At 68.6% G+C, this 57,671-nt stretch carries 41 protein-coding genes and 1 pseudogene (1 of these 42 running past the window's edge); 28 read left to right on the top strand and 14 right to left on the bottom strand.

Features of this window, described 5'->3' with window-relative positions; all coding sequences use genetic code 11:
- The 3 genes in view from ACTWLT_RS23245 to ACTWLT_RS23235 are tightly spaced (each overlapping or abutting the next) and all read right to left on the bottom strand, a layout consistent with a single transcriptional unit that may run on beyond the window.
- Positions 1-1,401, bottom strand: the 5' end (the start) of a protein-coding gene (locus ACTWLT_RS23245; RefSeq protein WP_445320215.1) for a PDDEXK-like endonuclease domain-containing protein. 2,601 nt of this gene lie to the left of the window's left edge; the window shows 1,401 of its 4,002 coding nt (coding positions 1-1,401); its start codon is at positions 1,399-1,401; its stop codon lies off the left edge, out of view.
- On the bottom strand, positions 1,388-1,804 hold the full coding sequence (locus tag ACTWLT_RS23240; RefSeq protein WP_445320214.1) for a hypothetical protein: 417 nt from the start codon (positions 1,802-1,804) through the stop codon (positions 1,388-1,390). The genes ACTWLT_RS23245 and ACTWLT_RS23240 overlap by 14 nt, the downstream gene beginning before the upstream one ends.
- Entirely contained in the window at positions 1,801-4,263 is a 2,463-nt protein-coding gene (locus tag ACTWLT_RS23235; RefSeq protein ID WP_445320213.1) for an AAA family ATPase, read from the bottom strand. The genes ACTWLT_RS23240 and ACTWLT_RS23235 overlap by 4 nt, the downstream gene beginning before the upstream one ends.
- A 102-nt stretch (positions 4,264-4,365) precedes the next feature.
- Between ACTWLT_RS23235 and ACTWLT_RS23230 the strand changes: the two genes are divergently transcribed.
- From ACTWLT_RS23230 to ACTWLT_RS23160, 15 genes are all read left to right on the top strand, one after another.
- Positions 4,366-5,166, top strand: a complete 801-nt coding sequence (locus tag ACTWLT_RS23230) for a hypothetical protein (protein WP_445320212.1) — start codon at positions 4,366-4,368, stop codon at positions 5,164-5,166.
- Positions 5,163-6,296, top strand: a complete 1,134-nt coding sequence (locus tag ACTWLT_RS23225) for a hypothetical protein (RefSeq protein ID WP_445320211.1) — start codon at positions 5,163-5,165, stop codon at positions 6,294-6,296. Before ACTWLT_RS23230 ends, ACTWLT_RS23225 begins: the two co-directional genes overlap by 4 nt.
- Positions 6,293-7,807 carry a hypothetical protein gene (locus ACTWLT_RS23220; RefSeq protein WP_445320210.1) on the top strand — a complete coding sequence of 505 codons (1,515 nt, stop codon included), beginning with the start codon at positions 6,293-6,295 and terminating at the stop codon, positions 7,805-7,807. Before ACTWLT_RS23225 ends, ACTWLT_RS23220 begins: the two co-directional genes overlap by 4 nt.
- A gap of 61 nt (positions 7,808-7,868) precedes the next feature.
- Complete coding sequence (locus tag ACTWLT_RS23215; protein ID WP_445320209.1) at positions 7,869-10,208, top strand: GmrSD restriction endonuclease domain-containing protein; 2,340 nt, start codon at positions 7,869-7,871, stop codon at positions 10,206-10,208.
- Positions 10,209-10,213: 5 nt separating this feature from the next.
- Entirely contained in the window at positions 10,214-11,560 is a 1,347-nt protein-coding gene (locus tag ACTWLT_RS23210) for an AAA domain-containing protein (protein WP_445320208.1), read from the top strand.
- A gap of 228 nt (positions 11,561-11,788) precedes the next feature.
- The gene (locus ACTWLT_RS23205) at positions 11,789-11,953 is read left to right on the top strand and encodes a hypothetical protein (protein ID WP_445320207.1); all 165 of its coding nucleotides are present in this window, start codon (positions 11,789-11,791) and stop codon (positions 11,951-11,953) included.
- Positions 11,954-12,162: 209 nt separating this feature from the next.
- Positions 12,163-12,369: a helix-turn-helix domain-containing protein gene (locus ACTWLT_RS23200; protein WP_445320206.1), complete on the top strand. Its 207-nt coding sequence runs from the start codon at positions 12,163-12,165 to the stop codon at positions 12,367-12,369.
- Positions 12,366-12,974: a BREX-6 system BrxE protein gene (gene brxE / locus ACTWLT_RS23195; protein ID WP_445320205.1), complete on the top strand. Its 609-nt coding sequence runs from the start codon at positions 12,366-12,368 to the stop codon at positions 12,972-12,974. Before ACTWLT_RS23200 ends, brxE begins: the two co-directional genes overlap by 4 nt.
- Positions 12,975-13,000: 26 nt before the next feature.
- The gene (locus ACTWLT_RS23190; RefSeq protein ID WP_445320204.1) at positions 13,001-13,756 is read left to right on the top strand and encodes a hypothetical protein; all 756 of its coding nucleotides are present in this window, start codon (positions 13,001-13,003) and stop codon (positions 13,754-13,756) included.
- A complete protein-coding gene (locus tag ACTWLT_RS23185) occupies positions 13,753-14,391 on the top strand; it encodes a DUF1788 domain-containing protein (protein ID WP_445320203.1) in 639 nt (212 codons plus the stop codon). The genes ACTWLT_RS23190 and ACTWLT_RS23185 overlap by 4 nt, the downstream gene beginning before the upstream one ends.
- Positions 14,388-18,020, top strand: a complete 3,633-nt coding sequence (gene brxC, locus ACTWLT_RS23180) for a BREX system P-loop protein BrxC (protein ID WP_445320202.1) — start codon at positions 14,388-14,390, stop codon at positions 18,018-18,020. Before ACTWLT_RS23185 ends, brxC begins: the two co-directional genes overlap by 4 nt.
- A gap of 16 nt (positions 18,021-18,036) precedes the next feature.
- Positions 18,037-22,338 carry a BREX-6 system adenine-specific DNA-methyltransferase PglX gene (gene pglX, locus ACTWLT_RS23175; protein WP_445320201.1) on the top strand — a complete coding sequence of 1,434 codons (4,302 nt, stop codon included), beginning with the start codon at positions 18,037-18,039 and terminating at the stop codon, positions 22,336-22,338.
- Positions 22,335-25,265: a BREX-6 system phosphatase PglZ gene (gene pglZ, locus ACTWLT_RS23170; RefSeq protein WP_445320200.1), complete on the top strand. Its 2,931-nt coding sequence runs from the start codon at positions 22,335-22,337 to the stop codon at positions 25,263-25,265. The genes pglX and pglZ overlap by 4 nt, the downstream gene beginning before the upstream one ends.
- The gene (gene brxD, locus ACTWLT_RS23165; protein ID WP_445320199.1) at positions 25,262-26,587 is read left to right on the top strand and encodes a BREX system ATP-binding protein BrxD; all 1,326 of its coding nucleotides are present in this window, start codon (positions 25,262-25,264) and stop codon (positions 26,585-26,587) included. The genes pglZ and brxD overlap by 4 nt, the downstream gene beginning before the upstream one ends.
- Complete coding sequence (locus ACTWLT_RS23160; RefSeq protein ID WP_445320198.1) at positions 26,584-29,355, top strand: DEAD/DEAH box helicase; 2,772 nt, start codon at positions 26,584-26,586, stop codon at positions 29,353-29,355. Before brxD ends, ACTWLT_RS23160 begins: the two co-directional genes overlap by 4 nt.
- Before the next feature lie 21 nt (positions 29,356-29,376).
- On the opposite strand, the gene ACTWLT_RS23155 is transcribed toward ACTWLT_RS23160, so the two are convergent.
- The 3 genes from ACTWLT_RS23155 to ACTWLT_RS23145 are packed head-to-tail and all read right to left on the bottom strand — an operon-like array spanning position 29,377 to position 31,827.
- On the bottom strand, positions 29,377-30,306 hold the full coding sequence (locus tag ACTWLT_RS23155) for an aminoglycoside phosphotransferase family protein (RefSeq protein WP_445320197.1): 930 nt from the start codon (positions 30,304-30,306) through the stop codon (positions 29,377-29,379).
- A complete protein-coding gene (locus ACTWLT_RS23150; RefSeq protein ID WP_445320196.1) occupies positions 30,303-31,646 on the bottom strand; it encodes an NsdA family TPR-like regulatory protein in 1,344 nt (447 codons plus the stop codon). The genes ACTWLT_RS23155 and ACTWLT_RS23150 overlap by 4 nt, the downstream gene beginning before the upstream one ends.
- 58 nt (positions 31,647-31,704) lie before the next feature.
- Positions 31,705-31,827, bottom strand: coding sequence for a hypothetical protein (locus tag ACTWLT_RS23145; protein ID WP_445320195.1), 123 nt, complete (start codon positions 31,825-31,827; stop codon positions 31,705-31,707).
- A gap of 339 nt (positions 31,828-32,166) precedes the next feature.
- Here ACTWLT_RS23145 and ACTWLT_RS23140 point away from each other — a divergent pair, with 339 nt between their 5' ends.
- The 3 genes from ACTWLT_RS23140 to ACTWLT_RS23130 are packed head-to-tail and all read left to right on the top strand — an operon-like array spanning position 32,167 to position 32,941.
- Positions 32,167-32,421: a hypothetical protein gene (locus ACTWLT_RS23140; RefSeq protein ID WP_445320194.1), complete on the top strand. Its 255-nt coding sequence runs from the start codon at positions 32,167-32,169 to the stop codon at positions 32,419-32,421.
- The gene (locus tag ACTWLT_RS23135) at positions 32,418-32,681 is read left to right on the top strand and encodes a DivIVA domain-containing protein (protein ID WP_445320193.1); all 264 of its coding nucleotides are present in this window, start codon (positions 32,418-32,420) and stop codon (positions 32,679-32,681) included. The genes ACTWLT_RS23140 and ACTWLT_RS23135 overlap by 4 nt, the downstream gene beginning before the upstream one ends.
- Positions 32,678-32,941: a hypothetical protein gene (locus ACTWLT_RS23130; protein ID WP_445320192.1), complete on the top strand. Its 264-nt coding sequence runs from the start codon at positions 32,678-32,680 to the stop codon at positions 32,939-32,941. Before ACTWLT_RS23135 ends, ACTWLT_RS23130 begins: the two co-directional genes overlap by 4 nt.
- 122 nt (positions 32,942-33,063) lie before the next feature.
- Here ACTWLT_RS23130 and ACTWLT_RS23125 read toward each other — a convergent pair whose 3' ends face one another.
- The 3 genes from ACTWLT_RS23125 to ACTWLT_RS23115 form a co-directional block, all read right to left on the bottom strand.
- Positions 33,064-34,107, bottom strand: coding sequence for a hypothetical protein (locus ACTWLT_RS23125; RefSeq protein ID WP_445320191.1), 1,044 nt, complete (start codon positions 34,105-34,107; stop codon positions 33,064-33,066).
- A gap of 158 nt (positions 34,108-34,265) precedes the next feature.
- Positions 34,266-35,546 carry a DUF6884 domain-containing protein gene (locus ACTWLT_RS23120; RefSeq protein WP_445320190.1) on the bottom strand — a complete coding sequence of 427 codons (1,281 nt, stop codon included), beginning with the start codon at positions 35,544-35,546 and terminating at the stop codon, positions 34,266-34,268.
- Between the two features lie 30 nt (positions 35,547-35,576).
- Entirely contained in the window at positions 35,577-36,206 is a 630-nt protein-coding gene (locus tag ACTWLT_RS23115; RefSeq protein WP_445320189.1) for a hypothetical protein, read from the bottom strand.
- A 176-nt stretch (positions 36,207-36,382) separates the two neighbouring features.
- Between ACTWLT_RS23115 and ACTWLT_RS23110 the strand changes: the two genes are divergently transcribed.
- The 4 genes from ACTWLT_RS23110 to ACTWLT_RS23095 are packed head-to-tail and all read left to right on the top strand — an operon-like array spanning position 36,383 to position 43,220.
- Positions 36,383-37,144, top strand: a complete 762-nt coding sequence (locus ACTWLT_RS23110; protein WP_445320188.1) for a DUF429 domain-containing protein — start codon at positions 36,383-36,385, stop codon at positions 37,142-37,144.
- Positions 37,145-37,157: 13 nt separating this feature from the next.
- The gene (locus ACTWLT_RS23105) at positions 37,158-38,393 is read left to right on the top strand and encodes a DUF6361 family protein (protein ID WP_445320187.1); all 1,236 of its coding nucleotides are present in this window, start codon (positions 37,158-37,160) and stop codon (positions 38,391-38,393) included.
- Positions 38,380-40,131, top strand: a complete 1,752-nt coding sequence (locus ACTWLT_RS23100; protein ID WP_445320186.1) for a phospholipase D family protein — start codon at positions 38,380-38,382, stop codon at positions 40,129-40,131. Before ACTWLT_RS23105 ends, ACTWLT_RS23100 begins: the two co-directional genes overlap by 14 nt.
- Positions 40,128-43,220: a helicase-related protein gene (locus ACTWLT_RS23095; RefSeq protein ID WP_445320185.1), complete on the top strand. Its 3,093-nt coding sequence runs from the start codon at positions 40,128-40,130 to the stop codon at positions 43,218-43,220. Before ACTWLT_RS23100 ends, ACTWLT_RS23095 begins: the two co-directional genes overlap by 4 nt.
- A 129-nt stretch (positions 43,221-43,349) precedes the next feature.
- Here ACTWLT_RS23095 and ACTWLT_RS23090 read toward each other — a convergent pair whose 3' ends face one another.
- Entirely contained in the window at positions 43,350-45,701 is a 2,352-nt protein-coding gene (locus ACTWLT_RS23090; protein ID WP_445320184.1) for a HelD family protein, read from the bottom strand.
- A 628-nt stretch (positions 45,702-46,329) separates the two neighbouring features.
- Between ACTWLT_RS23090 and ACTWLT_RS23085 the strand changes: the two genes are divergently transcribed.
- From ACTWLT_RS23085 to ACTWLT_RS23075, 3 genes and pseudogenes are all read left to right on the top strand, one after another.
- Positions 46,330-47,199 carry a ComEA family DNA-binding protein gene (locus ACTWLT_RS23085; RefSeq protein ID WP_445320183.1) on the top strand — a complete coding sequence of 290 codons (870 nt, stop codon included), beginning with the start codon at positions 46,330-46,332 and terminating at the stop codon, positions 47,197-47,199.
- A 164-nt stretch (positions 47,200-47,363) separates the two neighbouring features.
- Positions 47,364-47,741, top strand: coding sequence for a ferredoxin reductase domain-containing protein (locus ACTWLT_RS23080; RefSeq protein WP_445320259.1), 378 nt, complete (start codon positions 47,364-47,366; stop codon positions 47,739-47,741).
- A gap of 145 nt (positions 47,742-47,886) precedes the next feature.
- A pseudogene (locus ACTWLT_RS23075) lies at positions 47,887-49,181 on the top strand (phosphodiester glycosidase family protein).
- A gap of 152 nt (positions 49,182-49,333) precedes the next feature.
- On the opposite strand, the gene ACTWLT_RS23070 reads toward ACTWLT_RS23075, so the two are convergent.
- Positions 49,334-50,596 carry a phosphodiester glycosidase family protein gene (locus tag ACTWLT_RS23070; protein WP_445320182.1) on the bottom strand — a complete coding sequence of 421 codons (1,263 nt, stop codon included), beginning with the start codon at positions 50,594-50,596 and terminating at the stop codon, positions 49,334-49,336.
- A 603-nt stretch (positions 50,597-51,199) separates the two neighbouring features.
- Here ACTWLT_RS23070 and ACTWLT_RS23065 point away from each other — a divergent pair.
- Complete coding sequence (locus ACTWLT_RS23065) at positions 51,200-52,105, top strand: hypothetical protein (protein WP_445320181.1); 906 nt, start codon at positions 51,200-51,202, stop codon at positions 52,103-52,105.
- A gap of 65 nt (positions 52,106-52,170) precedes the next feature.
- Here ACTWLT_RS23065 and ACTWLT_RS23060 read toward each other — a convergent pair whose 3' ends face one another.
- Positions 52,171-52,392 carry a hypothetical protein gene (locus ACTWLT_RS23060; protein ID WP_445320180.1) on the bottom strand — a complete coding sequence of 74 codons (222 nt, stop codon included), beginning with the start codon at positions 52,390-52,392 and terminating at the stop codon, positions 52,171-52,173.
- Between the two features lie 186 nt (positions 52,393-52,578).
- On the opposite strand from ACTWLT_RS23060, the gene ACTWLT_RS23055 reads away from it, so the two are divergent.
- Positions 52,579-53,202 carry an 8-oxoguanine DNA glycosylase OGG fold protein gene (locus ACTWLT_RS23055; protein ID WP_445320179.1) on the top strand — a complete coding sequence of 208 codons (624 nt, stop codon included), beginning with the start codon at positions 52,579-52,581 and terminating at the stop codon, positions 53,200-53,202.
- Here the strand turns inward: ACTWLT_RS23055 and ACTWLT_RS23050 are convergent.
- Positions 53,190-53,576 carry a DUF4180 domain-containing protein gene (locus tag ACTWLT_RS23050; protein ID WP_445320178.1) on the bottom strand — a complete coding sequence of 129 codons (387 nt, stop codon included), beginning with the start codon at positions 53,574-53,576 and terminating at the stop codon, positions 53,190-53,192. The genes ACTWLT_RS23055 and ACTWLT_RS23050 overlap by 13 nt on opposite strands.
- Positions 53,569-54,024, bottom strand: a complete 456-nt coding sequence (locus tag ACTWLT_RS23045; RefSeq protein WP_445320177.1) for a helix-turn-helix domain-containing protein — start codon at positions 54,022-54,024, stop codon at positions 53,569-53,571. The genes ACTWLT_RS23050 and ACTWLT_RS23045 overlap by 8 nt, the downstream gene beginning before the upstream one ends.
- A gap of 198 nt (positions 54,025-54,222) precedes the next feature.
- On the opposite strand from ACTWLT_RS23045, the gene ACTWLT_RS23040 reads away from it, so the two are divergent.
- A partial coding sequence (locus tag ACTWLT_RS23040) for an ATP-binding protein (protein ID WP_445320176.1) occupies positions 54,223-57,671 on the top strand: 3,449 nt, incomplete at its 3' end.

Raw genomic sequence — 57,671 nt, 5'->3', positions numbered from 1 at the left:
GACGGTCGTGGCCTGCCACGGGCTGGATGGCATGGACCGGTCGAAGGCGCCAAGACGCGCCAGCTCGCCCACGGCCCGCCAGAGCTGCTCGGCCATGGCCGGGTCCAACCGCTGAAGCATCGGCGCCCGCCAACGGAATGCCGTGCGGGCGCCGGCCCCGAGCGCGATCAGTCGCTCCTGGATTTCGTACGCCGACATGTCCCACGGCGCGTGCCGCCGGTGCAGCATGTGGCCGTGGGCGACGAGCTGCTCCCGCCGGGCGAGTAGTTGCCGGCCGAGGTCCTGCAGTAGCGGCTGCCGCTCGTGGGCGATGCGCTGCAAGCGGCTGCCCAGAGCCTGGGCCAGCTCGCGGCGGCTGGTTCCGCCGCCGTGCAGGTTGATGACGAGGTCGTCCAGGTCGACGGAGGTAAGGCGGTTGAGCACGGCGTCGATGGCGGCCCGCTTCTCGGCGACGAAGAGCGTGGTACGGCCGCGCGCGGCGAGCGCAGCGATGATGTTCGCGATCGTCTGACTCTTGCCGGTGCCCGGGGGACCCTTGATGACGAGATGCTGGCCGGCGACGACCGCGTTGATCGCGTAGCTCTGCGACGAGTCGGCGTCCAGCACCAGGAACTCGTCACCGAGCGGGACGGTGTCCGGAGTCGCGGGAGTGACCGAGACCGGTGAGGCCAGCGAGGTGCCGGCCGCGACGTCGCCGGCGAGCGCGGCGATCACATCGCTGTCGGCCAGCAGCTCGCCGTTCTTCTCGATGTCCTGCACCATTGGCAGCTTCTCGTAGAGGAACGTGCCGATGACCTGCGTCGAGGCGGCGACGAATTCCGGCACCCGCGATGCCGCACGGTTGAGTCGGTTGAGCAGCTCGCTTGGCGCGAAACCGGCTTCGGGCAGCTCGGCCAGTAGCTCTTCCTCGGTGATGGTCACGCCGTAGTCACGGGCCAGCTTGAACAGGAGCACCGGGTTGACGATGGGCGAGGCTTCGACCCGTAGCCGGAAGTCGGTCTCGGTAGCGGTCGTCGCGTCGATCTGCAGCGGGTGCATGATCACCGGTGCGCGGGGTGTGCGGTCCGGCTCACGCCAGCTCGCCATGCCGGTGACGACGTAGCCGGCGTCGAGACCGCGCTCCTCGGAGAGTTCGCGCATCTTGGCCCGAATGTTTCGAAGGCGGCGCTGCGCGTCGGCACGCGATTCCTGAGACGGGAAGAGCTGGCCGAGGGTCTGGGGCTTGCCGGCGAGCAGCCGGATGACCGCCGTCGGGTCGGCGGTGGCCAGGGCTAGCGTGCCGGCCTTCAGGTCGCGGTAGTACAGCAGCCGATTGTTGCCGGAGGTGTCGATCAGCGATTTGGCCCAGCGGTCCGCGGCCGCTGCCACTCGCCGCAGGCGCTCCACGTCAAGCATCCTCATCGACTCCCCGTTGCCGTACGACCTGCTCCGCGGCGAGGTCGGTGATGATTGTCGCCACCATCTCCCGCAGCCGGCGCAGTTCCCCTGCGGTGAGACCCAGCTCGTAGCAGTGGTGGTGCCCGGCGCGGGACAGCGCCGACCAGGTGTATCCGGCCCTTGCGGCGATGTGCCGGCCAGCGTAGCGGTCGAGGATCAGGAACTGTGGTGAGCGGGCGCGCATCGGCAACACCTCGGGGTGGCAGCGCCGCCAGTAGTCGTCCAGGGCGGCCTCGAGCGCGAGTCGAAGCAACCATGCGCAGGCGCGGGGCCAGGCGCCACGGGTGCCGCGTACGACGCTGGACAGCAGTTGATCGGCGGCGTCCAGGCAATTCTGCGGCATCGTCGCCAACGGGCCGGCCGTCATCGCAGGTGCTCCGCGAGTCGGCGTGCGTCCCGGACCAGCACCTCGAGATCGAACGTGCCCGGTCCGTGTACGCCCTGCTTGCAGGCCTGGAAGGCGTCACCGGCCCACCTGCCGAACTGGTTGATCCTCGTGAGCACCTTGCCGCCCTGATGCATGTCGCCGAAGAGCGCCAGTGCGGTCACCTGGTTGAGCGTCAGCGCCTTCTCGATGAGCTCTTCCACCTCACCGTGCCGCTCGCCGCGCGCGATCCGCTCCCGGCGGATTCGGTCGTGGCAGGCGGCCTCCAGGGCCGAACGGCAGAAGCCGGACACCAGGGGATAGCGAGCGTTGTCGGCCAGCTCCTCTGCCTTGAGGATTGAGGTGGCGTCGTTGAGGTACCGCTCGATCGGGTCGCTGTTCTTCCGGATCTCCACCACCGACTCGTCGCGCCGGGTCACTGCCCAGATGGTGGCTTCGATGCGCAGCCGGCGTACCGCCTCGGGCAGCCGGTTGTCGTGGGTGAAAACCACGACCTGGCGGGTCTCCGCCAGGCTGGCGAGCACCTGGGCCAGGCCGTCGACCTTCGACGGGTCCATGCTCTGCACCGGGTCGTCGATGATGAGGAACCGGAACGGGCTGTCGTCGGCGCCGGCGCGGGGCAGGAACACCGACAGGCCGAGGGCTTGGAGCTCGCCCTGGCTCATGACGGCCATCGCGGAGGTGGTGGTGCCGTCGACCCGGGCGGGGAAGGAGATTTTGCGGTGTGTGTTGGTGCCGTCGAGCCGCATCCCGCTCAGCTCGACGTTGCTCTCCTGACGCAGCTCGTCCCAGATCTCCTGCGAGCGCTGGGCGAAGGGTTCGAACCGCTGGTCTCGCAGCTCCGTGATGGCAGTCTTCAGCCAGTCCCGTGCGACGTTGACCCGCTTGAGCTTCGCGTCGTTCTGCACGCCGACTCGCGCCCGATTCAGCCAGTCCTGCAGCGAGACGGCATGCTCACGCCAGGCGTCGTGGCGCTGCCGCAGCCAGGCGCTCGTCTCGTCCTGCAGTTCGGTGAACGCCTCGAGCATCGGCGGGTAGGCGGCCCGGAGGTGCGCGGCGTGCTGGTCGGAGGAGAGCTGGGCTGCGGCCGAGCGCAGCTCGTCGGTTTTCGCGCGGAACCGCTTCACCACATCGGGCTGGTCGAGCGCGTTGGCCAACGCCTCGAGGTCGTCGCTACTGATTCGCCGGTCCAGGTCGAGCAGCCGCGCGGTCCGGGCCTGCGCCTCCTGGAGCCGCCGGTGCCCTTCCTCGACAGCGACGGTTTCGCGCTGGATCTGATGGATGGTGTCGCCGGCGCGAGTGCGCCAGGCGGCGTTGAGGGTGCCACTTCCGCAGACGGGGCAGGGGCGGTCGCCGTGTTCGTCGTGGAAGGTGACCGCCATCCGGAGCAGCTGTGCTGCCTGCTCGGCCGTGCCGGCCCGGGTGGTGGAAAGGTCGGCGACGTGCGCGGTGGCAGCGGTGAGTTCGTCGGCCACCTCGGTGGCGTATGCCGCGTCGGGCAGCGCGACGGCGACCAGGCGGCGGGCCGCGACGGCGACCGGGTCGTTGGTGTCGCTACCGGCGTCGGCGAGCAACTGGTCGAGTGCCTCGAGGTCGGGAGCCCGCTTCGCGAGGAGCGCGACTGCCGCCTGCGCCCGCTGGTCGTCGACGCCAACGAGCGCGGCACGCAGCGCCTCGCGCGCTGTCTTGACGGCCGAGACCTGGTCACTCAGGTCCTTGCGCGTTCGCATCAGCCGCTTGTCGGCGTCGACGATCGGGTCCATGCCGAGGATCGGGGCCATGGCGTCGAAGAGCCCACTGGGCGTGGAGGTGACGAGCCGAGCGAGGTCGTTCGCGGTGAGGAACGGACGGTAGGTATCGATGGGCTGCTGCCACCCCAGTTCCGCGGTGTTCGCGTAGCGGTTCCCGTCATCTGCCAGGACGTGGCCGACCCCCTGGTGTGCCCCGGTGTGGTCATCGCGCCAGGAGCGGCGTACTCGAATGGGTTTCGCGGCTCCTTCGGCCCGGAGCATGACCTCGATCTCGCAGGGGGACCCGCAGTGCAGGTTGCGCCAGCCTTCTTTGAAGACGCTGTTGCGGTCGGCCCAGCGCGCGCTGTCACCGGTGAGGGCGAGCTCGACGGCCTCTGCATAGCTCGACTTGCCGGAGCCGTTTCGGCCGACGACGAGGGTGAGGCCGGCGTGCGGCTGCAACCGGAGGCTCTGCTGTGGACCGACGCCCCGGAAACCGGCGACGGTGATGGACTCCAGGTAGAGCGGGTGGGGACGGGGCCGAGTGGAGGGATCCCGCTCCGGCAGGTCGACGGGCTCTCCGGCGAGGACGGCGGCGAGTTGGTCGTCCCCGGCGTATGCGGCGAGCACAAGGTCTACGACATCGTCGGCGACGTTGTCCTCGGCCAACCGGTCAAAAACCTGGTCAAGTAGGGACTGGTCCGGGGCCATACGGGTCTCCCTTCCAGGCACGACGCTAAGTATTGTTGCGTCAGCAAACAACCCGCTCGCGGGGGATTGCTGGAAAACACTGGAACTTGTACCATGCCTCTCGTGGTCGAGTCCATAGAGAACCTCGAACGCCGGATCGAAGAGCTGCGAGCAGCGGTCCGCCGTGCGGTGATGGCCGGCGACCCTGCCCGAGCCCGGGCGCTGAGGGCTGAGCTGCGAAGTGCGGAACGGGACTGGGAGCAGGCGCTGACGGACCTGGCCGACGAGGCGGAGACGAACATCGAGTCGTCGAAGCCGGAAATGCCGCTGGTGCCGGTACGCGAGCAGGTTCACCACGCGCTCACCCTGCTGTCGGTGCCGGCCGCGCCGAAGCTGATCGCCGAGGTCCACGCCGCGTTCTATGGCGCGAGTGCCACCGGGATCGCGGCGAGCAAGCTCACCCACCTGCGTCGGGACGAGGAGCGGTCCTTCCGGACGGCTCGGCACTCCCGGCCGTACTACCTCTGCTCCGCGCTCACCGCCGAGCACCTGGCCCCGGCCCGTGGTCTGCTCGCCATCTCCACCTGGCCACTGGAGCGGCGCATCATCGGGCCGCTGAGCCTCCGTGTCGACTTTCTGACAGCCGCCATCAACGTGACGGAACGGGCGGCCAGGATGCCTGAGCAGGAGCCGGGCGTTACCCGGCTGCTCTGGCGGTTCGCGAGCACCATCCCGCGAGCAGCCGAACCACACGGGGCGGTAGACACGACGACCATCGTCAAGGCCGCCCAGGCCGAGCTGGACGTGCACGCGGCGGCCGATCAGTCGCAGCGGGAAGCGGCGGCCGAGCGTGCCCGCCGACAGATGGATGAGGCCGAGCAGCTCTTCGGCAGCAAGCTGCGCGTACTCAGGGGGATGGCATGACCAACGTTGGCCAGCGACTCGCCACGATTCGGGGCGGGGGCGTCGCGAGTCGGCACAACGCCCGGACCATCGCCGCCCTGACCACGAACCCGGGCTGCGCTCGCCGGGCGGTGCTCGACTCCGCGGGCGTCGACAAGCAGCGACTGGCCGCCTACGTCGACTACCCGGCCCGCTTCGGCCAGTCACAGTTCGCGATCACCCGCGGCAACGCCTTCGAGGCGCAGGTCAAGGCCAACGGCTGCGCCGAGCTGCTGCGGCTGCTGCGGGAGCGGCTCGACCTCGAGATCCCCGAGGTCTCCTACGACGACCTGGAGTCGGTCGCCGGCCACGATAAGAGCCAGGACCTCCGGTACGCCCGCTCGCGTGCCGTGCTCACCCGGGCCGCCGCGCAGGCCGAAGGGGCCGGGACCCTCTTCGATCACCCGCTGCTGCGGCTTGAGGTCGCCGGCCAGCAGGCCTACCTGGAGCCGGACCTCATCGCGTTTCAGCACGACGGGCAGTTCCACGTCGTGGAGATTAAGTCGTTCGCGGTCATCGACGGACAGGCCGACTCGGGCAAGGTGGCCGGGGCGGCGATCCAGGCGGCCGTCTACGTGCTGGCCATGCGTGAGCTGCTCGGCGAGGCAGGGTTCGACCCGGAGATCGTCTCGCACGATGTCGTGCTGGTCTGCCCGCGAGACTTCTCCAACCAGCCGATGGCGGTCCGGGTCGACGTCCGAAAGCAGCTCGCCGTACTGCGTCGGCAGCTGTCCCGGATGACCCGCATCGACGCGCTGTTGGCCGCGCTGCCGGCCGCCCTCAGCTTCGACTTCGCGCCCGACGGCAACGGGGTGCCCACCCGTTCGCCGGCCTCGCTGGTGGCCGCCCTTGAGGCCGTCGAGGCGCGGTACTCCCCGGAGTGCCTGGCCAGCTGCGAGCTCGCGTACTTCTGCCGGCACGAGGCCCGCGGCTGCACAGCGGCCCTGGGCAAGTCCGCTCGCGAGGAGATGGGCGGCATCGAGCGGGTGGAGACCGCGCTCGCCATCGCGCGCAATCAGCTCGCGCCGGCCGAGGACCAGCAGGAGGCGGCCGAACTGCTGCGCGCCGCCGCGCGGCTGCGGGCCGAGTTGATGAGTCGGGTGGCCGGATGAGCACCCTGACCACGTTGGCGCGGGCCGAGGCCGTGGTGGAGGGCATCGCTCAGCGGATCACCACCGTCCGCCACGTGCACATCGCCGACCGGCCCCTGGTCTTCATCCCGCTGACCATGGCGGGCGAGGCCAACGCGCCGCTCGCCGCGATGGTGGGCGACGACCGAGACAACCCGACGTTGCTGATCGTGCCGCAGCCCCGGAACCGGGACCAGCGGTTCGCGTTCGCCGCCGAGTTGGCGGGGATTCTCGTTCCCTACGTCGACAGCTTCCGCAGTGCCGTCGAAGCGGTGCCGACGAACAGGGGCAAGGACGTCCGTCACCGGTACGCCGACGCGCCACAGCTGCTCGTACCCAACCCCGGCGGCGTCGGCTTCACCCGGCTCTTCGGCCGGTCCACCCGGTTCCGCCGCACCGACGGCGACTACCCCGTGGACCCGTCGGTGCCGCTGCTCGGCCGTTGGCTGACGTACTTCTTCGAGCGCGCCGAGCACCCCGGATCCTCGGCTCTGGTGGCGATGACGCAGGCGCTCTCGATGCACTGGGCCACCGGGCAAAGCCCACTCGAGGACGCGCAGTTGGCCGCACTCCTGGCCTGGATCACGCCCCCGCCGGGCATGACCGGCGCCGACGCGGCCGCCGCTGCCGAGGATCCGGTGACCTGGCCGCCGGCCGGTCCGGCCACCGACCCGACCTTCGACAACGAGGTGCTGGCCCCGGCCATGGCCGCGTACGACCGGGCGGTGGCCACCGACTCGCAGGTAGCTCGGCGTCGCGACGAGCTGGAGGACATCCTGCGCTCGCAGCTCGAGCCGACCTGGCGACAGATGTGGCAGGCCATCTCGCTGCTGCGCGAGCTGCCTGCCGGAGCGCACGTGCCCACACGCTGGGCGGAGGATCGGGACGCCTTCACCAGTTTTACCGCATACCTCGACGAGGGCGGGTTCCCGCAGCCGCGCCGCGACGGGGCGGTCGTCGCGGCCCGGAAGCTGCACCGCATGGAGCGGGCGCTGACCTCGTACGACGTGCAGCGCGCCTACGACGACCCGATTGTGATGGCCGACTACCGGCTCACCGGGGAGGCGTTCGTTGGTGAGGTGACCGCCGCCCACCCGACGCGGATTGACGACAGCGGGAAGCGGCGCGCGCTGCGGCCGTGGATCGCGGTGACCACCGCCGACCCGGTGCTGGTCACCCCAGGCACGACGCTGTTCTCGCCCGAGCAACCCAACGGGCAGAAAGCGCGGGTGATGTCGGTGGCTCAGCGCGACGACGGAACGACCGCGGTCGTGTTGGAGCTGACCGGCGGGATGGGACGCTCGCTCACCCCGGCGCCGGGCACTGTGCCGGAGGTGGGGAAGCGGATCTGCTACACCACGCTCAGTGACTCCTTCATGCCGCCGGGCGCTTTCCCCTCTCGCGAGGAGACGCCGTGGACCCATGGCGGCCCGCCGGCGCCGTACGAGGACAGCGCGCCGACCGCCGAGGACGCCCGCGAAGAGTGGTCGTGACGTTTCGGCCCGCAGCAGCGCTAGCCAATGACCAACCATTCAGATCCGTGGGGGAGCTGAGTTGAGCAAGTTGGGCACCATCCTCGACCAGATTGACTCGGGCACCGTGCTGTTGCCCGAGTTCCAGCGCGGCTACGTATGGAACCGGGATCAGGTACGCGGCCTGATGCGCTCGCTCTACCTCGGCTTCCCCGTCGGCGGGCTGCTGGTGTGGGAGACGGAAGCCGACCATGGCTCGGTCCGGGGCAGCGACCACGTCGGCGGTGGGGTGAAGCAGCTGCTCCTCGACGGGCAGCAGCGGATCACCTCCCTCTACGGGGTGGTCCGCGGCAAGCCGCCGGCGTTCTTCGAGGGTGACCCAGCCGCCTTCACCGGCCTGCGGTTCAACGTCGAGGAGGAGACCTTCGAGTTCTACGCGCCGGCGAAGATGAGGGACGACCCCACCTGGGTCGACGTCACCGAGCTCTTCATCGACGGCATCGAACCGCAGATCGGCAACCTCACGGCGCACCCGGACACCATGCCGCACTTCGCGACCTACATGGGCCGGCTCATCCGGCTGCGCAACATCCTCGAACGCGAATTCCACCAGGAGAAGATCACCGGCGCGGACAAGGGCGTCGACGTGGTCGTCGACATCTTCAACCGGGTCAACTCGGGCGGCACCAAGCTCTCCAAGGGCGACCTGGCACTGGCGAAGATCTGCGCCGACTGGCCCGAGGCCCGCTCGACGATGCGCAAGCACCTGGGCACCTGGTCGACCGCCGGGTTCGAGTTCAACCTCGACTGGCTGCTGCGCAACGTCAACGCGGTAGCGACGGGCCGGGCCCAGTTCGAGTTCCTGGAAGGGGTCGGCTCGACCGACTTCGCGCAGGCGCTGACCTCGAGTGAGCACTACATCAGCGGCTTCCTCGACGTGGTCTCCGGCCGGCTCGGCCTGGACCACGACCGGGTGCTGATGGGTCGCTACGCCTTCCCGGTGGTGTCCCGCTTCCTGCACCTCAACGGCGGCACGTTCACCGACGCCACCCAGCGCGACCGGATGCTCTTCTGGTACATCCACGCCGCGCTGTGGGGACGCTTCGCCGGCTCCACCGAGACGATCCTGACCCAGGACTACGAAACGGTCGCCCGCAGCGGCATCGACGGCCTGATCACCAGCCTGACCCGCTGGCGCGGCGGCAACCTTGTGATCGACGGCCAGGACTTCGAGGGCTTCGGCCGCGGCTCCCGCTTCTACCCCCTGCTCTACCTCCTCACCCGGGTGCTCGGCGCCCGCGACTTCGGCTCCGGCCTGGAGCTCAAGAGCGAGATGCTGGGCTATCTCACCTCGCTGCAGGTGCACCACATCTTCCCCAAGGCGCTGCTCTACAAGCACGGCTACGGCCGGTCCGAGGTCAACGCCGTCGCCAACTTCTCCTTCCTGACCCAGCAGACCAACCTTGCGATCGGCAAGCGGCCGCCGGAGGAGTACTTCGCCGAGACCGAGCAGAAGCACCCGGGCGCGCTCGAATCCCAGTGGATCCCGACCGACCCGCAGCTGTGGCGTCCCGACCGGTACTTGGACTTCCTCGCCGCCCGCCGGGAGCTGCTGGCCAACGCCGCCAACGGGTTCCTCGCCGGCCTCCGGGACGGCAGCAAGCAGGCCGCCGAGCCGCTGCGACCGGTGGTCGTGGTCACCGAGGAAGAGGTCGACGACGTCCGCGCCGGGCAGGTGAAGGCCCTTGTCGAGGAGCTGACCGCCGCGGGCTGCGCCGAGCCCGCCCTCGACAGCGAGATCGCCGATCCCGCCACCGGTCGGTTGCTGGGCGTGGCGGAGGCGTACTGGCCGGACGGGTTGCAGCCCGGCCTGGGCAATCCGGTCGTGTTGGAGCTGGACGCCAACCCGGAGCTGGCCCGGATGGAGGAGCTCGGCTACGAGGTCTTCACCTCGGTCGACGCCCTTCGCGGTTACGTCGCCCGGCGCAACGAGCAGGCGGCCGGACTCGCCGACGCTGAGCCGATCGTCGAGGAGCCGGACGCCGACGCCGAGACGACCAACGGTTCTGAGGATGCGCCGGTCGTACCGGCCCAGGCCGGCGGCGACCAGGGGACGGTCGCGGACTTCGAGCGCGCAATGCGCGGGGTATACGAGACGGCGCGGCGCGAGGCCGGCTACAACGCCACCTACTTCCTCGGCATGGTCGCCGAGCACGGAGGCCTCGCCACCGCTAAGAAGCTGCTCGCCAGCACGGTCGTGTCCGACGGGTTCGCGGCGCTGTGGGAGCGCGGGCGACTCGACCTGACGGTGGAGGCGCTGGTGGCCAAGCCGGAGTACGAGTCGCTGTTCACGCTCGACGAGGTCGACATGGCCCGGCACCGACTGCGGCAGTTTGACTTCGACACCGCGGCACGGCGGTGAGCGCCATGACGACCCTGCTCCTGCCGGACGCGCCAGCGGACCCGCCGTCGGTCCAGGCCGAGCGCGTCATCACCGAGGTGCTGGCCGACCTGCGTTCCGGCCTGCACCGCGGCGTCGTGGTCGACTCGCCGCCCGGGGCCGGCAAGTCGACCCTCGTCGTCCGCGCCGCCGCCGAACTGGCCCGCGCCGGCGAGCCGCTGATCGTGATCGCGCAGACCAACGAGCAGGTCGACGACCTCATCGACCGCCTGGCGCAGAAGGCGCCCGACCTGCACATCGGGCGGCTCTCGGCCACCGACTACACGGCAACCGACCGGATCAAGCAGTACGCCACGGTCCGGGTCGCCGCCAAGGTCGCCGACCTCGGCGGTCCGTCCGTCATCATCGGTACGGCCGCCAAATGGGCCATGGTGTCCGAGGGCTGCTGGCCCTGGGCAATCGTCGACGAGGCGTACCAAATGCGGTCGGACGCCCTGCTGCGCGTGGCCGGACGGTTCGAGCGGGCGCTGTTCGTCGGAGACCCCGGTCAGCTCGACCCGTTCTCCACCGTCGACACCGAGCGGTGGATCGGGCTGACCTGGGACCCGATGCAGTCCGCCGTGGCGGCGCTGCTGCGGCACAACCCCGACCTGCCGGTGCACCGGCTGCCGGTCTCCTGGCGACTGCCTCCCTCGGCGGCGCCGGTGGTGGCCCAGGCGTTCTACCCCTTCACCGGGTTCCAGGCCGGGACGACCGTCAGGGAGCGGTCGCTGTCGTTCACCACGACCGGGTTCGGGCATGGGCCGGTCGATGCAGCCGTGGAGACGGCGGCGGCGACCGGGTGGACGCTGTATGAGCTGCCGGCCCGGCATACGCTGCGGACCGATGCGGAGGCGGCTGCGGCGTGTGCGGCCCTGGCACGGCGGGTGCTAGAGCGGGGAGCGGTTGCGGTGTCGGAGCGCGAGCCGGGTGGCGCGCCGGTTACCGCGGAGCGGATCGCTATCGGGGCCGCGCACCGCGACCAGGTCGCGGCTATCCGGGCGCAGCTCGGCGAGGCCGAAGCGGGCATCACCGTCGACACCGCCAACCGGCTCCAGGGCCGGGAGTACGACGTCACGATCGTCCTGCATCCGTTGTCGGGGCGGCGGGATGCGACGGCGTTCCACCTGGAGTCGGGGCGGCTTTGTGTGCTGACGTCCCGGCACCGGCAGGCCTGCATCGTGGTGGCTCGGGCCGGGATCGCCGAGCTGCTGGACGCTCACCCGTCGACCGAGCCGGTGCACCTCAACGTCCCGGTCAAGTTCCCCGATGGCTGGGAGGCGAACCAAGCCGTGCTGGCACACCTGTCCCGTCGCCGCGTTCCGGCCCGTTGACCGCTGCCCGACTCGTCTGCCGGCCTGAAACACCCGACCGAAGGTTTGATATGACCAGCCCCTCCGTCGCGGATCTAAGCAACGTGATCATCAGTTCACTCTTCTGCCTGCCGGAGCAGTACTTCGAGGTCGGCGAGTACGGCCCGACCTCGAAGCTCCTGCCCGGGCGCCGCCCGAGCGAGTCCTTCATCCCCGTGTCGGTCAGCAAGAAGGGGCGGGGTCCAGTAGGTGTTCGACTTCGATATCACCGGGGAGTGGCGGGAGGCGAACTCGCTGATCAACGGCATTCGGCATGCTGTCGAGCGGTGGCCGGCGAACAACTGGAACGGCGTCACGCCGTACACACGCAAGCTGGTGCTGCTGCACTGGGCCCCCGAGGGCGCAGCGCGATGACTCGGTGCTCTTCTGCCCACGAGAAGACGTCGCGACCGCGACGTTCCTGCCCGACGTCGCCGGAGAAGCCAAGATGTCCTGACCGAGTCTGGCAGAGCCTCGTCGATCTGCGCCGAGCTTCAACGCTCCCTGCTGATCTGATACCTTCTTGCCGCGTCCGACGAGGGCGCGAGCGGGAGTCGCGTCTTACGCCCTGTGGGAGCCGGACAATGCACGAGCATGAGCCCTGGGTATCGGGCGAAGAGGTCGCGAAGCACCTTGGCATCGCCAAGGACACGGTCTACCGCTGGATCGAGTCAAAGTCCCTACCCGCGCACCGGGTGGGCCGGTTGTGGAAGTTCAAGCTCTCGCAGGTCGACGCCTGGATCGAGGCTGGCGGGGCGGCCGAGTCGGACAACGAGAAGGTCGCGCCATGAGCATGTTCGATGTCGAGGATGTCCCGATCCGGAGCGAACGAACACCACATCCGATGTCGGACATTGACACGGCGCTTACCTCGCAGCTCGTGGTGGCGTGGGCCGGCGAGACCGGAGAAGACCGCCGGCTTGGTTGGTGGCGCTCCGATCTGATTTCTGAGTACGGCGGCGAGGATCTGTTCCGCCGGCTGTTGCCCGGCACGTGGCGCTGGGCCGTGCTTCAGGGGGCGAGGGAGGCTGCCCGACGGAAGGACGCGGAGTTGCGGCGCCAGGACCACGACCCAGACCGAATCGTCTCACTCTACAGTCTGGGCTTCGAGCTGGACGAGCGAATCGACGAGCGTTTTCAGGATTTGAAGCGCTCGGGCCGCGCACCGGACGAGGTGCTACCGGGCCTGGCGATTGTCAGTGACGGCTGGTGCCGGGATCAGTTCTGGGACTGGGTCATCGGACATGGTGAGGCTGATGCGGTGGCTTCACCGATCGGACGGCGATTCAAGGGGAGCCCTCCGATCGCTTTGGATCTACGTGTGCGGAAGCTCGTCGCGGGGCTTGCCCCATCGGCCGATACCTACCCGCTTCCCCACTACATGAGAGCATCATGACGGGCTGCCAACGAGAGGCGACGGAGGTGCACACGCGCCTCTCGAAGTGTGCCCTCGAGCTCGATGACTCGCGCGCCTTCTGGACTCACGCCGGCGAGACGACCAAAGTGAACGCCCAGCGGGCCTTCGACGAGTACTGGTTTGGCGCTCGGAGTCTGGCGCGCGTCGAGGTGCTTCTCACTAACATGCGTGCCCGATTCGGTGTGTTTCCGTCTGCGCTCGCCGCGCTCCACAGCTGGCAACACATGTCGCCGGAAACACGCAGAGCCATCTGCCACTGGCACCTGCAACTCACCGACCCTCTCTATCGGCGGTTCACGGGCGCCTATCTGGTGGAGCGTCGCTCTGGGCCCCGGTCCGAGGTGACTCGTGATCTCGTCGTCGCCTGGGTCGGACAGCAAAGGCCCGGCCGCTGGACGATGTCGATGCGAATCCAGTTCGCCAGCAAGCTGCTCTCCGCGACGTACTCGGCTGGTTTGGTCACCACGAACCGCGACCCGCGCCCCATTGGTCTGCCGCGCGTGCCCGATGAAGCACTCGAATACCTCATGTACTTGCTGCGTGAGACGGAGTTTGAGGGAAGTCTCCTCGACAACCCGTACACCAGTTCAGTCGGCCTGGAGGGCGCCATCCTTGAGGAGCGCTTGCGCGGGCTCCCTGGGCTCGCTTTCATGCGGCAGGGCGACCTCATCGACTTCGGCTGGAGGCATCGCGACCTGCGGATGTGGGCCGACGTCAACCTCCGCAGTGACGAGTCGCGCCTGGCTGGAGCTGCACTGTGAGCCTTCCCCTGTTCCAACAGACTCCCCTACAAGAGGCGTTCGCCGCGCTGCGCCGAGATCTCATCCACGAGGCTGGCCCGCGCATCAGCACAATGCGCAACTACCGCTTTGCGATCATGCAGTACGACCCGCCCGATGAGTTCAAGCTCCGTGGCGAAGTGCAACGCTTGACCGCAGACCTCGTCGCAAACGGCTGGATGGTCATTTCGATCAGCCTTCAAAAGCTTCTTCTCGACCGTGTCAGAGCCCAGGGCTGGGAGTGGGTCGACCGCGTCGTGCAGATGGAAGAGCGTATGGCCGGCATCGAACCGGAGCGCGGGTTGAACTACCTGAAGTCGAAGCTCTCGCCGCTCATCGAAGGGCCGGACGGGATCGCGGCGGACTGCAGCCGCCTGATCTGTGAGTACGCCGACAAGCACCCGGACACCGTTGACCGGACGGTGGCCCTCATTGGGCGTGCGGGCGCGCTGTATCCCTTCATTCGATCATCATCCCTTCTTCGTCACCTCGACGGCAGGACGCGAAATGTGCCGGTAGTCCTGCTCTATCCGGGCGAACGGCGAGGCCCGACAGGGCTCTCGTTCATGGGCATTCTCAATCCGGACAACGACTACCGGCCTCGGATCTATCCATGAGGGACGACATGCTGATTCGCGACCTCTTTCTCTCTGACGTCACGCGGGATATCCCGCCGGTTGTGTATTTCCACGAGCAGGGCACGGACAAGCTCGCCGCCGAGGTTTCCGAGTACATCATCACCGGCGGCTGGCCCGAGGACCACCCGAACCGTCGTCGTGTGCCGAGCGGCATCCACGAGCAGTACGTCCGACTGCTCACGAACATCGCCGCGGAGCTCGACAAGGCAGGCGGGCCCGAACTCCCCAACGCCTGGATCTCAGGTTTCTACGGCTCCGGTAAGTCGAGCTTCGCCAAGCTACTCGGGCTCTCCCTCGATGGCGTCGCGTTGCCGGACGGAGGCTCGCTCGCGGAGGCGTGGCTGCAGCGGGACACGTCGCCGAAGTCGGCCGAGCTCCGCGAGGCATGGCGTGTTCTTCGCCAGAAGATCGATCCGCTGGCCGTCGTGTTCGACATCGGAGGCATCGCGCGCGACAACGAGCACATCCACGCCGCGACCGTTCGGCAGGTCCAGCGACGGCTCGGCTACTGCAGCACCGAGCCCCTCGTGGCGGACTTCGAGCTGCGCCTCGAGCGCGACGGCGAGTGGGCTCGCTTCGAGAAGACGGTTCAGGAGACACTTGGCACGGCATGGGCCGGCGTTAAGGACAAGGCGCTGGCCGAGGAGGACTTCTCGCTCGTTATGAGCGTGATGTACCCCGACCGGTACACCGACCCTATGAGCTGGTTCACCAGCCGCGGCGGCACCCATGCGCGCGCCGAGTCGCCTGAGGAGGCCGTCGCGGCCATTCGCGACATGCTTCAGTTCCGCCGCCCGCGCGCGACGCTGTTCCTCGTTGTCGACGAAGTCTCCCAATACGTACTATCCAACAAAGACCGCGTGGACCGACTGCGCGCCTTCGCGACCGCCATCGGCTCGACGCTCCGCGGCAAAGCCTGGCTGCTGGCGCTCGGGCAGCAGAAGCTCGACGAGGAGGCGGACGACTCCTTCCTGGTGTGGGCGAAAGACCGCTTCCCTCCAAAGCTCCGCGTCCATCTGGGGGTCACGAACATCCGGGATGTCGTCCACAAGCGACTCCTCCAGAAGCGACCCGCCGCCGAGGGACAGCTGCGCGCGCTCTTCGAGAGCCACCGGCCCGACCTCAAGCTGTATGCCTACGGTTGTGAGTCGGTGACCCCCGAGGAGTTCGTCGAGGTCTACCCGATGCTCCCCGGGCAGATCGACCTGATCCTGCAAATCACTAGCGCCCTGCGCACACGCTCCGCCCGAGCCCAGGGCGATGACCAGGCCATCCGCGGCCTGCTCCAGCTTCTCGGTGAGCTGTTCCGCGACCAGAAGCTCGCCGAACAGCCGGTGGGCGCGCTCGTGACCCTCGACCGGATCTACGAAGTTCAGCACACTGCGCTCGATTCCGACGTGCAAGCGTCGATGGCCCGCGTGCTGAGCCAGTGCAGCGATGATGGGGACGGGCTCATGGTGCGCGCGGCCAAGGCGGTGGCACTGCTCGAGCTCATTCAGGACACCCAGGCCACCGATGCGAAACTCGTGGCGCAGTGTCTCTACGACCGAGTCGACCGTGGCAACCATCTGGCTGCCGTGACCGAGGCGCTCGAGGAGCTGCGCCGCAGGAACCTCCTCGGGTACTCGGAAAAGCACGGCTACAAGGTCCAGTCCTCAGCCGGCGAAGAGTGGGAGCGTGAGCGCCGCGACATCGGCGTCCCGCGCGAAGCCATCAGCGATATCGTGCAGGACAGGCTCACCTTTCTCCTCGCCGCTCCGGAGCGCCCGCGGCTTCAAGGACGGCCATTCCCTTGGGCGGGACAGTTCTCCGACGGCCGCCGCGCGGACGACATCAACCTCGTCGACCCACGCGATGACGCTGCCGCCCGTGTCGACTTCCGCTTCCTAGCCCACGACGAGCGCACTGAGAGCACTTGGGTGAAGAAGAGCGGCGAGAGCGCCCTTCACGACCGCCTCGTCTGGCTGTGCGGCGACAGCGACAACGTGGACCACCACACGCGCGAGCTCTACCGCTCGCGAGCCATGGTGAAGAAGTACAAGCCGCGCCGCGAGTCGTTGAATCCCGCCCGCAAGATCCTGCTCCAGCAGGAGGAGAACCGTGCGGAGGACCTCGAGAAGCTCGCGCGGGACGCCATCGCGACGGCGTGGATGGCCGGAAAGATGTACTTCCGAGGGCGGAGCATCTCGCCCCAGGAGCAAGGAGCGTCGTTCGCCGTAGCGCTCCACGCGATGGCCAACCGGGTGCTGCCAGACCTGTTCCCGCACTTCATAGCCACGCAGGTCCATCCCTCCGAACTGCTTCAGCTCGTCGGGGCCGAGCTCTCGGGCCCATCACCTAAGTTCCTCACAGGCGACCTTGGCATCCTCGAGCTCGACTCCGGACGCTACGTCCCCTCGTGCAGCGGCGTCGTGGCGCGCCGCATCCAGGAGCACATCGAATCCGAGGGGGGTCTCGGCGGGACGACACTCCTTGCCCACTTCGGCGGCCCACCTTACGGCTACACGGCGAACGTCGTGAAGGCCTGTGTCGCGGGCCTGCTCCGCGCCAGCAAGGTGCGTCTGCAGCCCGATGCCGGCAATGAAATCACCGCCATTCGTGACGCGGGAGTGCGCGACCTCTTCGACAAGGACCGCTCCTTCCGACGCGCAACGATCTTCCCGGCCGGCGAAGACGACATCGGCTTCCAGGCGCGGGCGCGCATCTGCAAGTTTTTCGAAGAACGCCTCAGGCACCGCATGGATCGCGAAGACCACGCCATCGCCGACGCGGTCGCCCAGCACTTCCCGCAGCTCGCTCAGAAGCTCCGCAGCGTACAGGGCCGGCTCAACCAGCTCCCAGGCTCGCTTGAGGGGCCCGCTGTGTTTGGCAAGCTCGGCGAGGCGCTCGAGCAATGTATCCGCACCTGCCGGCAGACCAAGCCGACCGTTAAGCTGGTCAAGAAGCACCTCGACACGCTGCAAGACGGCGTCCAGCTCCTGCAGATCTACGACGCGGAGCTGGCGGCCGATGCCATCCGGGCCGTCGCAGCCGCCCATGGTGTGCTCGCATATCAGGCGACTCAGCTTAAAGACCTCGGCGTCGAGTCCACCAAGGTCGAGGCAGCCGCGAAGCGCGTTGCTGCTCAGCTCGAGGCCGAGCGGCCCTGGCGCGACATCGGTGCGCTTGATGAGGACCTCGCCGAGATCCGCAACTGCTACCTCGCCGAGAGGCAGCGGCTGCTCCAGTGGCAAGAGCAGCAGGCGGAGACCGCCCGCGCCCACCTAAAGACGCGTGACGGCTTCAGCACCCTTACAGGCGAGCAATCACACCGCGTGCTCCGACCCTTCGCGCTGGCGGTGGTCGACACTACCTCCGACGCAATCGCACCACCGCTCGTCTCCCTGAAGGACCCGTTCGTGCTCGAGCTTCGGCGTGCCGAGGACCAGGCGAACGACCTCCTCGACGGGATCTTGAGCGAGGGCGAGAAGCCGCTCATTGCCCGGGTCGACCTGCAACTCCGCAATCGAGAGGTGGCGACAGAGGCCGACGTGCAGGCGCTCGTGGACGAGATCAAGAAACGCCTGCTTGAGCAGGTCCGCGCCGGTGCGCGCGTGCGGCTGCTGTGACCGGAGGACGACGACCATGCCCATGACTTCCGACGCCAAGCGCGCGCTCTCGATAACCATCCGTTCCCTACGTGCTCGCTTGCTGGAGGACCTCCACGCCGCCACCGAGATGGCCTACCGGCTTTCGGTGCACGCCCGCGACGCAGGACTCGACGAGGCTGCGCGCGCCCGGCGAGGCCGCCTTGAGGCGTGGGTGGCCGAGCAGCTGCGAGCACAGGGCGCCACCAAGGCCAGGTCTAAGTCCAGCCGGTCAGCGGAGGATTTCCGCCGCGAGGCTGAGAAGCAGGCCGCTTACACGCTACTGAACCGGCTGGTGCTGCTGCGGCTCATGGAGGCGCCGGGCCGCTCGGGCGAACAACTTCGTGCGCCCGCCGTGGTGACCGGTGGCTGGGAGAGCCGCGCCTACAAGGACTTCCGGCAGCTCGCGCCGGGGCTCGTGCGTGGCGATGAGACCGAGGGCTATGCCTTTCTGTTGCGCCTGACCTTCGAGGATCTCGCCACCGAGCTGCCCGGCCTCTACGGGCCCGCGGGTGTGGCCGACCTCCTTTCGATCCCGGCGGCGACGCTCCGGCATGTCGTCGACGCCCTCAACGCCGAGTCGCTCGAAACCTGCTGGACCGACGACATGACGCTCGGGTGGGTCTACCAATACTGGAACGACCCCGAGCGCGAGGCGCTCGACGAAAAGCTCAATGGCGGCGGCAAAGTCGAACCGCACGAGATCGCCAGTAAAACGCAGATGTTCACCGAGCGCTACATGGTGGACTGGCTGCTCCAGAACAGCCTGGGGCCGATGTGGCTTGCCATATGCAAAAAGCACGGGTGGAAGTCCGAGGTGCAAGCGGACGGCACGCTGGACCGTCTGGAGGAGCGGCGGGCGGAGTGGCGGGCCAAGCGCACGTCGCGCGAGATCGCGCTTACTGATTTGATGCCGCTGCACACCGAGGCCGAGCGCCGCTGGGCCTATTATGTGCCGCAACCGATTCCCGAGGACGCCGTGGCGCAGGCGCCCGAGACCGTGCGCGAGCTGAAGCTGCTCGACCCTGCGGCCGGCTCGGGGCACTTCCTGGTCGTGGCGCTCGACCTGCTGCTGGCGCTGTACCGCGAGGAAGCCCGGCATCGGGGCGAGGCCGGTGGTGAGCGCTGGTCCGACCGGGCCATAGTCGAACACATCCTGTCCCACAACCTGCACGGCATCGACCTGGACCCGCGGGCGGTGCAGATCGCGGCGGCGGCCCTGTGGCTCAAGGCCCGGCAGGTGACCCCCGACGCCCGGCCCGAGCGGCTGAACCTGGTCGCGTCGAACCTACGCCTTGCGAGCTTGGCCGACGACGATCCAGCGCTAGTCGAGCTGCGCCGGGAGGTCGAGCGTGAGACAGGCATCCCGGGCGGGCTGACCGACACGCTGATCCACGCCATGCGCGGTGCCGACCATCTTGGCAGCCTGCTCAAAGTAGACGCGGCGGTCGATGAGGCCCTGGAGCGACACGAGGCGGTGCTTGGGCGGGCGATCGCCGAGCAGGGTGACCTGTTCAGCGGCTTCAAGCCTCAGCCCCAGCGCGTTGCTATCGGTCGCGACGAGGCTAAGGCCACCCTGCTCGACCTGCTGGAGAGCTTTCTAGCGAAGCACACCGGCGGCGATGACCTTGGTCTGCGGCTGCGCGGTGAGCAGCTCGCGGCGGGCGTGCGCTTCGTTCGGCTGGTGCGCGAGGGGGCCTACGACCTGGTGGTGGCGAACCCGCCGTACCAGGGCACGAGCAAGATGGCGGACGCGACGTATGTCGAGAAGACGTACCCGCTCGGCAAGGCCGACCTGTTTGCGGCGTTCCTGCTGCGTGGGCTGGAGCTGGTGCGGGACGGCGGCGTTTCGGCGATGCTTACGATGCGCAACTGGATGTTCATCAAACAATACTCCCGGCTGCGACAGCATCTGCTGGGGACACACGGGTTGCGGGCGCTCGGCGACTTCGACCGTGGAGCCTTCGAGGGCGTGCCGGACGAGGTCGTGAGTGTCGCCGTGTCAGTGTTCGCGCGGGCCGCCTCGATCAAGGAATCGAAGGCACTCTCTCCGACGCTGCGAGAGGACAACTCACGAGACGCGGAGCGAACCGAACGCAAGCGAGCCGCCACCCTCTGCCACGAGGGCCGCCGCACCTTCGACCCGGCCGCACTGAAGGTCGTCCCGGAGTGGCCATTGGTCTACTGGTGGGGCAGTGAGCTACTTGGACGAGTAACCAACGGCGAACTGATCGGGAAGGCCGGCGCTCTACCCATCGGACTGCAGACTGGGAACAATGATCGATTTTTGCGTCGTCCCTGGGAGGTGCGAACCGGCTCGATAGACACTAACCGCAATTTCCAGCCATGCGTCAACGACCTGAAGCCTTGGAAGGCATATGTCAAGGGTGCGGCTGGTGTTCGCTGGTTTGAGCCCCTATCTTACCTGATTTGGTTTGCGAGACCGCACCATGCCGCGTACGGGACCCTGTTGAGCGCTCGGTATGGCCAAGGCGCGGCTTACTACTATCGTGAGGGTGTTGCATACAACACAAAAGGTGCCGAGTTCTCTGCGCGGGCGATCCGTTTCGCTTCGGTTTTCGACGTGGAGGGGCGATCCCTATTCGGCGTGCCTCGAGCTGAGGCGCTTGCACTCCTCAACTCGCCTGTTGCGCGCTACGTCGCCGCATCACTGAACCCCACCATTCACTTCACGGCTGGCGATGTTGCCCGCATTCCAATCTTAGAAATTGGCGGCGCTCAGGTCATCTTCACCCGTCTGGAGAGGGCCTTCGCCCTCCATGAATCTCACCGTGAAACTTCGGTCGAGTTCCGCTGTCCCGGCCCCTCCCCCTGGCGTCACGCCCAAGACTGGGCCCAGGCCGCCGTCGATCGCCCCAAGGGCGCGCCGCTTCCCGAGTACGTCGAGCAGCTAGACCCGGAGCTCCCCACGGACCACTTGAGCTTCGCCCTCGGCGTCGCTCTCGGCCGCTTCAGCCCTCCCGGCAGCGCCGCCGAGGGCATCCTCGACCCAGCCACTGCCGACCTCTCGCACGCGCTGCCGCACGGCATCCTCTTCCTCGACACCACGCTCGACGCCGAGGATCGCCGCGACGGCCTCGGCCACCCCGCGGCCGCGCCGCTGCACGCCGCCTGGGCCCAGTACGGCCCGGTGAACGGCACCAAGCGAAGCCTGCGCGATTGGCTGGCCCTCGACTTCTTCAAGGACGTCCACAAGGGCATGTACGAGAATCGGCCCATCCACTGGCCGCTCTCATCGTCAGGCAAGACCTTCATGGCCTTGGTGAACATCCACCGCATGACCGAGCAGACCCTGCGGGTGCTGCTCGCCGACCACCTCGTGCCGGCTCTCACCCGCCTTGATGGCGAGCTGGCCGACCTGCGCGCCGCCCGCGACAGCGCTGACAATAAAGCCGCCCGCGCCGCCGAGCGGCAATATGACCGGGTGCTCAAGACCAGAGACGAGCTGCAGGCGTTCATCGCCGGCGTCGAGCAGTGCGCAGACCGGGGGGGGCCGCCTACCGACAACAAGTGCCCTCCGCGCGAGCGGGACGCCCGCTACGCCCTCAACCTCGACGACGGCGTGATGATCAACGCTGCTGGACTGTGGCCGTTGCTCGAGCCCCAGTGGAAAGATCCCAAGAAGTGGTGGAAGGAGCTTGCCGCCGCAAGCGGCCGCAAGGACTACGACTGGGCCCACCTGGCGATGCGCTATTGGCCCAACCGGGTCGACCAGAAATGCATCCAAGAACCGAGCCTCGGCGTTGTCCATGGCTGCTTCTGGCGCTATCATCCCGAGCTCGCCTGGGCGTGGGAGTTGCGGCTCCAGGATGAGATCGACCCTGACTACCGTATTAAGGAGCCACCCTATCGCCCGGGTGGCCGCGACTTGGGCGACACTGGTGACGAGCCCCACCGCGCCGCCTTCTTGCGCGACCAGCCCGAGTCCGCCCTCACCAGCGTCGAGAGGGAGGCGACACGGCGCATGGGACGTGGCAAGAGCCGAAGGCTCGTCCCCGAGATGCGCATCCTCGAGACGGGTCTCTGGTCGGCCCAAGCCGAGGCCATATGGGAAATGGAGCTTCGCCTGGCCGAGAAGCAGGGCGCCGAGCTCCGCATTCTCGCCCCCGACGAGCCCGAGGCCCGCGCGGCGTTCGAGGCGGGGCACCCCGAGGAGGTGCGCAAGCGCGAGACCTTCCTTGCCAACCTCATCCCGCCCGTCGAGCTCTTCGAGGACGAGGACGGTCGGGACGCAGACGCCTTCGACGACGCTGAGGAAAGCGAGGAGGACGGCACGTGACGACAACAGCAGCAGCACCCCAGGCATCGATGGGAGGGCTCGGCGGCCCCGTGTCCGCAATCCTCGAGGCGGACCTACGCTCGTGGGTGCGCCGGCAGGGCGTGGTCGTGTGGCTTGACCAGGCCGGGCACTACGGAGGGTTCGTCGACCGCCTCAAGGCACTGTGTGACTCCGGGGCGCTGCCCTACGAGGTCCACGCCTTCCGAGGCAGCCACCTGTCCCTGATGATGGCGCTTGACGGGGTCGCTGCCGGAACCGAGAAGGTGCCGCTGGTCATCCACCTGCCGGGCTTCACCGAGGAGACCGTGCGCCGCACACCGCTCTTCGAGCTCTACGCGGCCGGCGTGCGGTACCGGAAGGCGCTCGACACCCTCATTACCGAGGCCGCCGCGGGACGGGTGCGCCCCGATCAGATTGCCTCGTTCAAGGCGCAGCCCGACATGACGCTCGCGGGGGCCGATGCCTGGCTGAGCGCACTGCTGGACGACGCCGAAGGCGGCACCGCAGCACAGCTCCGGGCGATGAAACCAACGGCCGTGTTCGACGATCTGCTCACCGGGGGATTCCTCGCGGAACGCATCCGCCAACTCGACGACGAGGATGCTCTCTGGGAACGTCTCGCGGCCTGGGTCGGCCTCCCGGCCTACTGGCGCGAAACCACGCTTCCGCCCTCGCGACCGCGCGCCGAGGATGTAGCGTTCGCCGCAGCAAGCTGGGCGCTCTGCGTGGAGTATGTGGACGACCTGAAGCGCGCGCCCGTTGACACACATCTTGACCACGCCACGGATTTGCCGCGCCCAGTCATCGAGAGCTGCCGCGCCGTGGCGGCCCATCTCCGGGAGCGCCACGCGGGCTTTTACCAGCGGACGGCAGATGAAACCGAGGCATTGCTCGCCGATGAGGTCGAGGCGGCCCGGGCCGAAGACCTCGGCAAGGTCGACACGTTCCGGTTCGAAGAGGACAAAGTCCTCAAGGCTGCGTTGGCAGCCCTCGAGCGCGCGAACTACGACCTCGCTGCTGAGTGGGCCGAGCTGCGTGTGGACACCAAGCCCACAAGCGCCTCGTTCTGGCTTCGAGACGATCCCACGCGGCAGTCCGCGTGGCAGCTCGTCCGCGACGCGGCCCGTCTCGGCCAGGCCATCGCGCGTGCGGGCGCGCGATTGGGGGTCAGCACGAGCGCCGGCGGCGGCCTGGAAGCCGCCGTGAGCGTCTACGTCCAGCGCGGCGCCGCCGTCGATCAGGCGCATCGGCAGCTCGAGCAACGACGGGCGGCCTTGCTTTACCCGCAGCTGCCCGAGTTCGAGACCCTGCGGACGCGCCTCGATGGGATGCGCCGCGCCTGGCGCGTGTGGGCCGATGCCTGGGCGCGCGAGTTCAATGCGCTCTGCAAGGCACATGGCTTCCTTGCAGGCGCTTCGCAACAGCAGCGGACGCTCTTCGATGAGGTGGTCAAGCCGCTGACCCAGGAAGCCGGAACGACCGCATACTTCGTCGTCGACGCTCTGCGGTTCGAGATGGGCGAGGAGCTCTACCGCCAGATGGAAGGCACCCCGGCCACCACCGTGCTGCTCAAACCCCGGCTTGCCGAGCTCCCCACCGTGACCGAGGTGGGCATGAACGTGCTCGCGCCTGTCGAAAAGAACGGTCGTCTGCACGTTTCGATGGCGAGCGACACCGGGGGGATTAAGGGCTTTCAGACAGGCGAGTTTCGTGTGTCTGACCCTGAAACGCGCAAGCGTGCCATGCACGACCGGGTCGGCGGTGGCACGTGTCCATGGCTCACCCTCGAAGAGGTGGTCAGCCGCGACAGCACCTCGCTCAAGCGCTCGGTCGCCCAGGCACGACTGGTCGTCGTACACAGCCAGGAGATCGACAACGCCGGCGAGAAAGGTGTCGGCCCCGCCGTGTTCGACCACGTCATGCAGAAGCTGCGCGCCGCTTGGCGTCTGCTTCGAGACGCGGGCGTGCGTCGTTTCGTCTTCACCAGCGACCACGGCTTCCTCTTGCTGGACGACAGTGCCGCATCCGCCCAAGCCCATGGTCGTCGCATCGATCCGAAACGAAGGCATGTCTTCTCGCCGGTGGCGGCGGATCACGCGGGAGAGGTCAGGGTCGCGCTGGCGGACCTCCGCTACGAGGGGGTGAACGGGCACGTGATGTTCCCGGAGACCACGGCGGTCTTCCATACCGGCCGGCGGTCCATGAGTTTTGTCCACGGCGGCAACAGCCTGCAGGAGCGCGTCATCCCGGTGCTGACCGTGGTGCATCGCACGGCCGCCGGCGGGAGCAGCGTGCAGTACGGTATAAAAGCCGAGGCCAGCGAGGGCGTGGCGGGGATGCACTGCATCGAAGCCAAGGTCGAGGTCCTCGCGCAGCGGTCGTTGGACTTCGGAAACCCAAGGGATGTCGAGCTCGCGCTGCGGGTCCCTGACGCCGAGGGCGTGCAGGTCGAGCTTTGCCAGACACGCGGCAAGGCGCGGATCGCGGGCGGCGTGGTCGTCGCGACCGTCGGTGAACGCTTCGAGCTCTTCTTCCGACTCTCCGGAGCCGTCGACGCGCGTGCGCTCATCGAGATCCACCATCCGAGCGCTGAGGCGGACGTGGTGCCGTGCGTACCGGATGCGCGCTTCGCGGTCACGGCGACGCGGGGGCCATCGTCACCGCCGCCCGCACCAGCAGCGAGCGTCGGGGCGAGCAGTGCGAGCTGGCTCGAGCAGTTCCCCGAGTCGGGGGTCCGGCAGGTGTTCGAGCACTTGGCGGCGCACGGCACGGTCACGGAGAACGAGGCCGCCGCGATGCTGGGCGGCCCGCGTGGCCTGCGGCGCTTCGCCATCAAGTTCGAGGCGTATGCCCAGAAGGCCCCCTTCGACGTGCGCATCGCCGTCGTGGCCGGAGTGAAGCGATACGTACGTGAGGGAAGCGGATGAGCACACTGACCCAGAAGGACGTCGAGCACGTCTTCGAGTCGCTACGCAAGGGCCTCGTGCCCGAGCGGGGAATCGACGCGTTCGCCGTCGGCATCGAGAAGCAACGCGGAGAACTGCATCGACAGCTCGACTTCGCGAGGAGCGGCGAGGGCACCGTCAAGTTCCTCCGCGGCGGCTACGGTTGCGGCAAAACCTTCATGGCGCGCCTCGCGCTCCTTGATGCGCAGGCTCGGGGGTTCGCGACCAGCTTCGTCGTCGTATCTGACAATGATCTCAAGTTCCACCGATTCGACGATGTGTATCGCAAGGTGCTGACCGAGCTTGGGACCGCGTCGTGCTCACGAGGAGCCCTGAGCGACGTCCTCGACCGGTGGATCGGCCGCGTGGAGGAAAGCCTCGTCGCGGCCGGAGAGGACGACTCGGACCCCGCCTTCGACGCCAAGGTGCAGAAGCGCCTCGACGAAGACCTCGCGGCCATGACCGGCGGTCAAGCGCCCCAGGACTTCGTTCGCGTCATTCAGACCATCTTCGAGCTGAAGCAGAAGGGAGAGGTCGCGGAGGCAGGAGCTCTCATCTCCTGGCTGTGCGGCAGCGGCAACGTCGCCGCATCGGCCAAGAAAGCCGCCGGCATCAAGGGGGACATTGAAAGCCGCGATGCTCTCGACTACCTCCGGGGAGTGCTCGAGATCGTGAAGGCTGCCGGTTACGCGGGGCTCATCATCGTCATCGACGAGGCCGAAACCATCCTCCGCATGCGTTCGGATTCGCGGCACAAGTCGCTGAACGGGATTCGGCAGATTGCCGACGCAGCGGGCAGCTATCCGGGCATGGCGTGGGTCTTCACGGGCACGCCGGAATTCTTCGACACGCGGCATGGCGTCGCTGGCCTCGCGCCGCTTCACGACCGGATCCGTTTCCTGAAGCAGGGCCGCTTCGCTAGCTTGCGACAGGCCCAGCTCGAGCTCGTCCCCTTCGACGCCGACCGGCTTCGGTCGGTCGCCCTTCGTCTTCGCGAGCTGTTCCCCACGTCGGACCGTGGCCGCCTCGACCAAAAGATCAGCACGGCCTTCGTGGAGCGGCTGGTGGCGGAGGTGACCGCGGGCTTCAAGGGTGACGTCGGCGTGGTGCCGCGCCAGTTCCTGCGCGAGTTCGTCACCCAGCTCGACCTGGTCGAGGAACATGCGGACTACGAGCCCATGTCTGAGTACGGGTTTCAGGCCAAGGAGCTCAGCACTGAGGAGCAGTATGTCCTTTCCGGCGCTCGACTCGTCGACCTCGATGACGAGGCGGACGGGTTGGTGCCGACCGAGGATGTGTGGTGAGCGTCTTCGCCAGCTTCGCACCGCGCCTGCAACAGGCGATCGTTTCCCGGCTTGGTTGGTCGAGCCTGCGTCCGGTGCAGGAAGAGGCGGGCGAGGCACTGCTTGCTGGCGACAACGCGGTCATCTTGGCACCCACCGCCGGCGGCAAGACCGAGGCGTCGATGTTCCCAATCCTTTCGCAAATGGTTGAGAACGAGCCGGAAGGGGTAGGCGCACTCTACGTCGCGCCCATCAAGGCGCTGCTGAACAACCAGGCTGACCGACTCGGGCTCTACACCGAGATGGTCGGCCTACGGCGCTTCGTGTGGCACGGCGACACGCCAGATCATCCCCGCCGTCAGTTTCTCAGGGAGCCTGCCGAGCTCCTGATGACGACGCCGGAATCGCTCGAAGTGATGCTGGTATCGCCGCGTGTGGACGAGAACAAGCTCTTCGCCGATCTGCGGATCGTGGTCATCGATGAGGTCCACGCGTTGGCCGGTTCCGACCGGGGCGCCCACTTGATGAGCGTGCTCGAACGCCTGGCGCGCATCTCCAAGCATGACGTCCAGCGGGTGGGGCTGTCCGCGACCGTTGGCAACCCAGAGGCGATTCTCACATGGCTTCAGGGCACATCGAATCGGCCGGGACGCGTGGTCAGCCCTCCGAAGCAACCGGGGCGTCGGCAGGTCCTGGTTGCCCATCGCCAGAATCTCGCAGAGGTTTCCCGTGACGCGGCGCGCGCCGCGACGGGGCAGAAGAGCCTCTTCTTCTGCCAGTCCCGCTCCACCACGGAGGCGGTCGCCGAGTACATGAGGCGCGACGGCACCGCCGTGTTCGTCCACCACAGCGCTGTGTCTCGTGAAGAGCGCCAGCTCGCTGAGGAGCGCTTTCATCACGGCAGCGACGCCTGCATCGTGTGCACCTCCACCCTGGAGCTGGGCATCGATGTCGGCGACCTCGATCGGGTCCTGCAGGCGGAAGCGCCTGACACCGTGAGTTCGTTCCTGCAGCGCATGGGGCGAACAGGGCGGCGAGCAGGGCAAGCAGCCAACACCACGTTCTTCTGTCAGACGACCGAGGGCGTACTGCAGGCCATCGCCTTGGTCGAGCTGGCCAAGGCCGGCTGGGTCGAAGCGGTCGAGGTAGAGCGCCGCTGCTGGCCGGTGCTTATTCACCAGCTGCTTGCTATGGCGCTGGCGAGTGACGGGATCGCCGCCGACGATGCCTGGGAGCACCTGGCGGGCGTACCTGACTTCCAAGGCATTCACCGGGCCGAATACGATCGTCTACTGAAATGGATGGTACGGGACGGTGCATTGCGGCTCGTAGGGGGCCGGCTGGTCCTCGGGCCGAAAGCGGAACGTCGTTTCGGGCGCAAGAACTTCATGGAGCTCTACGCGGTCTTCTCAAGCCCGCAAACCTACACGGTACAAACCGCCGGCGGCCAGCCTCTCGGCTCGTTGAACCAGGCCTTCGTCGACCGACTCGTTGATGGCGTCAGCAGCTTCCTGCTCGGGGGACGCGCATGGGCCGTCCTTCAAGTACGGCACGAGGATCGCCGCGTGGTCGTCGAAGCGGCCCCCCGTGGACGCCAGCCCACGTGGGGTGGCTTCCTCCCGCAGTTCCTCGGCTACGACGTCTGCCAGCGCATTCTGTCGGCGCTCCTGAGCGATGAGCGCTTTCCCTACCTCGACGACGCGGCGTGGGCGGTGCTCGCCGAGCATCGCAATTCCATGCGCGAAATCATCGACTCTCAACGTGGAGGCATCGAGTTCGACGAGGGGGAGATTCGCTGGTGGACCTTCGCCGGAGGACGCATCAATGCGACGCTTCGATACGCGCTCGAAGCGGTCGGGGGAGAGTGGAAGGTCATCCCTGACAACTTCTTGATCAAGGTGCGGGGTGAGGATATTGATAGGCGCCGGTTCCGCGATGCGCTCACCAAGCTGGCGGAGCCCGAATTCTGGGAGAACGACCGCCTCTGGTCACAGGTCGGCGAATCGCTCCCGAGCTATCGCCTCAGCAAGTTCCAACCGCTGATGCCGCCGTGGGTCGAACGCGAGGTAGTCGCCGGCTACCTGCTCGATGTCGGAGGTGCCTGGCGGTGGCTCTCAGGGACCGAAACCAGTCTAGCTCGCTTGCCTGATGGCGTTCGGACGCTAAGCCTTGGCGACGCGGAGCGCATCGCCCAGTTCGAGGGGACCCTCGCGGAGCTGCCCCTCCTGCGTCGAGAGAATGGTCGACCGATGCGCTGGGTGCGCACGCTGCCGCAGCTCGAGGCAGCGGTCGCTGCGTTGGTGTCCGAACCCGTCGTTGGCCTCGACGTCGAAACTACACTCGCGAATCGCACGCTCTGCCTGATTCAGGTAGCGGGTCGCGAGGCGACCTACCTTATCGACGCGCTCGAGCTTCCCGATCTGGAGCCTCTCGGCCGGTTGTTCGCGAGCGCCGAGACGACGAAGCTGATCCACTATGCCTCATTCGAGCGCGAAGTCCTCGGCCGGCACGGTTTCACCCTGGATGCCGTGCTGGATACCCGCGATGTGTCGCGCCGGCTCCGCCGCGCCGCTAGTGGCCACAGCCTTCGCGAAGTCTGCGTGCGTGAGCTTGGCGTGGAGCTCGATAAAAGGGAGCAGGCCGGGGATTGGACCCGGCGACCTCTCACCGAGAGCCAGGTGACCTACGCCGCCCTCGACGCCGAGGTGCTGCTTCGTTTGCACTCGCACTTCGAGGAGGCTGCACGCAGTCCTGCAGCTCGTCGCCCCGCAGCAGGATTCTGCTTCTAATCTTGTCAAATAGCAGGAGTTTCACCGTCCGCCGATGGCCGTTGGCTGTGTCAGCTCGGCGAAGGGTGTCCACCGGGCGTGAGGATTGCCGTTCCTGATTGACAGGAGTCGGGTCGCAAATTCACCCGCCACGTTCGCCGAGCTGGCTAGGAGCGGTGCGGCAGCCGCGATCATCTTTAGCTCGCGTGCGTCACGTAGTAGTGGCCAGTCTGGGTCGGTGGTGACGTCGTGGCCGTATGCGGCTGCCAGCGCTCCGTGTGATCCGGTCCGACCGAAGCGAACTTCACCGACTGCGACCGCGGCGAGGTCGACCTGCCAGGGGCCGAGACACGTGGCATCGAAGTCGCAGAGCAGGATGCGACCCGATGGTGCGCGTAGCAGGTTGGCTACGTGGGCATCGCCGTGAACAAGTCCTCCTGCCGCATGCTGCCTGAGGTAGCTGACTCGTGGTTCGAGGCGGTTGCACCAGTCGAGCAGGTAGTCGCGGTCGTTTTCGGCGAGCCCTTCCGCATCGGCGAGTCGCCGGCGAGCGTCTCCGACCGGGTCCCACGAGGGCAGCGGAAACGGCGGAGCGCCAAGGGCATGGAACTCTCGCAGCGCCCGGCCAAGATCCTCAACTCTTGGTGCCGGCACTGTCGGCGGCACGTACTGCCAGGTTGAGGCCATCAGATCACCTACTTGTACCGGCCGCCCGAGGCCCGGTGCGAGTCGGATGGTCGGGGCGTCGACCTGGGCGAACCACTGCGCGAGCTGAACAACTTTGGTTACGCGGTCGTGGAGCCGATGTGAGCGGGCGATCCGGATGACGATCCCCCCGGCAGGGAGAGCGAAGACCGCATTGTTGGTCAGCCGCAGCAGCTGTGCGTCGTCTGCCGGCACCCTCAGGTCATCGGCGATCTGGTGCAAGGCAGCCGTCATCGCCGCTTGCGTGAAACGGCCCGTCTCACTCATGCGGCAGTGGGCGCGATGGTGGCGACGACGCGCGCGAAGTCTGCGACGTCGGGATTCCTGTGGTGCTGGGCGAGGTCTCGCCGCAGGTTCCGGACGCGGTCGATGACCCTTCGGGAGCTGAGTCTCCCGGCGTGCTTGACTACGTGGGCGCCCACGGGCAGGGCCCGTTGCGGCTCGTCGGCGAGGAACAGGGCACTACACAGGCCGATCTCGTTCAGCAGAGTGCTGCGGACGTTTTGCGGACCGAGTGCCGCCACGGCTTCGTCCACCCAGTGCACCGCCTCGGCGGCGTACTTCCGGTCATTCCGAGCGAAGTCCCGGTAGACGCGGCCGTACTGCGCCAGCAACTCGCCTCGGTCGTAGAAGCGCATCCACTCCGGTTCCCGGTCCGCGATAATGCGGTCGAACTCCTCGCTCGCCCTGCCGAGCGCCGACAGGGCGGCCGGCCGGTTGCCGAGCGCGGCGAGCGAAGCGGCCTCCGCACCGAACAGCATGGCTGCCACTCCCGGCGTCCCCGCTGCCCCGAGCTGGGCGCGGGCAAGCTGCAGTGTGGCCAGCGCGTCCCGATTCTGCTTCTGATGCTGCAGCTGCCGGGCCTGGCAGTAGCGAATTCTGGCCAGTAGTAGGGCCTGGTCGGCCGTCTGAGCCGCCCGCTCTGCGGCCATGAAGTGGCGCTGGGCATCCGGGTGTCGACCCGCGTCGAGAGCAGTCCAGCCAGCCAACTGCCGCGCGGCGGCGACGGAGGCGACCAGTCCCGGCGTCAACGCTTCCGAGTGTGACGAGTCGAGCAGCGCGAACACCGCGTGGGCGAATCGGTCGACCTCTCGGTAGAGGAATCCGCCGCCGCACTCGTAGTCGACTGATCGGTAGAGCTCAAGGATGGCGTTCAGGCGAACGATGTCGGCGCTACCGATCCGCCGATGACGTGTGGAGGCAGCACGGCCCAGTAGGCCCGCTCCGGCGGCGACGGCCGCGATCCCGGCGAGCAAGGCACGCCGCCCTTCGTCAGCCTGCCGACCGCGCTCGTGGGCGGATCGTCCCTCCGAGCCGCGGAAAGCAAGCTGATCTCCTTGCGCCGCGCCGTTGGTTGCTTCCTGATCCGAATCGGGGAGCGTGAACCACAGGCGCTCGGCGGGGATGCGGAGGAGCCGCGCCCAGTGTGTGAGTCGATCAAGGTGAACCAATCGCGGCCCCTTTTCCACACGACTCAGCTGCGCCTGCGTGATGCTGAACCATCCCGCTATCACGGCCTGCGGCAACGCCGCCCGCCCGTGGTACGGGTGGTGCCGGTACGCCCGGATCACCCGCCCGAGGTGCCGCTCCGCGAGTGCGAGCCGCACCGGCTCGTGTTCCCAGAATGACGCCGGCACCACCGGGGGCGCGCTTAGCCGGTCGCGTTCAGCGGCCTGGCAGGGCGCGCAGCGCCCGCTGTCGTTGTCCCGGGCCAGGCGTCCCCCACAGCGTGGGCAGTTCGTAGGTGTCACCGGCAACCTCGCCGTTCGCGGGGGTGGCTGTGTCCATTGCGCTCCGTCGAGCCTAACCATTCAAACCGTTCCGCGGGCTCGCGGTATACGTACCACGTATATCGACGATCCTCGCGGCTTTTGCCATTCGATGTCGGTCCGCCTGCCGTGTGTAAGGCACCCCCCCGGGCCCATCGGAAAAGCATCTACAGTCGGTAGACCACCGCATGCGAACGGTGCATACCGGCTACCTCGCGCATGTCATACGGCCTGCCTGACTGATCCACAACCCTGCGATGACGGCCCGGGGTGGGTGCTGGGCTCCGGTCGGTACGGACGCGCGGTCGTACCGTCCGACCCCGCCCGCCTCGGCGCCACCCAATACGTGAGGAGGGACATGGACTCGATTGACGAGGTCCTCGGCGAACTACCCCTACCACCCTACGTCACCGCCGAAGACATCGGCTTCGCCGTCAAGGCGGTCACCGTTCACGCCGTCGAGCAGTGGGCCGACGGCCCACGCTGCCGCGACGACAGCGCACCCCACCCCTGCCGCCTGCACCGCTGGGGCCGTCGGGTCCTCGACCAACGCGGCTTCACCGACCGGCAGATCCGCGGGCTGCTCGCCGAGCAGGAAGCGCCGCAGCGATGATCTATGTGACCGGGAACCGCATGCACCCGCACCACGTCCGGACAGCCGAGTTCGACACCCGCTGGCGCGGCCTCGACCCCGCCCAGGTGCACGACTACCTCAACCGCGTAGCCGACGAACTCGAACGCCTGCACCGCGAGCTGACCACGGCGAACACTGAGGCCGAACGCATCCGCCAGGCGCTGCGGCAGTGGCAGTCCCGGCACACCGACTGCCGCCACGCGGATCAAGGTTCACCGAACAGCCGGTGGCAGCGATGACCGCACCCCGGTGGATCATCCACCTTCCCACAAACCTGACCAGCCTCGACGGGGCCATCATCCTGGCCGCAGCCCTACGCGACTCGCTCGGCCACGTCACCGCCATCGACTTCGGCGAGACCACCCTCAGCGAGGAGGATCAGCAGTTCCTGCGTACCCGAATCTGGTGCGACGCCAAGCTTGACGGGCCCGGCCGCTGCCGACGCCGCGACGACCACGACGGCTCGTGCGGGGCCGCGGATGAGGGTCCACGCCGGTAGCGTCCGGGGATGCCCGACACCGCGCACGACGACCTGCTGGCCGGCTTCACGGATCCCCAGCCGTAGCACCCACTGATGCGCCAGTTCCGTCGTCGGGAGAGCAGCGCTGGGCAAGACGAGGCTCAGGGAGTGGGGCTCATGGGCGCGGCAAGGCGGTCGGGCGGCGTTCGGCGTGCATGCGGGTTAGGCCGCGCTGTTGTTGCGAAGGGCGGCTGATTGTCGATCCACAGCAACGCGGAGAGGTCAGTGGGCATGACCCAACGCGGCGGGTGAGCCATATTGATCTCTTGCGCGCCAATAAACGTGTCGCCGATGTTGAACTGGAAGCTAATCGTCGGCTCGCCAGCGATGAGCCTGTCGACGTCGTCCAGGCCCACCCTGGTGAAACGGTGAGCACCGGCAGCGACCACGAGGGGAACGTCGTAGCGGGCCGCCAGTTCCGCGTATTTGCGCACCTTGTCGTTGACCGCCCGCGCTAGCCGGGCGGCATCGACAGGACCAGCTACTCCACTCGGTGCTGCGAATTGTGCGAATAGTCCGTCGGCTGAGGCAACTGGGCCGAAGCGATTGGCGAGCACCAGGAAGGTGTATCCGTAGGCGGTGATACTGGAGGTCGATGGGGACCGCAGCAGGCGGTCGCGTACCTCTTGGGCGACCTTCTTAGCTGTCCCGGCGTCGGGCGCTTTGGGCGGCATATTGCCGGACTTGAGGACGAGCACGACACCGACAGGGATCTTCGCGATGCGTTGTTCGAGCGCCTTCCAGGCTCGTTGGCGTGCGAACGTCTCTCGTGGAGGCTGGTCGGTGTGAACCTCAACGAACATGATCGGGTCGTCGTCAGGCGTTAGCACCGTCCAGTCCGGTGTCAAGCCACCGTACTGGCGCTCGTACGCTACGAGATATCCGGCCGACCGCAATGCGGCGCCTGCCGCCAACTCCATCGTCACGGGCCAGAAGAACTCGTCCTTCCAGAGCCTCCCGGCTAGCTGCTCCGCTTCAGAGGACGGGAGCAGGGCGAGCTGCTCGTCGTACCAGTCCCGCCATTGCTGGTATTGCGGCTCGACTGCGATGTCGAAGGTCAGCCGGCGGCGGTCGGGGGGCAGGCTGCCGAACTGCTCGCGGTGGCGCGCAACGAAATCCTGCCCGAAGAATCTTCCAGACGTCACAGCCTGATCATCAGCCCGGGAGTCAACCCAAATCTCGCTGGGGCGCATCCGGGACGGACGCCGCCGGAGAGCAGGCTGCGTCAACCCCGCCGCCGACCCACCAGAGGTAACTTCAGCCCCGACACCTCGCTGTTCCCTCACACGGCGGAGACGGAGGTTCAGGTGTACCTGCGCCGAAGCTCCGTAATGCGAGCCCGGATAGCCGTCCGAGACATGCCTTTCAAATTCAGGGCCGGGTCCATCTCCCCCAGTACGGCCTCCTCGAGCCTGCCAAGGGTGTCCGCGTCTTCGCAGGGCACCGTGATGACTCTCAGGTGGTCGTACATCCAGGTGGTGAGGTGGTTCTCGTCGATGCGGTCTAGGTTTGCGGCGTTCGCCAGGATTGCGCCGAGCGTGCGGCGGAAGGTGGAGAACTCGTGGTTTCCGCCGAGGTGCATGCCGGCGATGCGGGACCAGAGTGTGTTCGTGGACCGCTTGCCGCTGGGCCAGCGGGTAGCGCCGGCCAGGCCTACGTAGATCAATCCGGACGGGATTGGAAGTTGGAGCCCACGAGACAGATCGGCGGCACCGGTCTCGTCAACCCACCAGCTATAGAGGCCAGGGACCTTCAGGTAAGCGCCCTGGGAGGCGAGGAATTCCTTCGGTCTGACCGCGGCCTCGTCAGTGGTGAGGCCTTCGACAAGGTTGTCGGCCATGGTGCCCGGCTCGGCAGTGGGCCCGACGACGTCGGTCGTCAGTTGTGAGTCGTACCAGTGCAACCGCGCTCCAATGGCCATGCCGCGCAGCGGGTCGAGGACGTGGGCGCCCTTGGCCCTCAAGTGAGAGGCGATGGCACCGACGTATGCCGCCCCGGCGTGCACCTCTACAACGAGTCCCCTCAGTGGGCCGGCGAGGAGGTCGAGGCGTTCGACCGCCCAGAGGCCCCACGCGGCTCGGTAGCTGTCCGACGTGTCGGGGAGGTACCGCTCGTAGGGCGTCAGTAGTTGGTCTGGAGTCACAAGCGCGTGTTCGGCCGACAGAATGAACCACGGGACACCCAGATGTTCGGCGTAAGTGCACCCCTTGCGGAACAAGGGAGAGGTGTAGAGCTGGCGTGCGGGTGCCGGCACCTCGCGCTTGGTTTGCGCGCATGCAAGAAGAAGAAGATTGGGGCGAGCGGCTTGGTCCGGTCGGTAGGTGGGGGCAGCGGGCTGATCGGTTGCGTCCTCATGGTTCGCCGTCCGGAGGAATGTGATCTCTTCTCCAAGGACCAGGTGTCCGAGCGTGTAGCCAGCCGAGCGCCAGATTCGGACGTGCGGGCGGTCGCCGGACCACCAGGCGCGGTGTCGTGCCGCGGAGGGTGGCAGGCCGCCGACCATGCGGTCGAGTTCTGGCCACGTCAGTCGAACGGACGGCTCACCTCTTGCGAGGGCTTCGCTCAGCGCGTTCCATTGCGTCATGGGGCCTCCTGCCCGGAATTAGCGTGCCGCTCAGATGTCGATGCCAAGCCAGCGGAACTGCCCGTTCCGGCCTTCGAGGTTCGTGTAGTCGTTCCAGGCGAGTTGATAGGTGCCGGTGAGATGCCGCTCGTTGGCCGTGTAGTAGTTGCCTTCCACGCCCCAGCGCAGCGTGCCGGTCAGATTACGGCCTTCGTGGATGCGGTAGTCCTTGTCGCGCGTGGGTCGTGATCGGCTGGGCGGGGTCCACAGCGCCTGATGGTTGGTCAGCATGATCGCGAGCCCGTTCGTCAGGGTGGGATCGGTAGCGCTGAATCCCTCCAGCCGGGCGACATCGAAGATGAAGTTGCGGCGGGCCACGTCGTCGGCCGCGTGTGCCCGCAGTTGGAACTGCTCGCCGCTTGTCGGGTCGATACCGTCCCACCGCGCGGTGAAGTACTTGAACTCGATGGCGGTGCGTCCGAGCGGTCCGAAGCACAACAGGTCGAGGTGTTCGCCCCCGGATTGTCTGACCTCCAGCCGAACCTCGACCGAGGGTCGCAGGCTGTGTAAGGTCCGGGCGAACGCGTGCTGGAAGTCGGCCTCCGAATGGAAGACAGACCGCCGCGTGATCAGCTCGGCCATGACCGTAGCCACTTCGGTGTCGCCTGCAATCGAAGTCATCCGACGCCTTCCTCCCGTAAATGTAGGAGCCATCGTGTCGTGCCTGTGCGACATCCTCGGCGTGGGCAGCAAGCCGCCGCAGCTTGGGCGGAGGCGCGCCGCCACAGCTGAACGTCGCGCAACAATCATCGATCGGATCATGTCCGATCGGGTCCGGCGTATCTAGTGTGGTTGTGGTGTTGACCCTCGGCGTTGATCTCGCAGCAGCGGACAAGCGCACGGCGATGGCCGCGATCGAGTGGCTGTCGGACCGTGCGGTGGTGCGGGACCTGATAGTCGATGTCAGCGACGCCTGCATCGTCAAGGCCAGCCAGCACGCGGACAAGACCGGGCTGGACTGCCCGCTCGGATGGCCGGGACCGTTCGTCGCGCTCATGGCGGCCCACCAGTCCGGTCACGTCGCCATCGCCGACGGAGGGGGCGAGGGCGCACAGTGGCGCCGTCGCATGGCCTACCGTCTCACAGACGAGGTGGTGCGCGAGAAGACCGGAATCGTTCCGCTCAGCGTGGCAGCGGATCGCATCGCGCACACCGCTCTTCGCTGCGCCGGCCTGCTGGCAATGCTCGCCGCCGACGGGCAGGACGTCGATCGCTGTGGCGGCGGCAAGATCGTCGAGGTGTACCCGGCGGCGGCCCTGAACTGCTGGGGGCTGACGCACCGCGGTTACAAGGGACGAGGCCAGCAGGTCCAGCACACAGACCTCGTGACCGCACTGTGCGCGGCCGCACCGTGGCTGGAGCTGGGAGCGTTCGAGGCGCTGTGCCGGCGCAGCCACGACGCGTTCGACTCGGTGATCGCGGCGTTGAGTGCGCGCGCCGCGGCGATCGGGAAGGCCAGCCGGCCGAACGACGAACAGCGGGCGGCCGCCCGTACCGAGGGCTGGATCGCTCTGCCCACCTGCCCACCCAGCGGCCTCATCGATATGGCAGAAGCGTGAGCGAGAGGCATCTATGACTTCGGGACTGAGCTGGTTGGACAGCTCCCGCGACGACCAGCAGCGTATGCGCGAGCTGCTCAAGCTCTTCAGCGACACAGAGAGCCGGGACGAGTTGGGCATCGGCCAGGTCCGCGACGCGTTCAGCGACCTGCTCTTTCCCGGTACCTCTGTCATTCAAAACCGGGCGCGGTACCTGCTGATCGTGCCGTGGTGCTACCAGGAGGCGCAGCGGCGCGGGCTGCGCGGTGACCGCCTCGCCACGCAGGTCGACCGCAACGAACGGAAGGTTATCGAGGCCCTGTTACGCGGCGCTGACACCGAAGGCGTGATCGGCCGGCGGGCCGGGGTCGGGGTGCGGACGCTGCCGTCGAGCATCTACGCGGCGGCGCTGCTGCAGTACGGCATCCGCACCGGTGACGACGACGCCGCATCGGACCGGCGGCTGGCAGCCAGCATGGCCGAGGCCGATGAACTGACCGAACGGTCGAGCGGAACCTGGCACCCGACGCTGCCAGGGGCGCCGGTGGGCTTCCCTAATGAGGTCGAGGGTGGGCTGACGCTGCGCCCGGACGAGGCCCGCTGGCTGCGCGAGCGGATTCTCGCCGCGGCACCGAACACCCTGTTGGCGTACCTTCTCGAGGCTGAAAACCGCCCGGGTTGGGACAGTGAGGCGCCCTGGGATGAGCCGGCCACGCTGGCCGCGCCGGAGCCGATCGGCTCGCTGGTGCGGGACGCGGAGCGATTCTCGCTGGCGATTCACGGCGCGGCGCTGTTGTACAACCTGCTCATCGCCGATCGGTACGAGCAGGCGGGCCTCACGGAGCGCGAGGAGCCGGTGGCCTTGTACCGCAACGCGCTGCTGAAGTGGAACGATCGGGTGTCGGCGGAGCGCAGCTTCAAGAGCTGGGACAGGTCGGACATGTGGAGTCGGCTCAGCCTGAAGAATCCGCGGATCGCGGCGAACGAAGCCGCACGCCGGTTCATCGAGCGGTGGCTCGACGCGGTCACCAGCGGAGCCGCTGGCGAAGCCGCCACGGACCCGACCCTGCGCAACCTCGTGGCCGAGCGGGAACGGTCGGTGAAGCGAGGCCAGTCACGGCTGGTCAATGACAAGCTGCTGCGCACGTGGAGCGGCGCGTCGGGCAGCGGGCAGCTGGTATTCCGCTGGCCGCAGGTACGCCGGATCCTCACCGACATCCACGACGGCTGCGCCGCCGACCTGCCGGAGGCTGCCGGTGCTCGCGCCTGACTCCCGCTCGCTGCTGCTCGACGCCCTGCGCCCGCCATCCGGCGCGCGGCTGTCCCGAGCCGTGGCGTTGACGTTCACCCTGGATTTAGAGAGCCTGCTGGTCGCCCCGCTGGCGTTCGCCGCGCATGGCCTATGCGAGTCGACGGACCCGATCGCGGTGATGGAGGGGGTACGGCACTGCGCCGACCGCATCGACGTGTTTTGCCAGGCGGGGCAGATCGTAGTGCCACCGACGCAGTCTGCGCTGTTGGCCTTCGTCGAGCCGATGGTGCACCAGGTGCGCCGGCCCAAGCCGGGTCACCTGTTCCACCCCAAGCTGTGGGCGCTGCGCTTCCACGACGAGACGACCGGGGCGGTGTCGCTACGGCTGCTGGTGCTCAGCCGCAACCTGACCAAGGATCGCAGTTGGGACGTGGGCCTGCGCCTGGACGGTAACCCGGGCACTCGCCGGGTGGCGGGCAACAAGCCGTTGTTCGACCTCGTGCAGCACACGTTGCAGCTGACGGTCGCGCCCCTGCCGGCGGACCGGCTGGCGGCGATTGAGGCGCTGGGTGAGGATCTGCGTCGCGCCGAGTGGGAGTACCCCGAGGGCGTGAGGGAGATGTATTTTCATGCGCTGGGGGTGCCCCGTGCTCGTCCACCGGACTTCGATGGCACGCGTCACCTGGTCATGTCGCCGTTTTGCACCCCCGGCGGTCTGGACCGGTGCGCACCGAACGGCCAGCGGGCGCTGGTGAGCCGGCAGGAGACGCTCGACTGCCTTCCCGACGAGAGCTTGGCCGGGTCCGAGGTACTGGTGGTCAACGCCCTGGCCGGTTTGCCGACGGAGGGGGCGCCGTCCGACCTAGAGGTGCTTAGCGGGCTGCACGCGAAGGTGTACGTGGTGGAGAAGGGCCAGCAGGCGCGGGTCCTGCTCGGCTCGGCCAACGCCACCGATGCGGCGTTCGGCGGCAACGTCGAGCTACTGGTGGAGCTGGTCGGTGGTCGCGCCCAGTGGGGTATCAACGCTCTCCTCGGCCCCGGGGCGGGGATCCGGGAAATCCTCGAACCCTACGAACGCCATGACGTCGCCGAACCGGAGCCGGAAGTGGCCGACCTGCGTGATCTGATCCGCGACATCGCGGCCATCCCGCTGTCGGCCACCGTCACGTCCGATGCCGACGGCTATCGAATCCGGCTGAACTCCGAGAACGCCCTGCCCGATGCGCCGGGCGTACGAATCACCGCCCAGCTGCACACCCGCCGCGGCGAGGCGGCCGTGCTTGCGGCGAGACAGCCGGTGGACGCGGCGTTCACCGGGCTTGCGCTGGTCGACATAACCCCGTTCGTCGTCGTCACCGCGGAGGACAGCACCGGTCGGGAACAAACCGTAGTCCTGGCCACCCTGATAGGCGATCCCGCGCACCGGCTCGACCACCTCATCGCCCAGCAGATCGACACACCGGAGAAGTTCCTGCGATTCCTGCTGCTGATGCTCGGGCTCGGCACCGACGCCGCCGCCGGATCGAGCGGTGACGCCGGCGGGCATGGCACCTGGCGCACCAGCGGGAGCGGAATCCTCGAACTGCTGCTCAACGCTCTCGTCGACCGGCCGGCGCAACTCGAGGACCTGGCCGGGCTGGTCGCCCGCATCGAAGCCAGCGGCGACAGCAAGCGCCTGCTGCCGCCCGGCTTCACCAAGCTGTGGCGGGCCATCACGCAGGCACGTGACACGATGACAGAGGCGGTGGGCTCGTGAAGCGGTACGACGCCGGCCCGGTCATGGCCGGCTTGAAGGACTTCCAGCGCGACACCGTCGCGCACGTCATCGACCGATACTTCGGCACCGACGCGACCCGCCGCTTCCTCGTCGCCGACGAGACCGGTCTCGGCAAGAGCGTCGTCGCCCGAGGCGTCATCGCGCAAACCCTGCAGCGGCTGCAGGACGACGACAGCGTGGAGCGGGTCGACGTCATCTACGTCTGCTCAAACCAGGACGTCGCGCGGCAGAACATTGGCCGGCTACGGGTCACCCCCGACGAAACAGTCACCCTGTCCAGCCGGCTCACCCTGCTCGCCAAACACGCGGACCAGCTCAACGCCACGACCGCCACCGCCGGCAAGCCGATCAACCTGGTCGCGTTCACCCCCGGCACCTCCTTCGACCAAGGCTGGCGCACCGGTACGGCGGAGGAACGAGCGCTGCTGTTCCTGGTCCTCGAACAGGCCAACTCGTGGAACGGCTGGCGAACCCGGGCCGCGCTACGGGCGTTGCAGGCGGGCGTAGCAACCCCTGAACGGTTCGAGGAGCAGTGCAACCGCCTGTGGACGCAACTCGACGGGAAACTCGACCCCACGATCACCGGCGAGTTCCTGCGCCAGGCCCGGCAGCGGGGCCTGCTCGACGAGTTCGACGCGCTGCTCGACGGCATCGGTCGGCGCTCAAGCCTACCCAACGCGCTGCGCGGGGACGCCCGCAAGCTCACCGGCGATCTTCGTACGGCGCTGGCCACCGCCGGCGTCGAGGTCCTCGAACCCGACCTGATCATCCTCGACGAGTTTCAGCGGTTCCGGGAGCTTCTCGACCCGAACGGCGGCGAAGGCGCCGAGCTCGCCCGGCACCTGTTCGACTACCGGGCCGCCCGGGTGCTGCTGCTGTCGGCCACCCCGTACAAGCCGTTCACCTTCGCCGAGGAGGCTGCCGCCGGCGAGGACCACTACGCCGACTTCCGGCAGGTGCTGCGCTTCCTCAGCGACGACGAGTCCTGGCACGCCGACGTGACGAAGGCGTTCGAGGCCTACCGGGACGCCCTGGTGCGCGGCGAGCCCTGCGGTGACCTGCGCGAGTGGCTGCGCAATCTGCTGCTGCGCGTCATGTGCCGCACGGAACGGCCCGTGCTCGGCCAGGACGGGATGCTGCGAGAGCACATCAGCCTCGCCGACGACCTCGAGGTCCCCGACGTGCGCAGCTACGTGGCGATGCGCCGAATCGCCACCACGCTCGGTGCCCCAATGACCGTCGAGTACTGGAAGTCCGCCCCGTACTTTCTGAATTTCCTCGACGGGTATCAGCTCGGTGAGAAGGTCCGGACGGCGCTCGGTGGCCAGCCACACCCCGAGGTGCCCGCGCTGTTGGCCTCCGCACAGCTGCTTGACGGCGACGTGATCAGCCGACGAGAGCCGGTCGATCTTGGCAACGGCCGGCTGCGGCAGCTCGCTGCGGACACTGTTGATCGAGGCTGGTGGCAGCTGCTGTGGCTGCCCCCTTCAATGCCGTACTACGCGCTCGGCGAGCCGTTCGCCGGCGCGGCGCGCGAGGGCATCACCAAGCGGCTGCTGTTCTCCTCCTGGAACGCCACCCCCACGGCCGTGGCAGGGCTGCTCAGCTACGAAGCCGAACGCCGGCTCGGTCGTGCCGGCGAGGCACACCGACACCTCGACTATCGCGTGGAGCACGGCCGCCCGGCGGCGATGAGTACACTCGCGCTCTTCTGGCCGCATCCCACCCTGGCGGCGCTGTGCGACCCCCTGGCCCTGGCCCGGCGACGACCGGACGAAACCGCACCACTCGAGGTCCTCGAGCGGGAAGTTCGGGAACGGCTGCTGGATCACGCCTCCACTGAGCGTGCGGACCCCGGATCGGGCACCGCAGAGCCGTGGGAGCTGGCCTTCCGGTGGCCCGGCGCCGATCCCAGCATCGAGGACGCTGCCGCGACCCTGGGTACGTCCGCCGATGACGATGGGGCGGCCACCGGTCTGGACCGGCACGTGGCACGGGCCCGCGAGCTGGCGAGCCAGGCCGCCTACCCGACAGCGGGCCACCTGAACGGGCTGATCGACAGTGTCGCGGCGATCGGTCTGCACGGCCCCGGCAACATCGCCTGGCGGGCGCTGTCCCGGCTGATACCTGGCAGCACCGTCACACCGGAGGGACACTGGCGAGCGGCCGCGCTGCTCGCCAACGGGCTACGATCCCTGTTCAACCGGCCCGAATCCGCGCAGTTGATCGACAGCCTGGCGATGGGCGAGGTCTACTGGCAGGCGGTGCTGCGTTACTGCGCAGCCGGGGGTCTGCAGGCGGCCCTCGATGAACACCTGCACACGCTGCGCAGCTCCGCCTCGGACACCGGGCTGGACGACGACGGGCTGTACGCGCTCGCCGAGGAGGCGCGGGAGGCGATCGCCAGCCGCCCGTCGACGTACGTCGCCTTCGACCCGCACCACCCCAACCAGCCGATCAAGCTGCCGGGCCGGTTCGCGCTGCGCTACGGCGGTCGCGGCGAGGAACAATCCCAGGTCGACCGCAAGGTGGCCGTACGCCGTGCCTTCAACAGCCCGTTCTGGCCGTTCGTCGTCGCAACGACCAGTGCCGGCCAGGAGGGCATCGACTTTCACCAGTGGTGCTCGGCCGTCGTGCACTGGAACACCCCCGCCAACCCCGTGGACTTCGAGCAGCGCGAGGGGCGTGTGCACCGCTTCGGCGGGCACGCCGTCCGCCGCAACGTCGCCGCCGGACACCGCGCCGACGCCCTGCGCTCCACCGAGCCAGACGTGTGGAAGGCCGCCTACGAGGCCGCCCGAGCGATCTCGGGGGAGCTGGGCGACTTTGCGCCGTACTGGGTGTTCCCCGGGCCGGCGAAGATCGAGCGACACGTCCTGCCATACCCGCTCAGCCGCGACCAGGCGAGGCTCGACCGGCTCAAGGCAGATCTGGTTGTGTACCGGTTGGCGTTCGGCCAGCCACGCCAGGAGGACCTGCTGACCCTGCTGCGACGGCAAGAGATCGGCGCAGACGGGGCGCCTGACATTCTCGATCTGCGACCATCCCGACACACAGACCGGTCGTGAGGTTCGAACCGTTTGCTGTCGGGTCCCTCGACCACCGATCACGCGGACTGTGGGAGCAGTGGGTTGGCGAGTAGCAGCATTTGTCAAAGATCGGCGGCGAGGCGACCCGTTGCCGACGAATTTCGTGGTTCAGCCGTCTGCGTCGAGGATCTCGCCGGCTCTGGCTAGTACGGACTCCCACAGATTCGGCGCGACAGTTCCGCGGAGTAGCGCGACCACCTCCTCCGCCGCCAGGTCGACGAACCGCTGGGAGACGTGTCCTCGTCGTGGCGGGGCGTCGGAAGGCTCTACCACCGTGGCAGGACGGACACGCAGGCCGTCCTTGCCGTCGGCCGCATCTGACCCATTGGCTGCAGCGAAGTTCGGACCGAGCACCTCACGGAGGACTGGTCCCCACGGGTCCGCTCTGAAATCCGAATCTTCCTCTGCGTGGGTGGCGGCGTCGCCGGTCGCCGCAGAGGGCTCATCGGTGTCGTCCGACCCGCGGTCGTCCTCGCCCATGGCGAGCGGGTCCCCGACGCAGACGATGTCGAGATACCTCGTGGTTCTCGTCAGTGCGACATACAGCAAGCGGTGGCCCCGGTCGTCCTCGGCGACGATGTCTTCCGGCTCCATAACGACGACGGCGTCGAACTCGAGCCCCTTGGCTTCCTGCGGGCCGACCAGGTTGATTCCTGGGCCGAGTTCACCGGCGGACGCGGCACGCCAGGCGACGTCTTTGGCCTTCAGCTCCCGTTCCGTGTCCGGGCGGCAGGAAGCGGGGCAGATGATGGCCACGGAGCGGCCGTGGGCGGCGTGCCCCATCGCGACGCGGACGGCCTCAGCCGCACGCTCGTCCTCGTCGGCCCGGTGGACGAGAGGATCGGCCGGACCGTCCCGCACAATCTGCGGTGCCTGCACCGTGGGAGCGGCGAAAGGCAGAAGCTGGGCCGCAAGCTCGAAGACCTGTCGAGGTACCCGGTAGCCGTAACGCAGCTCTTCCCGGACGTGAGGAAGATCGGCAGGCAGGTGATCGAGGACCTCGTCCCAGTCGTCACGCGCCCAGTGGCCGGTCGACTGAGCGATGTCCCCGACGATGGTCATGGATCCGTTGGCAGAGCGGCGGGCGATGGTTCGCAGTTGCATGGGGGAGAGGTCCTGCGCCTCGTCGACGACGATGTGCGTAAACCGGGTCTCCACGCTGTTGATGAGGTGCTCGGCCTCGTCGAGCACCGCAAGGTCGGCGTCGCTCCACGTCTCTTCCGAGAGCCGATCCGCGGGCCGCCGGTGCAACAGTGAAACTTCCCGAGCCGTGAATTCGTCGCCGGCCGCTCCCATCAGCCGGTCGCGCGAGCCGTAGAGCTCACGCAGGAATGATGCGGCGGTGAACGACGGCCAGAGCCTGTCCATGACGGGATCGAGTGCCGTCCGTAGTCGTTGCTGACTCACGTGGACCCGGGGGGTGACGAGATCGGTCAGCAGATCCCGGAACAGGTGTCGACGCTCGGAGTATGTGCCGGCGCTGGCACGGCACCGAGTTATCAAGGGCTTGAGCTCCTCGGCGGCCATCGGCACGGGGCGGCCCTCGATCTGCGCCTCAACCCAATGCTGTCCCTCGGGCGGCCCGACCCGAGCGTAGAGAGCCCGCCGCAGAAGCCCAGCCATCCTGCCGTCGCCCTTCAGCCTCACGACTTCGGGATCCTCCTGGCGACCACGTTTCACCGGTGGATGCAGCTGGTTGATGTCACGTTGCTCAATGCTCGTGTCACCCAAGCTGGGCAGCACGGTGCGGGTGTAGCGCGTGAAGGTGGGGCTCGGGCCAATGATGAGGACATCCTGGGCCGAGAGTCGGCCCTGACTGTTGAACAGCAGCCACGAGACTCTGTGCAGCGCAACTGCTGTCTTGCCGGTGCCCGGCCCGCCCTGAATGACCAACAGCTGGTCCATCGGGGCGCGGATGAGATCGAACTGCGCCGCCTGGATTGTCCGGACGATGTCCTGCATCGTGCCGGTTCGGTTGCTGTTGAGGTCTGCGAGCAGCGTGTCGTCGACGTCCTCGTGGGCCTCCAGCTCGGCGACGTCAGCGGCCAATTGGGCGAACACCGTGTCGCTGAACGAGGTGATCGTGTTGCTGGAGCACTCGAAATTGCGCTTGAGGCGCAGCCCAAGCGGGTCGGCGTGACTTGCCTCGTAGTAGCGGGCGGCGGCAGGTGCCTGCCAGTTCATGACGAGCAGCTCAGCGTGGTCATCAAAGATCGCATGATGGCCGATGTAGAAGGCCTCGCCGTCCTCGTAATCCATCCGGCCGAAGGCGACGGGTTCGTCCGATCCGCCGATACGGTCAAGCCGCGCTTGGGTGTCCTGCCGGATCCTCGCGGCGGCGCCGCTGTTGGCGGCAGCGCCTGCGGCCAGACCCAGAGTCGTGCGCATGCGCTCCCGGTGGTCCCAAGCCGCGTCGAAGTACTTCTGCTCGCGACTTAGCTCTTCCGGAACTGCATACATTGTGGACCTCCCGCTGACATGGCGCAGACCGTAGCGTCTCGCTACGACAAGTCGGCCCATCTCGCGCGGAGCTGAGGACACTGAAGGTCGGCTCAGCGAGTCCGCTCAAGGTCCCTCGACCGTACGGTCGGTAAGCGGTTTTGTCGCTCGGTCGAGTGCATGTTTGCCCGCTCAACCTTTCGGCGCTGGGAGCGACCGGCCGGGTCTATGGACGAGCGCGATCAGTACTGTCATAGACAGCGGGTCTACAGCTGCGCCCTGATCCGCCGGGAGCGCTCAGGATGTTCCCTCTTGTCGGCGGCGCGGCGGGTGAGCCTACTGAGACGGGTGGCCGGTTACAAGATCCGATCTTTCGATTGGAGCGCCGGCATCGTCAAGATCGGACCAGCTGGCTGTGGTAAGCCACCGTTCGGTTCACCTGGCGCCACCCGCCCCGACGATGCGTCGCTGCCTGCCCTGGTGGAAGATCATCAAGCCCTGGGACGGCGGCATGGTCGCGAGGACGCGTTGAGCGTTTGCTGATCCTCCTGCCGCTGGCCGAAGCCGCCGTGACGGCGGTTCAGGGATCGCTTGGACGGTCGAGACACGAGGACCAACGTGAACGGGCAGTGCCTGCAGGAGGAGCGGTATGTCGAGCGTGTCTAACGGGGGTTGGCAGCCTCCACCAGCGCCCCCGAGTCCGGCGGCGAGCCTCGGCTGGCGGATCCGGCACAGCCTCTGGCTGCTGCTGCCCGTTGCCGGCTGCGGCTTCCTCGCCGGCGCCGGGTTCCTCTACGTCGGCCTGCGCGCCCGGCGTCCTTCCTGGTGGATTGCGGGCATCGTCTACCTGGTGATCGGCTGGACGTCCTTCGCCACTATCGGTGAGGCGGACAAGACAAGCACCCTGAGCACGGTGGCAGCCGTCGTGCTCATGGCGCTGTGGGTAGCGAGCATCGTGCACGGTTTCGTCATCAACCCGTCCTGGCTGCGCTGGCGGGCCGGCCATGTTCCCTGGTACGCCCGGCCCCAGGCGCCGCCGCCCACCTGGCCCGGCAGCCAGCACCCACCAGCGCAGGCAGGGCCACCGTCCCTGCCCACATCCGCACCGCCCGCCGTCGCCGAGATGATGCCGCAGTCCGGCGCCTACTCCGGTAACGGGACCACGGCGGCGCCCGTGCCCTCTCAACCGTCGCCGCTACCAGCGCCGCAACCGCCGTCTGCGCCAATGGCCGCGCCCCCAGGGGCCTTGGATGTCAACGCGGCGACATCCGAACAGCTTGCCGCTCTTGCCCACTTTGACCCGGAGCGTGCGCAGCGGGTGGTGGCCGAACGGCAAGTGCGCCGCGGGTTCGGCAGCGTGGAGGAGTTCGCCGCCGTCGCGAACCTCGCGCCGCACGAGTTCGCTCGTCTCAAAAGCCTGGTGACCTGCGTACCCCAGCAGATAACACCCGCCGGCCAGCCGCCACCGAGCAGCACTCTCGATGTGGCCTCGAGGCCGCCGACGCGTACGACCATCTGAGCGAAGTCGCCGAAGAATTGGCCCGGCTGGAGCGGGAGGTGGTGACCTGCCGGGCCGAATGCGAGCGGATGGAGCAGGGGCTGCGACAGTGGCCCCGGCGAGCTGCTCTGGCTTGACCCACCCCGCAGCACCGGCCTGCGCCTCGATCCGGCGCAACCAACAATCTGTTACTGGTCGCCGGTGGCACCGGCCTGGCGCCGCTGCGTGTCCTGGTCGATCAGGTCGCCGCCGCACCGGATGGCCGGCGGGTGACGCTGGTCGTCGGTGCCCGCACGTTCACCGATTTGTACGACTCGATCACTTTCGACAAGCTGCAACGCGCGCACGGCTGGCTGACCGTCGTGCCCGCTCTCTCCGACGGCCCCTGCGCCGAGCCGGCCGAGCAGGGCGACGCCCTGACCATCGCCCTGGACCACCACCACCCGGGCCAGGAGGTCTACCTCTGCGGCCCGCCCGCGATGCTGGCCAGCGCACGGTCACGGTTGCTCGCCCTCGACATTCCCGCCGCGCACATCCACTCGTCCGAGAGCTTCATCCGCTGATCGGGAGCGGCCTCGCCGGGTGCCCACAGTGGCGAAGCTTCTTTTCAGCAACTGTTCAGCGGTTGGCGATCCTCTACACCAACAGTTTGCCCGGGTGTCAGGTGATGTCGGGTAGCTCGTTCCGTGCCGTCGCGACAGTCAGGGCATGACTGTTTCCCACTCTGGCCTCGCCGGCTTCCGCCGCGCCGGGGCGCTCGCCGCCGCGGCGCTGGCCGCGGTCACTCTCGGTGTCGTTCCGGGGGCCCCAGCCGAGGCCGCCGCGAGCACCCTGCCGATCGGCGACGCCGACCTGACGAGGTCCGCACCAGCAGCACCCTGGCCGCCGGTGTCACCCTGACCCGGATCGTGCGGGGCGCCGAGCCGGCCCCCGCCGACCAGATCAACACGACCACGCGCGGCCCGTGGGTGGTCAACGTCCTCACCATCGACCCGCGCCGCGCGCGGGGGCACCTGAAGGCGACGTACGGCCCGGACCTCAGTCAGGTCGAGAAGACGACCGATCTGGTACGCGCCTCGGGCGCCCTGGCCGGCGTCAACGCCTCGTTCTTCACCTTCACCGCCAGCCAGCAGTACCCAGGTGACCCAGTGGGGTTGGGGCTCTACGGCGGGAAGCTGCTCAGTGAGCCGACCACCGATCCGGCCGAGGTCAACTTCATCGTCGACGCCAACAGCAACCAGGCCCTCACCGGGAAGGTGGCGTGGTCGGGCAGCGTACGGAACCGGCGGACCAACGCCACTCTGCCGCTGGAGTTCATCAACCACCCGCCGGTGATCCCCGCCGGCTGCACCACCCTCACCGACCAGACCCAGTGCGGTGTGCCGGGCGACGTCGCGCAGTTCACCCCCGAGTTCGGCGCTGCCACCCCGGCCGGCGCTGGCGTGGAGGTCGTACTCAACCGGCTGAACTGCGTGGTCCGCACCGCGACCACCCGGGGCACCACCCTCGCCGCCGGCCAGACCTCGTTGCAGGCGACCGGAAAGGACACCGTTGCTCTGCTCGGCGTCGCCGGCAAGGGGTGCGTGGACCGGGACTCGACCCTCACCGACCAGCAGGGCCGGAAGCTTCCACTGCGGCCCGGGCTCTTCGGCGTGAACGGGCGTTACCCGCTGACGGCGGACGGCCAGATCGTGGTGCCGGACGGCGCCCCCGGTGACAGCTTCTTCGCCCGCAACCCGCGCACCATCGCCGGCACCACGCGGGACGGGAAGATCGTGCTCGCCACCATCGACGGGCGGCAGACCACCAGCGTCGGCACCACCCTGGCCGAGACCGCCGCGGTCGCCCAGGCGCTCGGCATGTCCGACGCGATCAACCTCGACGGCGGCGGGTCCACGGCCATGGCCGCCGCCGGCGCACTTGTCAGCCACCCGAGCGGGGCCGAGCGGGCCGTCGGTGACGCGCTCGTCTACGTCGCCGGCCGGTACCGCAGCGGCAACTGACGGACGTCGCAACAGGTGTCCCGGTCCTCACCAGATCCGGTGCGGCCGGTCTCCGTGCGTCGGGGGCCGCCGCACCGGGCGAGCCGGAGTTGGAACGGCAGGAGCCTCGCCCAGTGTCCGGGCGAGGCTCCTGCCGTTCAGCGATTGGCCGGTCAGTGGCGGCCGACGAAGATCCCGACGCCGTTGGCGACCGCGCGTTCGGTGCCGTCGGAGGGGTTGTTGCGAGCGGTGGCCGCCGGCTGGCCCGGCTCCCGTACGGCGATGGTGGTCGAGCCGCCACCGTCGAGGTTCACCGCGTCGTGCGCACCGAGCGAACGCATCAGGTCGGCCAGTTCGGCGATGGTGAAGCCCGCGCTGGCGGGCGCGCGGCCAGCCAGCGCGACGAGGTACACGGTCCCGCCGTCGGCGCTCGCGCCCGCGGCACTACGTACCGCAGCGGTCTTGGTGTCCAGGCCCGCCAGCGGTGCGCCGTCGCGCAGGATCGGCGCGCCGCCGACCGCGAACGTCAGCTTCGGCTTGCCCACGGAGACGAGCTTCTCGTCCACCTTCACCCGGTCGCCGACGACGAGGTCGTCGAGCTGGTCCGCGCCGTCCTCCCGGCCGACGAGCACCTGGGTGTCGCTGGGAATCTCACCCGCGCCGGGCGTCTGACCCACCGAGGTCACCACGCCGCGCCGGACGGTCACCTCGTAGGTGTGGCTGCTGCACGGCGCGTCGCGGCTGGTGTCGCTGCCGCAGGTCGAGCGGACTCGGGAGGCGGTACCCCAGACGGAGGTGAATAGGCCGATGCCGCCGACCGGCAGCGCGTACTGGTTGAGGCCATCGAGGGGGATCGTGCCCTTGGCGCTGCGCACCTCGCCGGTCAGGCTCAGGGTGTCAACGCGCGCCCTGCCGTTCACCCCCACACCGAACACGTCGCGGGTCGAGGTACCGGGGGCGAGTCCGGGGCCGAAGCGCTGCTTGTTCGGTACGGCGAACTTCAGGTCCTCGCCGTCCGCGATCTCCGGACCCGAGGCGGAGCCGGTCGGCGCGACCCCGGCGTGCGTCTCGCTGATGTTGAAGAAGTCGCCGTTCACACCGGCGACGGCACCCTGCTCGTTCGTCATCGCCGAGACGACCTTCCGCTGCGCGACGGCGTCGGGGTGCAGCAGGTCCACCGAGACCTTGTTCTTGTGCAGGTCCGCGGTGAGCAGGTAGCCGACGGTGACGCCGCGTGGCGTCTGCACCTGGAACGAGCCGTACGTTACGCCCGGCGCGAGTTGCTCGGTCGAGGTGACGGTGATCGCATCGTCCACCGTGGACGCCGCCGGTGTCGTGATCGCGGCCTGCGCGGTGTCGACGGGCGCCATGAGTGTGCTCAGTCCGGCGGCGAGCACCAGTGCCAGACTCGGGTGTACGAGCTTCGATGACCTCATCGTCGCTCCTTTCCTGGGGCAGTCCCGAGCCTTGCGCTCGGCGGTTCGAGCGGACCCGACGAAGGCCGGACCAGCGAAAGTTTCCTGGTCAGCCGATCATGCCGGGGTGAACGGCTGAAATGATCAAGCTGAACCGCCGACGCGCGATGGTTCACCTGCCCGTCTCCGGAAGCAGACGGCCAGAGGGTCGCGTTCGGCTGCGCTCTGGCCGTCAGCCCAGGTGGAGGAGGTGTGCTCGGTGGTGGCCAGGACTCGCTGGAGCAGTTGCTCGTCCCGCAGCGCCGACATGTGCACCGTGATGACCGCGTACCCGGCTACCAGCACCAGGCAGGCGTTGGTGCCGATGACCGTGCTACGCCCACCGACCCGTGGTGCTCATCGTGCTGTCGTACCGCCAGCTCACCTCGCCGATCGGCGGCAGCTGCCCGGCCCGGCGCCGCGCAGACGGATCGGAACGATCGATGACATGGTCCGTTACGCGACGTAGTCGGTTTGGAGATAATGCCTGGTCAGGCCACTACCTACCGTCAACCCGTCATTACGAACGGCCTTGGCGTCGGCGTCGTAACACCTGCCGCCCCGGGCCCCAGACGGGAGAAATACATGCCTGCTCAGAAGGAATCCCGGCGGTTCGGTGCCCGAGCCTCCGTACTCGTGCTCGGTCTCGTCGTGGCCGGAGCGGTGGTCGCCCCGGCGAGCCCGGCGTCCGCCGCGGTCCCCGGCCTGGTGCGGATCGCCGCCACCAGCGTCACCGACTCCGCCGACTTCCACAGCGCCACCGCGACCTGCCCAGTGGGCAAGGTCCTGACCGGTACGGGCTACGAGCTGAACGGTGTGACCGGTGAGGGTGTCGTCGACGACCTGCGCCCCAACGGCGGCCCGGCCACCGCGCCGACGGCCGTCACGGTGGGCGCCTACGAGACGGAGGCGTTCGCCGGCAACTGGTCGGTGACCGCGTACGCGATCTGCGCCAACCCGGTAGCGGGCCTGGTGCGGGTCGCCACGACCAGCGTCAGCGACTCCGCCGACTTCCACAGCACCACCGCGAGCTGCCCCGTCGGGAAGGTCCTCACCGGTACGGGCTACGAGCTGAACGGGGTGACCGGCGAGGGCGTCGTCGACGACTTCCGCCCCAACGGCGGCGTCGCCGCGGCACCGACCTCCGTGAACGTCGGCGCCTACGAGTCGGACGCCACCGCCCTGAACTGGTCCGCGACCGCGTACGCCATCTGCGCCAACCCGCTGCCCGGCCTGGTGCGGGCGTCCGCGGTGGGTGCCAGCAACTCCCTCGACTTCCGCAGCGTCGTCGCGACCTGCCCCGTCGGGAAGGTGCTGACCGGCGCCGGCTACGAGCTGAACGGGGTCACCGGCGAGGGCATCGTGGACGACTTCCGCCCCAACGGCGGTCCCGCGACCGCCCCGACGTCGGCCGCCTCGGGTGCGTACGAGGAGGACGCGTTCGCCGGCAACTGGTCCGACACGGCGTACGCGATCTGCGCAACCGCCTAGCAACCACTCATCCGGTGCAGCCGCCCCGCGCGCTCGCGGGGCGGCTGCACCGGTGACGCGTCAGGTCAGGAGCCGCCCTGGCGCTGAATCCGCCCGTCGCCCGAGACCTTGGCCCGGCCCAGGTCGTGCTCCGTGCCGGCGGAGCCGGTCGCAGTACGGCGGTGCCGTTGGTCGGGCGAGTGCTCCATGGGCGAGCCCTGGCGGCCCGGAGCGCCGCTGCCCGCATGCCGCCGGCCTCGCGCCGACTCGCCGCCGCTGTCGTGTTTGTTCTGCTTGTGGCTACCCATGCATCGCGCGTACCCGGTCATCCGGCGGCTAGTCGTGGGCCCAGGCCAGATGCCGTGCTCTCCGCCGGGCCCAGAACAAACGTGGTGGGGCGCGATACCCCGATATGGCGTCCTCGGGCAGTCGGGCGGAAGTGCCCGCCCATAGCGTGCGGAGAACTCCAAGCCCGTGACCTGAGGGAGGTAGCCGTGCAGAAACCGATACCGGGAGAGCAGGCCCCGATCATCGTGAACGTGGACCGGTGGCGGGCAGGCCTACCGCCGGACGCCTGGCCCGAGAGCTTCCCGTCGAGCGGCGACGTCTGGCGGCGCGACGTCTTCGCGGTGGCTGACGCGTACCGGGCTGGTTCCGCGAGCGCCCGCCAACTGCTGACCGCCGTGTTGATCTGGGGTTACGGACCCATCGGGTACGGGCCGTGGCGCGCCGCGAAGTCGCTCGGCGCCGATCCGGACGGCAAACGCTTGGCGTACGCGCTTGAGGCGGTGTCCGCATCAGAGCACGACGAGGACGCGCTACGCACGGCGTACCGCCGCTTCGGCGACCCCGACCAGGCTCGCCTGCCGTGGTTGGGGCCGGGCCTTTTCACGAAGGTCCTCTACCTCGCCGGCTACCGCCGAGGGGTGGGTGGTGTGCAGCCGCTGATCCTCGACCGCGTGGTGGCCAGCCGCCTCCCTGCCGAGGCCGGCGTCGGCCGAGCATCCGGCTGGTTGTCCGAGGAGTGGCTCGCCTATCTGCGCTGGGCGGCTGAGCAGGCGCACGCCAGAGCCATCGAACCGGACGCGGTGGAGATGACAGCCTTCTACGACCGCTGACGCGGCTGCGCCATGGCGCGCAGGCGGGCGTCGAGGGCGTCGAGGTCGGGCACGAACCAGATGTGCTCGGCCCGGTTCGACTCGTGCACCAGGGCGCGCAGCGCCGAACTCTCCGCGAGATGCGCCGAGATGTCGCCGACGACGGCCAGTCGCAGCCGGTAGTTGACGAACTTCTGCATCACCTCGCCGGCGAAGCGGGTGCCCAGCGAGAAGAATCGTTCGTCGAACCGGCTGGCGGGCACGGCCACCACCTGCGCACCGAGGAAAGCCGCGCCGATCAGGTCCAGAGCGTCCTGCTCGGTGGCCACCGGCGGGCCGGCCGGGTCGCAGACCAGCACCTGCACGCCGGCGCGTTCCTGCAGTTCGTCAGGCATGGGGGACCTCCCGGTCGAGCAGGCCGTTGTCGGCGTTGAGTACGGCGTCGAGCAGGTGCAGCAGTTCGGCGGTGGAGGCCGGGTCACCCAGGATGATGATCTTCATCCGGTGCCGTTCCTCGTCGTGCACGGTCTGCACCCGTAGTGGGTTGGCGGGGTCGTGGCCGGTGTTGGCGCTGGCGAGCACGAGCGTGCCGAGCCGGTCGGCGGCGGCCCGGTCGACACCGTCGATCTGCACGATGCTCGACACCTCCGCCGGCCCGGTGGCGGCGCCGGTGGTGGTTCGGGTCTGCCCGGTGAGCGCGTCGAGGTCGCTGGCGGCGATCCGGTACTGCTTGCCGATCCGCACCGCATTCAGCCGTCCGGAGCGGATGTAGCCGCGCACGGTGCGGACGTGCAGTCCGAGCCGGTCGGCCACCTGCTCGACCGAGTACATGTCTTCCTTCATCACTCCCTACCCTACCCCTATAGGGAATGTTGGGGAGCGATGGGGGAGGGCGTGCGACGTGAGTCGTTGACGACATCAGCTCCAAAGCGCCTGTACCCCGGTGGTGCCGCCCGCGACGGCATAAGGCTTGAACTGCCGGGCGGCGAGCCCCGCTGAAGATCCCCGGGTGTCAGACGGGTCCAGTACCGTCTGGAAACCATGGACGCGCGGCACGGCGACGCCATCATCGGGCGGGATCACCCCGCCGGTCTGCTGCGCGCTGAGCTGGACCGGGCCGCCACCAGCCACGGCGGTCTCGTCCTGGTCACCGGCGAGCCGGGCATCGGCAAGACGACACTGGTCACGGCGGCGGCACGGGAGGCCCGGCAACGCGGGGCGCTGGTGCTCGGCGCCGCCTGCTGGGATTCCGACAGCGCCCCCGGCTACTGGCCGTGGGTGCAGGTGCTGCGCGGCCTGCAACGCTCCGCCGACGACTGGGCGGTGGCAGGGCAGGCCGCGGAACCGGCCCTTGCGGCGCTGCTCGGCGAGGTCGGCACCACCGCCCAGCAGGCCGGCCGTACCGCCGGCTGGGCCGGCGTCGACACGGGCCGGGGCACCGCCGACCGCGACGAGTTCGCCCTGTACGACTCGGTGACCGCCGCGCTGGTGACGGTCTCGCAGCACCGGCCGGTCGTGGTCGTCCTCGACGACCTGCACTGGGCCGATCCGGCATCGCTGCGGCTGCTGGCTTTCGCCGCGCAGCACACCTGGTTCGAACGGCTGCTGCTGATCGGCACCTACCGCGACGCGGAGGTCGAGTCGGGCGAGCACCCCCTGCGCCCACTGCTGATGCCGCTGGTCGCGAAGGCGACCACCATCACCCTCACCGGCCTGTCCCGGGACGACGTGGCCGCGCTGATGACGCGTACCGCCGGGCGGGAGCCCGAGGCCGGTCTGGTCGACGAGGTGCACCGGCGTACCGGGGGCAACCCGTTCTTCATCGAGCAGACCGCGCGGCTGTGGCGCGCCGACGGCACGGGCGGCACCATCGCACCCGGCGTACGGGAGGCGGTGCGGCGACGGCTCGCGCAGTTGCCCGCGCCGGTGGTCGAGGTGCTCACCGTCGCCGCCGTACTGGGCCGGGAGTTCCACCGCCAGGTCCTGGCGGCCAGCGCGGCTGCCCCGGCGGCGCAGGTCGACCGGCTGCTCGACCGGGCGGTGACCGCCCGGCTGGTGGTCGCCCGAGGTGGTGGCCGGTTCGCCTTCGCCCACGACCTGGTTCGGGAGACGCTCTACGACGGGCTCACCGAGGAGGACCGCCGGACCCGGCACGCCGCGGTGGTCCGGGCGGTCGACACCTCGGCGGAGCTCACCGAACGGCTGATCCCGGCCGACCTGGCCCGCCATGCCTACCTGGCCGGCCCCGCGCTCGACCCCGCCCGGGTCACCGAGCTGCTGGTCGCCGCCGGGCGGGACGCGTTCGCCCGGCTGGCCACCGACGAGGCGGGCGTGCACTTCCAGCGGGCGCTGGAGGTCGTCGAGGACCGGACACAGCGGGTCCGGATTCTCGTCGAGTTGGGCGAGGTGTGTTACAACCACGCCGGCCGGGACGAGGCCGCGCAACTCCTTGCCGAGGCGGCGGCGCTGGCCCGCACGCTCGACGACCCGGTGCTGCTGGCCCGCGTCGCCCTCACCGTCCACCGCTCCCGGCAGGTGGAGACCAGGCATTCGGTGCAGGCGGCGGACCTGGTGCGGGAGGCGTACCGGCGGCTGATCGGGGAGCCGGACGTCGACGCCTCGGTGGGCACGCTGATCGCCGACCTGATCACCGCCACCGAGACGATCGCCCGGCGGGGCAGCGACGACGAGACGCTGACCTTCAGCCTGTGGGCCCGCCACGACACCACCTGGGGGTTGGGCACCGCGGCGGCGCGGGCGGCGCTCACCTCCGAGATCCGGGACGTGGCCCGCCGTACCGGCGACCGGGAGACCGAGCTGTGGGCCACCTCGCTGCGCTGGGTGGCGCTGTTGGAGCTGGGCGACCCCCGCTTCGTCGAGGAGTTCAGCACCTTCGTCAGGGTGGGCCAGCAGGGCGAGCTGGCCCGACCCCGGATGGCGGCGGCCGTCGACGGTGGGATCATCGCGGCGTTCCGGGGTGACTTCGCCGAGGCCGACGAACGGTTCGCCGTCCTCACCGACCTCGCCGACCCGGGTCACGCCGAGTTCGCGTTCATGGGCCATCACCTGCGCTGGTCCCGGCTGCTGCTCCAGGGGCGGTTCGACGAGGTCGACACACTGCTGGACGGGTTGGCCCCGACCGACTACCCCTATCGGGAGCTGCTGCGGGCGATCACCGCGGCGGAGCGCGGCGACGACGAGACGGCGGTCCGGCTGACCGCCGGCATCGAAGCCGCCGACATCAGATACCCGCGTCCCGTGTCGCCGCTCTGGCTGCGGCTGCGCGCTCAGGCCGCCGCAGCCTCCCGTGACCCGCAGCGCTGCGACGACGCCCGGGCAGCGCTGGCCCCACACCGTGGAGAGTGGACGGTCGGGCTCTTCGGCTGTGACATCAGCGGTCCCGTCGACCACTGGTTGGCGGTGGTCGACGCCGCGCAGGAACGCTGGGACGACGCCATCGCCGGTTTCACGGCGGCCCGCGACGCCGCCGAGCGGATGGACTCGCGGCCCTGGTCACTCATCGCCCGCGCCGGGCTGGCGAACGCCCTGGCCTTCCGTGGCGACCCTCGCGACGCCGCGACACTGGCCGCGCTGCGTGCCACCACCGCCCGGGAGGCCACCGCCCTCGGCATGGCCCAGGTGCTCGACCGGCTGGCCGTCCCGACGTCGACCGACCCCGCCGCGCCGGCCGGCGCGCCAGGCCAGGTCACCACGCCGGTCGCCGAGCCCGACAGGGTCGCCGCCCCAGGCCAGGTGGTCCAAACGGGCGGGGTCGATGCGTCGGGCCGAACCGTCGTGCCGAGCCGGGCTGTCCAGACAGGCCAGACCGTCGTGCCGAGCCGGGCCTCTCAGGCAGGCCAAACCGTCGTGCCAGGCCGGGCCTCTCAGGCAGGACATGCCGTCGGGTCAGGACATGCCGGCGGGTACCGCCAGGTCGCTTCGGCGGGAGTGCCGGTTGAGGGGTACGAGTTCCGCCGCGACGGCCTGGTCTGGCAACTCGCGTACGCCGGTGCCGTCGTGCACCTGCCCGACGCCAAGGGGCTGCATGACCTGCATCTGCTGCTGAGCCGGCCGGGCAGTGACGTCCCGGCGGTGGAGCTGCTCGACCCGGCGGCCGGGCCGGAGCTGGTCGCCGCTCGCCGTATGGGTGCCGACCCGGTCCTGGACGATGAGGCGAAGGCCCGCTACCGGCGGCACCTGGCGCGCCTCGACGAGGAGATCGACCGGGCTGCCGCGCGCGACGACGACCGGAAGGTGGCGGCGCTGGACGCCGAGCGCGGCGCGCTGCTCGACGAGCTTCGTGCCGCGGCGGGGCTGGCGGGCCGGAGTCGCCGGTTGGGCGACGAGGCAGAGCGCGCCCGCAAGACGGTCACCGCGCGGATCCGGGACACGCTGCGCAAGCTCGACGAGCGGCATCCGGCGCTCGCCGGGCACCTGCGGGAGTCCGTCTCGACCGGCAGCACCTGCCGTTATCTACCGCCCGAGCCGCT

The organism is Micromonospora yongxingensis (assembly GCF_052601155.1).
Note: the sequence above shows the minus strand (reverse complement) of the source record. Positions and strands in the feature narration are given on the sequence as shown.

Bases quoted from the DNA above. Each gene is read 5' to 3' on its own strand.
- ACTWLT_RS23085 (WP_445320183.1), top strand. From the start codon at position 46,330: ATGTCGAGCGTGTCTAACGGGGGTTGGCAGCCTCCACCAGCGCCCCCG.
- brxD (WP_445320199.1), top strand. From the start codon at position 25,262: ATGAGCACACTGACCCAGAAGGACGTCGAGCACGTCTTCGAGTCGCTA.
- ACTWLT_RS23090 (WP_445320184.1), bottom strand. From the start codon at position 45,701: ATGTATGCAGTTCCGGAAGAGCTAAGTCGCGAGCAGAAGTACTTCGAC.
- ACTWLT_RS23070 (WP_445320182.1), bottom strand. From the start codon at position 50,596: ATGAGGTCATCGAAGCTCGTACACCCGAGTCTGGCACTGGTGCTCGCC.
- ACTWLT_RS23045 (WP_445320177.1), bottom strand. From the start codon at position 54,024: ATGAAGGAAGACATGTACTCGGTCGAGCAGGTGGCCGACCGGCTCGGA.
- ACTWLT_RS23225 (WP_445320211.1), top strand. From the start codon at position 5,163: ATGACCAACGTTGGCCAGCGACTCGCCACGATTCGGGGCGGGGGCGTC.
- ACTWLT_RS23065 (WP_445320181.1), top strand. From the start codon at position 51,200: ATGCCTGCTCAGAAGGAATCCCGGCGGTTCGGTGCCCGAGCCTCCGTA.
- pglX (WP_445320201.1), top strand. From the start codon at position 18,037: ATGCCCATGACTTCCGACGCCAAGCGCGCGCTCTCGATAACCATCCGT.
- ACTWLT_RS23135 (WP_445320193.1), top strand. From the start codon at position 32,418: ATGATCTATGTGACCGGGAACCGCATGCACCCGCACCACGTCCGGACA.
- ACTWLT_RS23210 (WP_445320208.1), top strand. From the start codon at position 10,214: ATGACGACCCTGCTCCTGCCGGACGCGCCAGCGGACCCGCCGTCGGTC.
- ACTWLT_RS23120 (WP_445320190.1), bottom strand. From the start codon at position 35,546: ATGACGCAATGGAACGCGCTGAGCGAAGCCCTCGCAAGAGGTGAGCCG.
- ACTWLT_RS23050 (WP_445320178.1), bottom strand. From the start codon at position 53,576: ATGCCTGACGAACTGCAGGAACGCGCCGGCGTGCAGGTGCTGGTCTGC.
- ACTWLT_RS23105 (WP_445320187.1), top strand. From the start codon at position 37,158: ATGACTTCGGGACTGAGCTGGTTGGACAGCTCCCGCGACGACCAGCAG.
- brxC (WP_445320202.1), top strand. From the start codon at position 14,388: ATGAGGGACGACATGCTGATTCGCGACCTCTTTCTCTCTGACGTCACG.
- ACTWLT_RS23130 (WP_445320192.1), top strand. From the start codon at position 32,678: ATGACCGCACCCCGGTGGATCATCCACCTTCCCACAAACCTGACCAGC.
- ACTWLT_RS23155 (WP_445320197.1), bottom strand. From the start codon at position 30,306: ATGAGTGAGACGGGCCGTTTCACGCAAGCGGCGATGACGGCTGCCTTG.
- ACTWLT_RS23060 (WP_445320180.1), bottom strand. From the start codon at position 52,392: ATGGGTAGCCACAAGCAGAACAAACACGACAGCGGCGGCGAGTCGGCG.
- ACTWLT_RS23115 (WP_445320189.1), bottom strand. From the start codon at position 36,206: ATGACTTCGATTGCAGGCGACACCGAAGTGGCTACGGTCATGGCCGAG.
- ACTWLT_RS23240 (WP_445320214.1), bottom strand. From the start codon at position 1,804: ATGACGGCCGGCCCGTTGGCGACGATGCCGCAGAATTGCCTGGACGCC.
- ACTWLT_RS23200 (WP_445320206.1), top strand. From the start codon at position 12,163: ATGCACGAGCATGAGCCCTGGGTATCGGGCGAAGAGGTCGCGAAGCAC.
- ACTWLT_RS23145 (WP_445320195.1), bottom strand. From the start codon at position 31,827: ATGGACACAGCCACCCCCGCGAACGGCGAGGTTGCCGGTGACACCTAC.
- brxE (WP_445320205.1), top strand. From the start codon at position 12,366: ATGAGCATGTTCGATGTCGAGGATGTCCCGATCCGGAGCGAACGAACA.
- ACTWLT_RS23140 (WP_445320194.1), top strand. From the start codon at position 32,167: ATGGACTCGATTGACGAGGTCCTCGGCGAACTACCCCTACCACCCTAC.
- ACTWLT_RS23220 (WP_445320210.1), top strand. From the start codon at position 6,293: ATGAGCACCCTGACCACGTTGGCGCGGGCCGAGGCCGTGGTGGAGGGC.
- ACTWLT_RS23235 (WP_445320213.1), bottom strand. From the start codon at position 4,263: ATGGCCCCGGACCAGTCCCTACTTGACCAGGTTTTTGACCGGTTGGCC.